Genomic DNA, 55,987 nt, shown 5'->3' with positions numbered 1-55,987 from the left:
TAAACGCCGACCTCGCATAGAGCATCAGACGAAACGCGGACTGGAGAAAAAGAACTTGTTCTGTTGGTCCTACACGATGCAGCTGCTTGGCGCTTAGCCGTCGGCAGCGATTCGCCCCTGGCTATCCGGTCAATCCCACCCTGCTTCCGGCTCGCATCTGAGCGTCCGCCGCGCCTTGCCTGGCGTTCGTGAAAAGCGCGGCGCCGGCGCCGCCTGCAACATGCCGTCGAGATCCTGATAGACACCCCGCTGACGCAGATGGGGATGCCGCGCCGCCTCGGCCAGCTCCAGCACCGGAGCGAAACAGGCGTCGCTGCCTTCCAGCAAGGCGCACCACTCGGCTTGCGTGCGCGTCGCGAACAGCCGCTCCAGCAGCTCGCCCTGCACAGGCCACTCGGTCGGATCGACACAGCCCGCCCACAGCGCTTCCGGTGCGTCCATGCGCTCCAGCAGCTCGCGCCAGAACTGCGGTTCCAGCGGGCCGATGGCGATCTCGCGACCATCGGCACAGCGATAGCACCGGTAGTTCGGCGCCGCTCCACCCAGCGGATTGCGCTCACGCTGCAGGTCGATCCGCCCACTCGGCAGCAAGCCGGCGAAGAACGTCATCAGCGAGGACACCCCGTCGACGATGGCCGCATCGATCACCTGTCCCTGCCCTGAGCGCTCGCGCTCCCACAAGGCAGCGAGAATGCCGACGGCGAGGTAGAGCGAGCCACCACCGAAATCGCCGACCAGATTCAGCGGAGGGATGGCCGGCCCGCTGTCGCCACGGATCGCCGCCAGCGCGCCGGTCAGCGCGATATAGTTGATATCGTGCCCGGCGGCCTTCGCCAGCGGGCCGCTCTGCCCCCAGCCGGTCATGCGCCCGTAGATCAGCCGCGGATTGCGCGCCATCAGTTCATCCGGCCCCAATCCCAGCCGTTCCATCACCCCGGGGCGGAAGCCTTCGATCAGCACGTCAGCGTCCGCGGCCAGCGCCAGGCAGCGCTCTCGCCCAGCCACACTGCGGATGTCGAGGGTCAGCGTCTTGCGTCCACGATCGACCACCGGGTTCGGCCAGCCATTGCCACCTTCGCGCTCGATGCGCAGCACCTCGGCGCCCATGTCGGCCAACAGCATGGCGCAATGCGGGCCGGGGCCGATGCCGGCGAACTCCAGTACGCGCAGCCCGCACAGCGGTCCGCTACGGGTATCGTCATGTTCGTTCATGAGCTATCTCCTCGATTCACACGCGCGCGGACGCGCCCCGCGCCGAAGCACGGAGCGCGTCGGGGGTAACAGGCGTTACTGGTTGACGACGCTGGGCTGGTTCTCCACCAGATGATTGCGATAACGCTCGCGCAGGACCTTCTTGTCGATCTTGCCGGTGGCGGTGAGCGGCACCGCGTCGAAGATCACCGCGTCAGGCATCCACCACTTGACGATGTTCGGCTCCAGGTGGGCGAGGATCTGCTCCACCGTGATCTCGGCATCGCTGTGCGGCTCGACCACCAGTAGCGGCCGCTCCTCCCATTTCGGGTGGAACACCCCTACCACTGCCGCCACCTTCACGCCCGGGCAGGCCGCGGCCACGTTCTCGATATCGATGGAGCTGACCCATTCGCCACCGGACTTGATCACATCCTTGCTGCGATCGGTGATGCGCATAAAGCCATCGGCATCCAGCGTGGCGATATCCCCGGTGTCGAACCAGCCATCGGCATCCAGCGCGCTTTTCTCGCTGCGGTAGTAACGTTCCACCGTCCATGGCCCGCGCACCTTGAGGCTGCCGGAGCTGACGCCGTCGCACGGTAGATCACGTCCTTCCTCGTCGACTATCTTGAGTTCGATACCGAATTGCAGGCGCCCCTGGCGCGTCCAGATGGTGTCGTTGGTGGCCTGCTGGCCACGTTCGGCCAGCTTGGGCGTCGGCGTCGCCACCACACCCAGCGGGCTGGTCTCGGTCATGCCCCAGAGCTGGCAGACCGCGACGCCGTACTTGGTCTGGAAGGTCTCGGCCATGGCCCGCGGCACCGCGGACCCGCCGATCACCAAACGCGCCAGGCTGCCGGAGTCCTCACCGCTGCGCTCAAGATGGGCGAGGTACATGGTCCAGATGGTCGGCACGCCGCCGGACAGGGTGACGCCCTCGCTCTTGATCAGCTCCTGCAGGCTGGCGCCGTCCATCTTGTCGCACGGCAGGACGAACTTGCAGCCATTGATCGCCGCGGCAAACGGGATGCCCCAGGCAGTGCCGTGATAGAGCGATGAGCACGGCATGATGCAATCGAAGGCGGACAGTCCGAACGCACCGGAAAGCCCCGCCGCCATGGCGTGCAGCACTACCGAGCGGTGGCTGTAGAGCACGCCCTTGGGGTCGCCGGTGGTGCCAGAGGTGTAACACAGCACCGCACCGGCGTTCTCGTCGAACTGCGGCCAGGCGAGCGGCTGTTCGACGGCGATCAGCTGCTCGTAGCCCATCACCCCTTCGAGACCGGACGAAGGTTGCGCGGCCAGTTCGATGAAATGCCGGATATTGCCCAACCGCGGCCGCAGACGGGCGACGCAGGCGGCGAAGCTGCTGTCGAACAACAGCACCTGGCTGCCGGCATGGTTGATGGTGTAGACGATCTGCTCATCCGACAGCCGCGGATTGGCGGTGTGCAGCACCGCGCCGATGCCGGGTACGGCGAAGAACAGTTCGTAATGACGATGGGTGTTCCAGGCCAGCGACGACACGCAGTCGCCGGGGCCGATGCCCAGCGCACGCAGCATACTTGCCGCCTGCGCGGCGCGGTTCGCAAGGCCGGCGTAGTCGTAGCGCCAGAGGGGTTCATCGACCAGCCGCGAGACGATTTCGCGGTCGCCGTGGGCACGGGCGGCGTGGGTGAGGATGCCGCTGATCAGCAGGGGGGCGTTCTGCATCAAACCTGGTTGCATGTTTCCTACCTCTATCTTGTTTTTATTGTCGACGTGCCGGTCGAGGAAACGGCGTTCTACCGGCATGGTTCTTCGTTTGGCCGCCTCAGGCACGCGGGCGGCGCAGCGGTGCTCAGTCAGATCCTCCGAGGTTGCGGGAGATGACCAGGCGCTGGATGTCGCTGGTGCCTTCGTAGATCTGGCAGACCCGTACGTCGCGGTAGATGCGCTCCACCGGGAAGTCGGACAGGTAGCCGTAGCCACCCAGGGTCTGGATCGCTGCCGAGCAAACCTTTTCCGCCATCTCCGAGGCGAACAGCTTGGCCATCGAGGCCTCCACCAATGCCGGCCGACCGGCCTCGCGCAACGCCGCAGCGTGATGGACCATCTGCCGCGCCACGGCGATCTGCGTCGCCATGTCGGCCAGGCGGAAGGCCACCGCCTGGTGCTCGACGATCGGCTTGCCGAAGGTTTCGCGCTCCCTGGCGTAATCGCGCGCCGCTTCGAAGGCAGCGCGGGCCATGCCCACCGCCTGGGCGGCGATGCCGATGCGGCCGCCCTCCAGGTTGGCCAGGGCGATGCGGTAGCCCTCACCCTCCTCGCCCAGCCGGTTGGCCACCGGCACGCGCAGATCCTCGAAGGCGATCTGGCAGGTATCCGAGGCGTGCTGGCCGAGCTTGTCCTCGACCCGTACCACCTGATAACCCGGGCTGTCGGTCGGCACGATAAAGGCACTGATACCGCGCTTGCCGGCGTCCGGATCGGTGACGGCGAAAACGATCACCGTGCCGGCATGCTTGCCCGACGTGATGAACTGCTTGGCACCATTGAGCACGTAGTCATCGCCGTCGCGCCGGGCGCGGGTGCGCAGGCTGCTGGCATCGGAGCCGGCCTGAGGTTCGGTGAGGGCGAAGGCGCCGATCTGCTCGCCGCGTGCCAGCGGGCCGAGGAAATCGCGCTTCTGCTGGTCGTTGCCGAAACGCAGGATCGGCACGCAGCCCACCGAGTTGTGCACGCTCATGATGGTCGAGCAGGCGCCGTCACCGGCGGCAATCTCTTCCAATGCCATGGCATAGGCCAGGTAGCCCGTGTCGCTGCCGCCCCACTGCTCCGGCACCAGCATGCCGAAGAAGCCGAGCGCAGCCATCTCGCCGATTGCCTCGGCGGGATAGCGATGCTCGCGGCTCCACTGTTCGGCGAACGGCTTCAGCCGTTCCTGAGCGAACTGGCGAGCCATCTCGGCGATCGCGTTTTGATCTTCATTGGGCAGCATGGGCGCCTCCTCAGATCAGTTCGACGGCCATGGCCGTGGCTTCGCCGCCGCCAATGCAGATCGCCGCCACGCCGCGGCGCAGGCCACGGGCGCGCAAAGCCGAAAGCAGCGTCACCAGGATTCGCGCGCCCGAAGCACCGATGGGATGCCCGAGCGCACAGGCGCCACCGTTGACGTTGACCTTGGCGTGGTCCAGGCCCAGCTCGCGCATGGCGGCCATGGCAACCACGGCGAAGGCCTCGTTGATCTCGAACAGATCGACCTCATCGATGGCCCAACCGGTGCGCTCCATCAGCTTGCGGATCGCCCCGATCGGCGCGGTGGTGAACAGATTCGGCGCATCGGCGTAGGCCGCGTGACCGTGGATCACCGCCTGCGGCTGCAGGCCCCAGCGCTCGGCCTCGGAGCGGCGCATCAGCAGCAGCGCCGCGGCGCCGTCGGAGATCGAGCTGGAATTGGCCGCGGTCACCGTGCCGCCCTCACGGAAGGCCGGTTTCAGGCTGGGAATCTTCTCCGGCATCGCCTTGGGCGGCTGCTCGTCGTCACGAATCTGCCGCTGCTGTTTACCCTGGGTGACCTCCAGCGTGACGATCTCCTCGGCGAAACGCCCCTCGGCTATGGCCGACTGGGCGCGGCGCAACGATTCCAGCGCGTAGCCATCCTGCTCCTCGCGGCTGAAGCCGAAGGCGTCGGCGCATTCCTCGGCGAAAGTGCCCATCAGCCGGCCTTTGTCGAACGAATCTTCCAGGCCATCGAGGAACATGTGGTCGAGTACCCGGCCGTGACCCATGCGGTAGCCGCCGCGGGCGCGGTCGAGCAGGTACGGTGCGTTGCTCATGCTTTCCATGCCGCCAGCAACAACGATATCGGCGCTGCCGGCGAGCAGCTGATCGTGGGCCATGATCACCGTCTGCATGCCCGAGCCGCACATCTTGTTCACCGTGGTGCAGGTAGTGGCGCGGGTCAGCCCGGCGCTCAAAGCCGCCTGGCGAGCCGGTGCCTGCCCCTGGCCGGCAGGCAGCACGCAGCCCATCAGCACGTCCTGCACGTTCTCGGCCGGCAGGCCGCTGCGTTCCACTGCCGCGCGGATGGCGGCAGCACCGAGCTGCCAGGCGGTCATGCCCTGCAGGTCGCCCTGAAAGCCGCCCATGGGCGTGCGTGCGCTGCTGACGATTACGATCGGATCATCTTTCATCTCTGCTTCCTTCATTTGGCGGCCATGCGCAAGGCACCGTCGAGGCGGATCACCTCGCCATTGAGCATGCTGTTCTCGAAGATGTGCCGCACCAGCGCGGCGTATTCGGCCGGATGCCCCAGACGTGGCGGGAATGGCACGCCGGCAGCCAGCGAGTCGCGGATCTCCTGGGTCATGCCGGCCATCATCGGCGTCTCGAATACGCCGGGGGCGATGGTCATCACCCGGATGCCGAAGCGCGCCAGCTCGCGGGCGGCCGGCAATGTCAGGCTGACCACGCCGCCCTTGGACGCGGCATAGGCGGTCTGGCCGATCTGCCCGTCGAAGGCGGCGATCGAGGCCGTATTGATGATCGCGCCGCGCTCGCCGCCTTCGTCCGGCGCGTTCTCGGCCATCGCCTCGGCGGCCAGGCGCAGCATGTTGAAGCTGCCGATCAGGTTGATGCCGACGATGCGGCTGAAGCTGTCCAGACTGTGCGGCCCGTTGCGGCCGAGGACCTTTTCGCCGCCGGCGACGCCGGCGCAGTTGACCAGCCCGTGCAGGGCGCCGAAGTGCTCGCGCGCAGCGCTGACGGCATGGCGGGCGGCCGTCTCGTCGCGGATGTCGGCGACCACACTGAAAGCGTTCGCGCCCAGTGCGTGGGCAGTAGCCTGTGCGGCCGTTTCGTCGAGATCGACCAGAACCACCTTGCCGCCCGCCTCGACCAGCGCCTGGGCCGCTGCGGCGCCGAGGCCGGACGCGCCGCCGGTGATAAGGAATACATTGTCCTGAATCCGCATGGCGTTCTCCCGTGCTTGTTGTTATGGGGTTCGAAGCCGGGATCATCTTTGGACAGCGACGAGCGGGCGGCAATGGTCGATCTATTCAACCTGCCTGACCGTTTTGGCCAATGGCAAAAAGCGATTACAGGTCTGCCCCAGGGGACTGTGGGCAGAAGAGCTGGTGGGCTGAAGCCCACCCTACAAGTGCGGGGTTCAGCTGCGTATGGTGAGCTGAAGCCTCGTGCAGGCGCGGCGCTCGGGCTTGCAGGGTGGGCTTCAGCCCCCCAAACGCATGGTCAGCCGCGAGCCGGCGCGAGAATCAGATTGCGGTAGTGCCCGGGGTTGATCCCGGTCCACTTGCGGAAGGCCTTGTAGAACGAGCTGACATCGGCAAACCCCAGTCGCTCGGCAATCTCGCCATAGCTGACGCTGGCGTCGGCCAGCCACTCGGTGGCCATTTCCTGCCGCAGGCCGTCCTTGATGGCCTGGTAAGGCTGCCCCGCTTCGGCCAGGCGGCGCCGCAGCGTCGAGGCCGACATGCACAGTGCCTGCGCCAGTGTCTCGCTGTCCGGCCAGCGTTCAGCGGGCAGGCTGCGCAGGTGCTGCTTGATGCGACTGGCCAGGCTGGAATGGTCCCGGTAGCGCACCAGAATGTTGGCCGGCGCCTCGGCAAGAAAACTGCGCAGTTCCGCCTCGCTGCGACGGATCGGCAGATCGAGCACCTCGGCAGCGAAGATGATGCGCGTCGAGGGACGCGCGAAGCGCAGGTTGTCGGAGAACATGACCCGATAGTCGTCGGTGTACTCCGGCTCGGCGCAGCGCAACTCCACCGCCAGCAAGGGAATGCGCCGTCCCACCAGCCAGCAGGCCAGCCCGTGCAGCAGCATCCAGTAGGTGAAGTAGCAGAACGCCCGGGCCGGCTCGGCGTTGCGCTCGCGCAACACCACTTCGGCCAGACTCTGGCTACGGATCAGCTTGCCGCGCAGGTTTTCCAGACCCAGGCCGAGAAATTCCAGCGCATGCACCAGAGCCTTCTCCAGCGTCGGCTGCTGCATGCAACTGCGGCTGAGGAAGACGAAGCTGCCCGAGCGCAGCCGTCGCGGATCCATGCCGAAGAACTCGTCATCGAAGCGCCGTGCCAGACGCAGCCAGAGCTGCGAATAGTCGCGCACATCCATGCGCCCATCGGGGGTTCGCAGGCAGCCGGGGTCGAGACCGATCTGTTCCAGCAGCTGCTCTGCGGTCAGCCCCGGTTGCAGGAAGCCGCGCAGCGCCTCGACCACCAGCCGCACGCTGATACTGTCGCGGCTGGCGGTGACTGCCTTGTCAGCCTTCAATTGCATCTCGGTGATCATGCGGCTCGGCTTCCTCCATCGATGCCCGTCATGATCGGCCAGGCCGCCGCGTCTGTCAGCCCTCGCCTCACGTCCAGCCGAGGGTGAGCGCCATTACCATCAGATAACGACCGGTCTTGGCCAGGCTGACGATCAGCAGGAAGCTCCATAGCGGCTCGCGCATCACCCCGGCCACCAGGGTCAGCGGATCACCGATGACCGGTACCCAGCTGAGCAGCAGGGTCCAGCGGCCGTAGCGGTGATAGCTGGCTTGCGCCTTGGCGAGCTGGCGCTCGTTGACCGGAAACCAGCGTTTGTGACGAAAGTGCTCGACGTAACGGCCCAGCAGCCAGTTCACCAGTGAGCCCAGCACGTTGCCCAGGCTCGCCAGCGCCACCAGCCCCCACACTGCATAGCGCTCGGACAGCAGCAGCCCGGCCAGCACGGCCTCGGACTGCATGGGCAGCAGGGTCGCAGCGCCGAAGGCCGCCAGGAACAGGCCGAGATAGCCGGAAAGCTCGAACATCCACCGCCCCGTGCAGCAGTCTCTGAGTGGTGCGGCAGTATGCTCGAAACAGGTCTGCGCTTACATCTCGTGGATGCGGCTTACCTGGCGCGCCAGGCGCATCGTCTCGTGCTCCTCGAGCTGCAGGAGATCCTCGGCCAGGTTGCGCGCACCGTCGATCTCGGCCCGACGCGCGAGGGAGCGGTAGAGGTCGATGACCTGGTTGTGGATGGTGAAGATATCCAGCGATATCTCCTCCACGCTCATGGTGTCGTAGGCTTTGCAGGCCTGGTTGCGCAGCACCGGATTGCGCGTCAGGTAGTCGTAGATCCAGGTATGCAGCGCTTTCGGATCGGCATGTTTCTCGATCTTGTCGACCGTTTCGGCCAGTACTCGCTCGTGATCGGCGAGATAGACCAGCAGCCATTTGGCACGGGTCTCTTCGTGCTTGTCGGAACAACGAGCCATGCAGCGGGCGAGCATGGCATGGGTATCACGTGTCCAGTCGATCAGGTCTTCGAATCGCTCGATCTTCATCGCCAAGTCTCCCCTGTGTGGCGGCAAACAGCACGGCGCCGATCCGCCTGCTGTCGCTCGAGTCTGTCCACGGCTCAGGCTCTTTGCCATGACCCTGGTTAAGAGATTAGCTCAGCCTGTCTCGGCGCGACCCGCGGCAGCGCCCAACCTTGCTACAGATCATTGCCGAGCGGACCCGCACGACCGACGATCTTGCCTTCATCAGCAGCCCCGCTCGCCAGCAGCGGCGGGATTCATGGATGCATGCTCATGTTCCAGATCTTGCTGCGCAGCCTTCTGTTATTCCTGTTGGGCACAGCGGCTCCGACCTATGCCTTGGCCAACCCGCCGGTGCTGGAAGTGTTCGTACGCGACGGCTGTCCGCACTGCAGCGCGGCCAAGGATTTTCTCGTCGAACTGGCCGAACGGCACCCCCAGCTGGAGATTCGCCTCCGCGAGGTGGACCGTGACCCTTCGGCCCGCGCAGACTTGCTGCGACTATCTCGTGAAGCCGGTAGCTGGCCACCGGCAGTTCCAACCTTCGTGATCGGCGAGCGTCTGCTGGTCGGGTTCGATGATGCCGAGCACAGCGGCGCGCAGCTGATCGCGCTGCTCGAACAGTCGGTGCCGCAACCCACCACATTGGAGAGCAGGCTGTTCGGCAACCTCAGCCTGGAACGTCTGGGCCTGCCGCTTTTCACCCTTGCCCTCGGCCTGCTGGACGGATTCAACCCGTGCGCCATGTGGGTCCTGCTGTTCCTGCTGTCGCTGCTGGTCCGCCTGCGCGATCGCCACCGCATGGCGCTGATCGCCGGCACCTTCGTGCTGGTCAGCGGCGCGGTGTACTACCTGTTCATGGCAGCCTGGCTGAACCTGTTCCTGCTGGTCGGCCTGTCGTCCTGGTTGCTCGCCGGGCTGGCACTGTTGGCGGTGCTTATCGGCCTCATCAATCTGCGTGACGGCCTGAGGCCTGCCGGCGGCTTCGCGCTGTCGATACCGGCCTCCGCCAAACCCGGGCTCTATGCACGGATGCGTCGGATTCTGCAGAGCCAATCGCTATGGCCCGCTCTCGGCGGCGTCGCGGCGCTGGCTTTGGTGGTCAATTTCGTCGAGCTGCTGTGCACCGCCGGGCTGCCAGCGATCTACACCGCCGTACTGGCGCAGCAGCAACTGGGTGCGCTGGCCCATCATGCCTATCTCGGGCTCTACATCCTTGGCTATATCGCCGACGACGCGCTGATGGTGACCGTCGCGGTGCTCGCACTGAGCAGCCGCAAGCTCACGCAACGATCCGGCGCGACGCTGAAGCTGGTCAGCGGCGCGGTAATGCTGGTGCTGGGAGTCGTCATGCTGCTGCGGCCGGAATGGTTGCGCTAGCAGCCTGCGAGTGGGCGGCAAATCTGCTTCATCCAGACACTGCCGCCCGGCGGCGCGGCCTCAGCCGAACACCGTCACCGTCTGCCGGCTCAGGGCGATCAGCTCGCCGGATGGCGACCACAGCGCGGCGGCGCAATGGCCGTAACCGTCGCGGGCATGCTCGATCTCGGCGCGGTACATGCACCATTCATGGCTGTCGAGCACAGGCATCGGCTGGATGAACTCGATGGTCCAGGTCAGCGAACTGCCCGGCGCGAAGCTCTTGAGGTGCGGCAGCACGGCAGGCGGCCAGGCATCCACCAGCGCCAGCAGGTGCGCCTCGGTCATCGGCTCGCGAGGAACATCGCCACGCTGGCGCACCCAGCCGCCCATCTGGCGGGAAGTGTTGCCGCTGAACGGCAAGCCACCGATGCCCCAGCGCATCGCCAGGTAACGAGTGAACTCCGGCGTCACGCCTGGTACGTAGGGCAGCTCCTGGCAGGCTTCCACCGGCGGCATGGATGGACCGGGCTCGGCCGGCACATCGATCACCGAACTGCGCGGCGCGCCAAAGCTGCCCTGAACGATGGTGACCACCTGGCCGTCCTGCATCACCCGGCCGAGCATCTGGCTCACCGCCTTGCCCTCACGCAGCACTTCGGCCTCGTAGCTTGCGGGCTTGTCCACTGCCAGGGGACCGACGAAAGTGATCGCCAGCGAGCGCAGCGGGCGTCCCTCCGGCACCTTGGCACGCATGCTTTCGAAGACCAGCGCTGCGACCAGGCCACCGAAACCCGCACGCCCCTGCCCCCAACTGGCCGGCACAACTACGCTCTCGGGATTGTCACGCACCGCTTGCAGCAGCTCGCAAAGCTCCATATCCACCTCGTTATCGTTCGTTATGCCGGCGATGTTAAAGGCGCATGGTGGGCCGCGCGACCCTGTCTGGCAGAAGCAGCCGGATGAAATGCCGAATCATCCATGCCGGCAATGAACGAATGTCAGGAACGCCGCGACGGGGCAGGGAGACGCCAGGGCATGGCACGTCGGACAGTGGTCAGGGCACGCGACAGTTCGTCCCCCGCTCCGGGCTGCTGCGCATAGCGCTGTGCCTCGTACAGCCTGACGAAGGCGCGAATGGCTGTCGCCTGTTCGGGCAGCTCGGCGGCAGCCCGCTCGGCGAAGCTGCGCGCGCCCTCGCCTTTGAGCCGGCGAACGCCCTGGCGCGCGAGCAAGCGTTCGAAGCGATCGAACTGGCGCTGCTGAACATCCTTTTCCCGCCGCCAGGGTTTGAACAGCACGAGCGCCAGTATTCCGGTCAGCAGCCCGAGCACGGCGACCAGGCCCAGACCGAGCGCCTGGCCGTCGAGCTTGCCGAACCAGCGCTGCAGCATCTGCGACTGCTGCTCATCCTGATAATTGAGGACCCAGCGCTGCCAGCCATAGTTGAGGCTGTCCCAGCGCAGCCGCAACGTGTTCATCCAGCCGACGTCGCGGAACCGCAGCAGCGACAGCGGCTCGTCGGCGAGAAAGCTCTGCTCGCGGGCCAGGGCCTGCTCCAGCCCCTGCTCGACGCGCTCGGGCGCGACTTGGAAGGTTGGGTCGACACTGACCCAACCGCGCTCGGCGACCCAGTATTCGACCCAGGCATGGGCATCGAACTGATGCACCGAAAGGTAGTTGCCTGCAGGATTGACCTCGCCGCCCTGGTAGCCGGCCACCACGCGCGCCGGAATGCCCGCCGCGCGGAGTACGAAGGTCATGGCGCCGGCGTAGTGGGCACAGAAGCCGCTGCGGGTCTGGAACAGGAAGTCATCGACGATATCGCTGCCCACCGGCGGTGGTTCCAGGGTGTAGTGATAGGGCTCGCGATTGAAATGCCGCAGCAGTGCATCCACCACTGCCTGCGGCTCCTGTGCGCTACGCCTGAGCTCGGCCGCCCAGGCGCGGCTGCGCGGGTTGCCCTGCTCCGGCAACTGCAGCGCTCGGCTGAGACTCTCCGGCGCATCGGTGGCCTCACGGCGGGCGTCCAGCCAGGATGTCACCTGGTACATCAGCGGCTTGGTCACCGGCTGGCGGCGCTGCAGGTGGAAGTCGGTCATCAGTTGTGCCCCGCCCGACGCAACCTGAGCAACGTCCAGGGCGAACAGCCAGGGCTGGCCGCTGGGCTGCATGACCACGCTGTAGCTGAGCGGCTCGCCCAGCGCCTGCCACTCCGGTGCCTGCGGCACGTTGGATGCGTAGGACTGCGACCAGCGCCGGCCGTCGAAACGCTCGAAGGTCACCGCGCGCCAGTAGAGCTGGTCGCGAGGGGGAATCTCGCCGTCGAAGCTGACACGAAAGGCCAGCTCCGCCGAGCGCCCCAGCCGCGCGATATCGCCAGGCGCCATGTGGTCGGCCAGACCGGTCGTACCCCTGTCACCGGCCTGCGGCAGCGACCACAGCGGTGGCAGGCGGGGAAAGAACAGGAATAGCACCAGCATCAGTGGCACGGCCTGCAACAGCAGCGCGCCGGCCAGCCGCACGGTCGGCCACGGCCGTGTCACCAGGCTGCTCTGCTGCAGGCCGATCATCGCGGCGAGCAATGCAGTGACCGGAAGGAGGCTGTAGAGCCCGGCGAGCAGGCTGTCCTCGAACAGGTAGCTCGTCACCACCGCGAAGAAGCCGAGAAAGATCAGCACCAGCGCATCGCGGCGGGTACTCATCTCCACCAGCTTGAGGATGAATGCGGCAATCAGCAGCACCACACCGGCCTCGAGCCCAACCAGGCTGCCGCGGGAGAAGTACACCCCGAATCCCGCGCCGATCATCAGCAGCGCCTTGGTCCAGCTGCGCGGGTAACGCGCGCGCATGCGGAATATCTGGATTCGCCAGCCCGCGCAGCCCAGCCACAGGCCGATGATCCACAGCGGCAGATGGGTGAGATGCGGCAGGATCACCAGCACCTGCGCCACCAGCAGCCAGATCAGGCTGTTGCGTGGAATACCCGGCTTCGCACTCATGCACCGCCCCCATCAGCCAGGCCGTGCAGCGCCAGCGCACGCAGGCAGGCATCTCGATGCGCCTGGCCGCTGTCCGGGCCAAGCACGCCGCCTGGCAACCGCAGCGCGAACGGCTGCTGCTTTTCGCTGAGGTCGATGACCCAGTGGCAGAGCACCGACAGCCGTTGCTCGGTATCGCCGGTAAGCGCGTCGAAATCCAGCAGCGGATCGTTACCGAGCAGACTGGCGAAATCCTTCACCAGCAGGCCCTGGCCACGCGAATAGGCCTTCCAGTGCAGGCGGCGACGCGGATCGCCCGGCTGCCAGGCGCGCAGGCCCTGATAGTCGTCGACGCCCGAGCCGCGGGTCAGCACGCCTTCATCCTCGCTCTCCGGCGCGCTGCCGCCCTGGGGACGCTCGCCTACCGACGGCTGCGGGTAGACGAGCGCGGCCAGCTCCAGGTCGATCCAGCTCCAGGCCACCAGCAGCCCCAGCGGGAAACGGCTCTCCACCCGCACCCGGCCCGGTCGTAACCAACCGCGGTGGCGGGTTGGCAGGCTCAGCTCGACCTCCACGGTGCCGCCAGCCGGAACGTCGACCAGACGCAATCCGCTCGCCGGCCAGCCCAACGCAACGGCCTGATAGGCACGCCCCTGGCTCTCCAGGCGGACGCGCAGCAAGGCCTGCTCGCCGACGAATGCCGCCGTGGTACCACCAGCCTGCAATACCAGCCCGGCCAGGTTGCGCCAGGTGTGCAGGATGGTGACCAGATAGAGGGAGCCAAGCAGAAAGGTCAGCCCATAGGCGAGGCTGTTCTGGTAGTTGATCGCGGTAAGCAGCATCAGCAGCAGCGCCACCATGAACATCAGCCCCACCGCCGTCGGCATGATGAAGATTCGCCGCTGGTTCAGCCGCACGCTGGAAGCCGGCGGAATGCGCCGCAGCAACCAGCGGTCGCGAAAGCGCGGCAGCAGCCTCACTCCGGACGCCCGCAGTACGGGGCGGACAGCGGCCTCACAGCGCCGGCACCTCGCGCAGCAGCCATTGCACCAGCGCACCGCCGCCGTGACCGGTGGCATCCGCGCGCTCGCGCAGACGGTGACCGACCACGGTGGGCAGCACCGCCTGCACATCCTCCGGAATCACGTAGTCGCGTCCGTCGAGGAATGCCCAGGCGCGGGCGGCCGCCAGCAACGCCAGGCTGCCGCGCGGCGACAGCCCCCAGGCGAACTGCGGCTGAGTGCGCGTGGCCTCCACCAGACGCAGCACGTAATCGACAAGGGCATCGCTGACCCGCACATGGCCGACCGCATCCTGGATTGCCCGCAGTTCGTCGTGCTGCAGCAATGGCTCGAGTCGGGTCAGCAGATCGCGCCGGGATTCACCCAGCAACAGAGCCTTTTCCGCCGCCTTGGCGGGGTAGCCCAGGGAGACGCGCATCAGGAAGCGATCAAGCTGCGATTCCGGCAACGCGAAGGTGCCGCCAGAGCTCACCGGGTTCTGCGTGGCGATGACGAAGAACGGCTCGGGCAATGGGCGCGTCGCCCCTTCGATGGTGACCTGGCCCTCCTCCATGGCTTCGAGCAGCGCGCTCTGGCTTTTCGGCGTGGCGCGATTGATCTCGTCGGCGAGCACCAGCTCGGCGAAGATCGGCCCGGGATGAAAGACGAACTGTCCGCTGTCCTTGTCGAACACCGAGGTGCCGAGAATGTCGCCTGGCAGCAGGTCGGAGGTGAACTGGATGCGCTGGAATTCCAGGCCCAGCACCTTGGCCAGGGCATGACTCAGGGTGGTCTTGCCCATCCCGGGCATGTCCTCCACCAGCAGGTGACCGCGGGCCAGCAGGCAGGCCATGGCCAGCCGGACCTGCGCCTCCTTGCCGAGCAATACTTCATTGACTGCTTGCAGGCAGGCGTCCAATCGGGTGCGCATAGACTCTCCTTGGTTCGTCCTCCCGCGATGCTACTTGCCGCAAGCAGCCAGGCAAAGCGCTGGAAACGCCCGGTGACGACTTTGTGATATGCAGCCGGAAGGTGTGCAGCTGTGTGCTCAGCACTACGGCAAGCGATGCCGAAGGAACGCTGGGGGTGGGAGAGTCATGCGCAGAGCAGTGGCCACTGCTTCAGCCAGTTGCAGGTCTGGAACGGCCGGGCCTGCTTGCGCAAGCATAGCCGGCCCGAGCGGGCCGGCCTATGTTGGAGCTCAGCGTCCGGCGCGGGATTCGCGCAGATAGAAACGTGCCTTCTGTGCCTTCTGCGTGCAACCGCGGAAGGCCTCGAACTGCTGCTGGGTCTTGGCGCCGGTCAGCAACGCCATGGCCTTGGAATAGCTCACGGTACCGGCAAAGCCTTCGGCTTCCGCCAGGCTCTGCTCCTTCCATGCCGCATCCAGCTCCGCGGCACAGCTATCACGGTACGCGGTCTTGCCGGCACAACCGGCCAGCAGCACAACCAGCAAAGGCAAAGTCAGCCAGGTTTTCATCGCATCATCCCTCACGTGCCATTCAGGGTTACGGCGCGTTGCGCGCCTTACGGTTACGCAGATACTCGACCACGGACGGCTGGTCACCGGCGAACTCGATCCGCTCGGCCTTGCTTTCGCGCTGGTAGGCGTACATCGGGTCGTAGTATTCGCCCAGCAGCGCTTCGATCCAGGCGCGATGCAGATCGACCGCACCGCTGCGGGCCTGCTCCGCCAACGCCTGATCCATCAGCAGCGCCAGGCGCTGATAACGCTCCCCACCGAGCCGCTTGTTGATATTGACCAGACTTTGCTGAAGACGCTCAGCGAATGCAGCGAAACCGTTCTCACCCTGTTCGGCGATGAACTCGGCGCATAGGTCGATCACGTAGTCCTTGAGGATGCGCTCGACCCGGCCTTGCAGGCTGTCTTCCAGCCAGATCAACGGAAACTGCTGCATGCCCTGGAACAGCGGCAGCGGGATGGAGCAGCGCCCGACCAGACGCGCCTCGTCCTCGAGCACGAAGCTTTCAATCCCCGCCGCGCGCATCTTCAGCAGGCGGATCGCCAGGGCGTTCTCGAAATCGATCTGCGAGGGCTGCGGCGTGGCGCGCTTGCCGAAGCTGGAGCCGCGGTGGTTGGCCAACCCTTCGAGATCCAGGCTGTTACCCAGCTGGGCCAGCACCTCGGTCTTGCCGGTCCCGGTCATGCCGCCCACCAGCACGAACTCGCACTGCTCCACCGCCTGCTCGATGGTGTCGAGCAAGAAGTGACGCATCGCCTTGTAACCGCCGACCACGCGCGGATAGTCGATGCCCATCTCGTCCTTCAACCATTGCTGGACGATCTTCGAACGCAAGCCACCACGGAAGCAGTACAGATAACCATCCGGGTGGGCGCGGGCGAAATCGGCCCAGGCCTGCAGCCGCTCGGCCTTGGTCTTGCCGGAGACCAGCTGATGGCCCATCTCGATGGCGGCTGTCTGGCCGTGCTGCTTGTAGCAGGTGCCGACCTTCTGCCGCTCCACATCATTCATCAGCGGCAGATTGACCACGCCGGGAAAGGCGCCCTTGCCGAACTCCACCGGCGCACGGGCATCCATCATGGGGACGTCGTTGAGGAACAGCTCGCGATAATTCTCCGTGTCGCCGCGCATCAACGTACCTCGACCGCGTGGCTACGTGCGGCGACCAGCTGGCCGATCGGCTCCAGCGCAAGGCCGAGCTCGGCACAGGCCGCGAGGAACTCCGCCTCGCCCTCCGGCGCCACGGCGATCAGCAATCCACCACTGGTCTGCGGATCGCAGAGCAGTGGTTTGTAACGTTCGTCGAGCGCGGCGATGCGCTCACCGTAGCTGTCGAAATTGCGCTGGGTCCCGCCGGGCACGCAGCCCTGCTCCAGGTAGTATTCGATGCCAGGCAGGCGCGGTACGCGGTCGTACTCGATCTCGGCGGTCAGGCCGCTGCCATCGGCCATCTCCACCAGATGACCGAGCAGACCGAAGCCGGTGACGTCGGTCATGGCGCGTACGCCCTCGAGCTTGCCGAAACGACTGCCGGCGGTGTTCAGCGTGCACATCCAGTCGCGGGCCAGCCCGACGTCCTCGGCGCGCAGCTTGGCCTTCTTCTCGGCGGTGGTGAGGATGCCGATGCCCAGCGGCTTGGTCAGGTACAGCTTGCAGCCGGCGGTAGCGGTGTCGTTACGCTTCATCTGGTGCTTGTTCACCAGGCCAGTGACGGCCAGCCCGAAGATCGGCTCGGGCGCATCGATCGAGTGCCCGCCGGCCAGCGGAATGCCGGCGGCGTCGCAGACCGAACGGCCACCTGCGATCACTTCGCGGGCGACTTCCGGCGGCAGCACGTTGACCGGCCAACCGAGGATCGCGATGGCCATCAGCGGGTCGCCGCCCATGGCGTAGATGTCGCTGATCGCATTGGTGGCGGCGATGCGGCCGAAGTCGAAGGGATCGTCGACGATGGGCATGAAGAAGTCGGTGGTCGAGACCACGCCGCGTTCCTCGTCGATGCCATAGACCGCCGCGTCATCGCGCGAGGCATTGCCGACCCACAGGCGCGGATCGAGGTTCTGCGCACCGCTGCCGGCAAGAATCACGTCCAGCACCTTGGGCGATATCTTGCAGCCGCAGCCGGCGCCGTGACTGTACTGGGTGAGGCGGATCGGTTCGCTCATCGGGCTCTCTCGTGGCACATGCACAAACGGGCGGCGATTGTAGCAAAGGCAGCCGTGCATTCGCCCTTGCAGCCTCGGCGGCCAGGCATGAAGCTATCGCCAGTGCCACAGGGAGATCCACATGAGCAAGAAGGTTGCACTGGTATTGGGATCCGGCGGTGCGCGTGGCTATGCGCACATCGGCGTGATCGAGGAGCTGGAAGCACGTGGCTACGAGATCGCCTGCATCGCCGGCTGTTCCATGGGCGCTGTGGTCGGCGGCATCTACGCGGCCGGCAAGCTCGACGAGTACAAGAGCTGGATCGAAAGCTTGGATTACCTGGATCTGCTGCGCCTGGTCGACCCCAGTTTCAGCCTCGGGGCGATCCGCGGCGAAAAGGTGTTCGGTCGGATCCGCGACATGGTCGGCAAGGTCTGCATCGAGGACCTACCGATCCCCTTCACCGCCGTTGCCACCGACCTCACCAACCAGCAGGAAATCTGGTTCCAGGAAGGCAGCCTGGAGCTGGCGATGCGCGCCTCCGCCGCCATTCCCAGCCTGTTCACGCCGGTGATGCAGGGTAACCGCATGTTGGTCGACGGCGGCCTGCTCAATCCGTTGCCGATAGTCCCGGTGGTGTCGGCGCACTGCGACATGATCATCGCGGTCAACCTCAACGCCAACAATCACAAGCAGTATCCGCTACCGGAAATCGAGCGCCCCGGACGCTTCGATTCGCTCATGAGCTCGATTAGTTCGCACCTGCCCTTCTGGCGCAAGGAGGAGACCGCCCTGGCCGAACTCGACGACATCCGCACCGGCGAGTTGCTGCGCGGCGATCAGCCGCCCGCAGCGCCGACCAGCCGCAGCGCTCCAAAATCCGCAGAAGGCGCGACCGTGGTCGACGTGACCGGGCCGGCGTCGCTGCTGGAGCTGATCAACCAGAGTTTTGATGTCATGCAGTCATCGCTGGCGCAGTACAAGATCGCCGGCTACCCGCCGAACGTGCTGGTCAACATCCCCAAGCGGGCCTGCCGCTTCTACGAGTTCTACAAGGCGCTCGAGCTGATCGAGCTCGGACGCATCGTCGCCCACGACGCGCTGGTGCGCTACGAAGAGGAGCAGTGAACGCGCCCCGTCGCTATGGGCCGATCGATTCGCGCGACTCGCCTGGCAGCTGTGTCGACTCGTGGGTCGGCATCTTCGGCACCTCCTTGATCAGCCAGTCGCCGAGCAGGCTGTAGGCGACCGCGAGCAGCGTCGGGCCGAGGAACAGCCCCATGAAGCCAAAGGCCAGGATGCCGCCGAATACCCCGAGCAGCACCACCACCAGCGGCAGGTTGCCGCCACGGCTGATGAGGTAGGGCTTGAGCACGTTGTCCACGCCGCTGATGACGAACATGCCCCAGACGCCGAGGAACACCGCCATGCCGTAGTCGCCCTGCCAGGCCAGCCAGGCGACCGCCGGCCCCCAGACCAGCGGCGGAACCATGATGAAGCTACAAGCGAACGTCAGCAGCCCCAGTACCAGCGCGCCCGGAATGCCGGCGATGAGAAAACCGACGTAGGCCAGAATCGCCTGCGCCGCGGCGGTCCCGATCACCCCGTTGACCACGCGCTGCACCGTTCCGGCCACTAGCTCGAGGTAATGATCCGCGCGATCACCGATAAGCCGGTGCAGCAGACTGTGCACGAAGGCCGACAGGCGCGGGCCGTCGCGATAGAAGAAGAACACCAGCACCAGGCTCAGTGCCAATTCGAGCATGCCGCCGCCGATCCGCGCACTGCGCACCAGCAGCCAGTTGGCGACCTGACCGATGTAGGGGCGGATGCTGGCGATCAGCGCAGTTCCCTGCTCGTCTACCGTGTCCCAGAAGCTCACCAGCGAATCGCCGATCAACGGCAACTCACCGAGCCAGTCTGGCGCTGGCGGCAGTCCCTCAACCTGCAGGTCATGCAACAGCGCGTTGGCATCACGAATCTGGTCGGCGATATTGAAACCCAGCCATACCAGCGGCACGGCCACCAGCACCATCCAGCTGAAGGTGAGCAGGCCAGCGGCAAGCGTGGCGTTACCGTTCAGCCAGCGGGTCAGCAGGCGCATCAGCGGCCAGCTGGCGAAAGCCAGCACGGCAGCCCAGAACAAGGCGGAAGCAAACGGAGCCAGCACCCAGAGACAGGCCGCCAGCAAGCCGACCAGCAGGATCTGCACAAGCAGGCGATCATTGTTGAGCATGGGAAATTACTCTACGGATTAGAGCCGACGCGTCCTCTCGTTTGCGGATGCATCGGTAAAGTCGGCTATTGCAGCCGCAATGATCGATCAGCGCAATAGCCTGATGAGCAGGCCGGCCTGCTCGGAATCATCCACCTCGAGCCGTCCGGGGCGAATGCGTTCGACGATCAGCGCCTCGCGCCAGGCTACCGCCCCGCGTCCGGCGAGGCTGATGCGCATGGTGCTGTCCAGGCGCAACATGCTGGCCAGGATGCCGCCCCACTCTGCCGTCGGCTCATCGGCAAGACGAGGCAATTGCAGCTCACCGGTGCTGCGCAATTGCCGCAACAGAGTCGCCGCGGTAGGTAATACCTCACCCAGCGGTTGTTCCGGCCGAAGCTGCTCCACATGCAGGTAAGGTCGGCCATTGCCACGGGTAATACCGTAGAGCGCCACCAGGCTGCCATCGACCTCCGGCAAACGCGCCAATAGGTAGGCCTGCTGGCCCTCTGGCCCGTAAAGCATGGATTTGCCGAAGATGGCGTTGGCCCAGAGGCTGCTGGAACCACATTCGCGCCCTTCGCACCAGAAAAGCAGCTCAGCACCCTGGCGCAACAGTTCACCCCGGGCCTGGGTGAACGCTTCGATACCGGTGTGCGTAGCTGGTAGCAGGTAAGTGATGGCCGTAAGCTCGCCAGACACGGTGACTTGTGCAGCCATACGCAGTTTGCCGCTGATGCGCCTGATCGAATCCTGCGGATAGACGCGCTCCTGCACCTGATCCTGCCGATAATCGACGATCTGAGCCTGAGCAAAACGGGAAAGCGCCTCCAGATCGGCACTGCCGGGTGTGTCGGCGGCCCCCGCTGCACCAGCGAACAGTAACGATGCCACTATCCATGCACTTCGCATAACACTCCTCAATGGACATGGGCACGAGACTGACATCGATGAATAGCCAGCCTGGAACAATGACGCCGGCCGAGGACCGATCAGCTCACAGCCCGCATGAACGCGCTGGCCAGCCAGCGCCGTTGCCAGCCTCACCACTTGCCAAAAACAAGTCAAGCGAGGCTTTACGAGAGAGTATTGCAGAGGTGTGCAGCTGCTACGCCTGAAAGAACGTGTTGAATAGCGAGGCGACCGCTTCGGCGCCGGCTTCGTCGTCCAGATGCAGATGATGCCCGCCGGGCAGTTCGCGAGCGGCGAACGGTAGCCGCTTGACCAGCGAGCGCAGCTCTGGCTGGGTCATCAACCCGCCCTCTGCCAGCACCAGGCTGGCTGGACACGCCACCCGCTCGACGAACGCCAGGGCGTGGGCGCGTGTCAGGCGCATCGCCGAAGGCAGCATGAGGCGCGCATCGGTGCGCCAGGTGTAACCTCCCGGCACCGGCATCAACCCGCGCTGAGCCAATAGCTGCGCGGCCTCGTGACTGACCGCACCAACGCCTTTCATACGCGCAGCAACGGCCTGATCAAAGGTGGCATAAACCGGCTTGCGTTTGTCATCGACCGCCAGCAGCGCCTCGATCGCCGCACCCAGCTTCTGCGGTGCTTCGTCCGCTTCGCCGGTGTAGGGAATCACGCCATCGATCAAGGCCAGCCGCTCGATCCGCTCGGGCAACGCACCGGCCAGCAGGACCGAGACGATCGCTCCCATGGAATGTCCGAGCAGGGAGAAACGCTTCCAGCCGAACTGCTCGGCGACTTGCAGCACGTCGTGGGCATAGTCCCAGATGTTGTAACTGGCCCCGACCGGACGATGGTCGGAATGGCCGTGACCTGGCAAATCGAGCGCAACGATACGCAGCCCCTGCAAGCGCGGCGCAAGCCGGGCGAAGGTCGCCGCATTGTCCAGCCAGCCGTGCAAGGCAATCACTGGCTGACCATCTTCAGGCCCGTACAGGTGGGCCGCCACCTCGAGGTGAGGCAGGCTCAGTCGGACCTCTTCGAACAGGACACTCATGCCGCCCCCTTGGATAGCTCCAGCTGCGCACCCCAGCGCCCGAGCAGCTCGTGCAATTTTTCGGCGGTCTGCTGCGGCCGCTCAAAGGGGAACATGTGCCCACCGGGTAGCGTATGCGCTTCGCCACGCGCCATCAGCCGCAGCAGGTAGCCGTGATGCGGCAGCACCACACGACTTTCGCGGCCACGCACCATGGCCAGTGGAATCTTCAGTGCCGGCGGCCAGCCCGGCGTGAGATGCGGCACGCTGCGGTAGATGCTGATTTCGGTCTGCGGATCGAAGCGCAGGCGCATTCCCTGCCCTGTCGGCTCCAGCCCATGTTCGATATAGGCTTCCAGACATTCCGGGTCGAAGCTGCTGAACAAAGCCTTGCCGGCGAAGTAGGCACGCGCTTCCTCGGCGCTGGAAAACTGCTCGCGACGTCCAAGCGTACGGCCAGCCGGGGTCAGTCGGTCGATGAAGCCCAGGCGCTTGGCGGCCCAGATGACGGTCTGGTCGAACCAGGTCGGCAACGGTGAATCGAGCATGACCACCCCGTGATAGAGGTCGGGCCGCAACAATGCCGCGCGGTAGTGCAGCATGCCGCCAAAGGAATGTCCCACGCCCCAGACCGGCTCGCGCAGACGTTCGAGCTGCTCGAACAGTTCCTCGAGCAGGTTGTTCCAGTTGTCATCCACCGGAAAGCGCGGATCGTGACCGTGACGATCCATGTGCGTGACCTGATATTCCGGCGCGAGCGCCTCGAACAGCTTGCGATAGGTCGCAGAAGGAAAGCCGTTGGCGTGGGCGAAGAAGATGCGTTGCGTCATGAAGAAAGTGTTGCCGGACGGACTGGATCGCCATTGTCCGGCAGGCCCCGGCAGGCAGCAATCGCCATAGTCCTGCCGAATGAAGGGCATTCAGGCCAATCAGCAGGCCGCAATGGCGACCCGCCCCGTGCTCAGTTCCTTTCCAGCGGCACGATTGCGACGGTCAGCCGGGAAATGCAGCTGGGCTTGCCGTCCTCACCACTCAGGCGGATGTCCCAGACGTGAGTGGAGCGCCCCAGATGCACCGGTCGGCACACACCTGTGACGCGACCGCTGCGCAAGCCGCGCAGATGATTGGCGTTCACCTCGAGCCCGACGCAGTAGAACTTGCTGGTATCGATGCAGTGATAACTGGCCATGGAACCGAGGGTCTCGGCCAGGACGACCGAAGCACCACCATGCAAAAGGCCGTAGGGCTGATGGGTGCGGGCATCGACCGGCATGCTTGCCGTGATCGATGACTCGTCGAACGATTCGAAGCGGATATCCAGCAATTCGCTGATGGTGTTCTTGCGCGTGCTATGCAGTGCTTCCAGGTCGGGCTGACGGTGCCAGATGCTCAAGGGACGTGCTCCTGATGGTTATTGTCGTTGGCTCACCTCACACGGAGCGGCGAGGTGAGCAGCAGCAACCCTAACCAACGTCGTGCAGCGATACCAGTCGCATCAGCCCGCCGGCGATCGCCTCGCCTTCGAGCTCCGCCAGCGATGCAGTTGCCATCGGCAGCGGATCGCCATAGTGGCCGTTGACCAGCCAACCGGCCAGGTTGCCGACGAAGGGCTGGTGGGTGACCAGAAGCAGATCGTGCTCGCCACGCGAATCGAGCGCTCTCAGGGCCTCCTGCAGATCCGACTCGGGCGTGGCCCAGTCCACGGTTTCGCGCTGGCCGCTGAAGCCCAGCGCCGCGCAGACCTCGTCCGCAGTCTGCTGCGCGCGCCGGTACGGGCTCACAAAGATCGTCTGCAGCGGTTTGCCTCGCAGAAAGGTAGCGCTGCGCCGGACATCTCGACGCCCACCCTCGGTCAGATTGCGCTCGGCATCGGTGCGCGCGTTCGGCTCGGCGTGACCATGACGCAACAACCACAGCCTCATGGTGCCGGCCCCTCCTTCGGCTGCTCCGGCGCTGCGGGAGGTGCCGGCGGTGTCAGCTCGACGTCAGCCGGTCTCGGTGCCGGCCAGTCGGACAGCGGCCAGGGCTTTTGCTCGGTATTGAAAGTAGCGAAGCGCCCGATCTGCGCAACGTACTGACTGAGGCTGTCACCGAAGCCCTGCAGACTGGCGTCCGGATGACCCTTGACCAGACGCAGCACCAGCTGCAGGACCACCACGACCAGCAGCACCAGTTCGGCCAGTTGCCAGACGAAGAAGAAGATCAGCATCCAGACGGCTCGTAGAATCAAGGATTCCCGGTCCGTCGCCTGATTGGATTGGTTCATGGAGTCTCCTGGAGCTCGGTTCAGAATCCGTCGGTTGAAATGAAATCCACGTCGGTCTTGGGCTCACCGCGCATCAGCATGGCGATGATCTGATCGAGCGTACGACCCTCGAACAGAATGGCGTGCAACCCCGCGACCAGCGGCATGTAGACCTGCAGTTCCTCGGCCTTGCATTTGAGCACCTTGATGGTGTTCACGCCTTCGGCGACCTCGCCCAGGCGGGAAACCGCCTCGTCCAGGCTTAGTCCTTCGCCAAGCGCATAGCCCACCTGGAAGTTGCGGCTCTTGGGTGAAGTACAGGTGACGATCAGGTCGCCGACACCGGCCAGCCCGAGAAAGGTCATGGGGTTGGCCCCCAGCTTTACCGCGAAGCGGGTCATTTCCGCCAGGGCCCGGGTAATCAGCATGCTGCGCGTGTTTTCGCCCATGCCCAGCGCGGCTGCCATGCCGGCCATGATCGCGTAGACGTTCTTAAGCGCCCCGCCCAACTCGACACCGAAGCGATCGGAACTGGCGTAGACGCGGAAGGTACGACCATGCAGGACCTGCTGTACGCTGCGACACAACGCCTCGTCGTGACTCGCCACGACGGTAGCGGTCAGCGCGTGCTCGGCCACTTCACGAGCCAGGTTCGGTCCAGACAGCACGCCGATACGAGCCTGCGGCGCAATCTGCTCGAGAATCTGGCTCATCAGCGTAAAACCGTCCGCCTCGATGCCCTTGGTGGTGCTGATCAGCATCTTGCCGCCCAGCTGCGCGGCGAACGGCTGCAACGCCTGGCGCAGGGCGCTGGAGGGCAGCGCGACGAAAACCAGCTCGCAAGCCTCGAGAGTCGACGCCAGATCCGTGGTCGGCTCCACCTGTGGCAGAACCTCGACACCCTTCAGGTACCGAGGGTTCTGCCGCTGCGTACGTATGCACTCGGCCTGCTGTGCATCGCGCATCCAGAGCAGGACGTGATGCCCGTTCTCGGCCAGCAGGTTGGCGATCGCGGTACCGAAACTGCCGCCGCCGAGTACCGCGATGGATTGCTGTTGTGTCATGTGGTTTCCGTTATGAGCCATTCGCGATGGCAGTGACGGGCATTATACGTTTCATGCTGGCGGCCACCAGCGCAAAGCCAAACCCCGACAAATCATCGACTTAGCGCCGCGTCTGCACCGCTGAGATACGCATTTGCGAGCAATAGGCAACCGTCACTGCAACGATTGTCTATAGAGGACACGCTGTCGCAAGGTCCTCGTTAGCAGCTCAGGAGTGTTAAAGTAGCCGCCCAATTCTGTCTTTGCGCCCTTCGGCCACAGATATGGCATGAATGGCGTCGCTGTTGCCAGGCTGTGACTTTAGCCACAACACGGCAGTCTATGACTAGTCTTGATGATCAGGCCTTCGAATTCTGGGCCCGGTATGTAAGCAGCAAAGCCCTCTGTACGGGGCCCATTGAGGAATACGCATGACCAAACAACACGCCTTTACTCGGGAAGACCTGCTTCGTTGCAGCCGCGGCGAACTCTTCGGTCCCGGTAATGCGCAACTGCCTGCGCCGAACATGCTGATGGTCGACCGTATCGTTCACATCAGCGAAGTGGGCGGCAAGTATGGCAAGGGCGAGCTGGTCGCCGAACTGGATATCAACCCTGATCTCTGGTTCTTCGCCTGCCACTTCGAAGGCGATCCGGTCATGCCCGGCTGCCTGGGCCTCGATGCCATGTGGCAGCTGGTCGGCTTCTACCTCGGCTGGCAGGGCAACCCTGGCCGCGGCCGCGCCCTCGGCTCGGGCGAAGTGAAGTTCTTCGGTCAGGTGCTGCCGACCGCGAAGAAGGTCACCTACAACATCCACATCAAGCGCACCATCAACCGCTCGCTGATTCTCGGTATCGCCGACGGCACCGTTAGCGTTGATGGCCGCGAGATCTACAGTGCCGAAGGCTTGCGCGTCGGCCTGTTCACCTCTACCGACAGCTTTTGAAGGACATCCGCATGCGTCGCGTCGTGATCACTGGCCTGGGTATCGTTTCCTGCCTGGGCAATGACAAAGAGACCGTCTCCGGCAACCTGCGCGCCGGCCGCCCCGGCATTCGCTTCAACCAGTCCTACGCGGACATGGGGCTGCGCAGTCAGGTTTCCGGCTCCGTCAACCTGAACCTCGAAGAGCTGATCGACCGCAAGGTCCTGCGCTTCATGGGGGACGCTGCCGCCTACGCCTACCTGGCGATGGAGCAGGCCGTGAAGGACGCCGGCTTCAGCCTGGATGACATTTCCAACCCGCGCATCGGTCTGGTGGCCGGCTCGGGTGGCGCCTCCACCATCAATCAGATGGAAGCCATCGACATCCTGCGCGACAAGGGCGTCAAGCGCATCGGCCCATACCGCGTGCCGCGCACCATGAGCAGCACCGTCTCGGCCTGTCTCGCCACCCCGTTCCGCATCAAGGGCATCAACTACTCCATCGCTTCGGCCTGCGCCACCAGCGCGCATTGCATCGGCCATGCCATGGAGCAGATCCAGATGGGCAAGCAGGACGTCGTCTTCGCCGGTGGTGGCGAAGAGGAGCACTGGAGCCAGAGCTGCCTGTTCGACGCCATGGGTGCCCTGTCCAGCCAGTACAACGAAACCCCGGAAAAGGCCTCGCGCGCCTACGACGCCAAGCGTGACGGTTTCGTCATCGCCGGCGGCGGCGGCATGGTGGTGGTCGAAGAGCTGGAGCATGCCCTCAAGCGCGGCGCCAAGATTTACGCCGAGATCGTCGGCTACGGCGCCACTTCCGACGGCTACGACATGGTCGCACCGAGCGGTGAAGGCGCCCTGCGCTGCATGCAGCAGGCGATGTCCACCGTCGAGGGCTCGATCGACTACCTCAACACCCACGGCACCTCCACCCCGGTGGGCGACGTGGCCGAGATCAAGGCCGTGCGCAACATGTTCGGCGACAAGGTCCCGACCATCAGCTCGACCAAGAGCCTGTCCGGCCACTCGCTGGGCGCCGCCGGCGTTCACGAAGCGATCTACTCGATGCTGATGATGGAAGGCAACTTCATCGCCGGCTCGGCCAACATCGACGAGCTGGACCCGGAAGTCGCTGACATGCCGATCCTTCGCGAAACCCGCGAGAACGCTCAGATCGACACGATCATGAGCAACAGCTTCGGCTTCGGCGGCACCAATGCCACGCTGGTACTGCGCCGCTACAAGGCCTGAGCCAGCAGCAAGCGACACATGAGAACGGCGCCCTAGGGCGCCGTTCTTGTTTCCGCGATCAGTTGATTCAGACGCGCCGCTCGGCACCCTCGTCGATATCGCCATGGGCTATACAGGAGGCCGCAGTGAACAGCACGTCAGTCGACGAGTTCAGCGCGGTTTCTGCCGAGTCCTGCACCACGCCGATGATGAAGCCGACCGCCACGACCTGCATCGCCAGGTCATTGGAGATCCCGAACAGGCTGCAGGCCAGCGGAATGAGCAGCAGCGAGCCGCCGGCGACACCCGAGGCCCCGCAGGCGCAGACCGCCGCCAACAGGCTCAGCAGCACCGCCGTGGCGATATCCACCTGGATGCCGAGAGTATTGACCGCAGCCAGCGTAAGCACCGTGATGGTGATTGCTGCCCCACCCATGTTGATGGTCGCACCCAGCGGGATGGACACCGAGTAGGTGTCCTTGTGCAGCCCGAGACGCTGGCACAACTGCATGTTCACCGGAATATTGGCAGCCGAACTGCGCGTGAAGAAGGCCGTGATGCCACTCTCACGGAGGCAGGTGAGTACCAGCGGATAGGGATTGCGGCGGATCTGCCAGAACACGATCAGCGGGTTCATCACCAGCGCCATGAACAGCATGGCGCCCACCAGCACGAGCAGCAGCCGGACATAGCCCAGCAGCACATCGAAGCCCGAATCGGCCAGCGTGCCGGCGACCAGGCCGAACACACCGAGCGGCGCGAAGCGGATCACCACCTTGACGATCAGCGTGACGCCATCGGACAGGTCGCCAATCAGCCGCCGCGTGCTGTCCTGTGCATGGCGAAAGGCGAAGCCGAGACCGATTGCCCACGCCAGGATGCCGATGAAGTTGCCATTGAGCAGCGCACGCACCGGGTTGTCGACGATATTGAACAGCAGCGTATTGAGGACCGCTCCTACCCCGGACGGCGGTATCACGTCAGTTGCTTCGCTTACCAGCGTCAGCGAGGTCGGAAACAGGAAGCTCGCCAGCACCGCAACCGCCGCCGCACTCAGCGTACCCAGCGCGTAAAGCACGATGATGGGCCGTATGTGGGTGGGCTGACCGCGCTTGTGGTTGGCCAGTGACGAAGTCACCAACACGAATACCAGAACCGGCGCTACGGCCTTGAGCGCCTGAACGAACAGGTCGCCCAGCAGCGCGGCCGATTTGGCGGCAGCCGGCAGGAAGAGCGCCAGTAACGCTCCGACGACCAGTCCGATGACGATCTGGAGTACCAGACTGGTGCGACTGATGAGGCGGACGATTCGAGGCATATCGGACATAGGCGCATCTCGCAGCTGGGAAAGAGCGGCCCCGAACGGACCGTTCCTGCCATGGAAAAACGCGGGATGGTACGCCGCTGGACCGCCCATGCCCAGCGTTGAGCTGTCACGGGTGGGCGAAGTAGTCGGCTCGAAGCGCTTGAAGAACAAAGGGCGCCCTGGAAGAGCGCCCTCGGGATCAGACCTGGAAGCGTGCCACGAGATTGTTCAGATCGATCGCCAGGCGTGCCAGCTCCTGACTGGCTGCACTGGTCTGGTTCGCACCCGCTGAAGATTGCAGCGACAGATCGCGAATGTTCACCAGATTGCGATCAACCTCACGGGCGACCTGAGCCTGCTCCTCCGACGCACTGGCGATCACGAGGTTGCGCTCGCTGATCTGGCTGATCGCGCTGGCGATGCCATCGAGCGCCTCACCGGCTGCCCGCGCCAGCTCCAGCGTGGTCCTGGCGCGCTCATTGCTCGCCTGCATGGCATGCACCGCCTTGTCGGTGCCCTGATGTACATCGCCGATCATCTGTTCGATTTCTGCGGTCGACTGCTGTGTGCGGTGCGCCAGAGCCCTCACCTCATCGGCAACCACGGCGAACCCCCTGCCGGCATCACCGGCGCGCGCCGCTTCGATAGCCGCGTTGAGGGCCAGCAGGTTGGTCTGCTCCGCGATGGAGCGAATCACGTCCAGCACCTTGCTGATATCGCGCACCTGGCCTGCCAACCGCTCCACCTCGGTGGCCGTCTGGGTTACGTCGCCCGCCAGCAGGTCGATCGACTCGACCGTGCGGATGACCTGCTGCCGACCATGCTGCGCCGTCTCGTCGGACTCGCGCGAGGCTTCGGACGTCGCGACGGCATTGCGCGCCACCTCATCCACCGCGGTGGTCATTTCGTTGACTGCGGTGGCGGCCTGCTCGATCTCGTGGTTTTGCTGATGCAAGCCACGGGTAGAGTCTTCGGTCACGACGTTGAGCTCTTCCGCCGCCGAGGCCAACTGGTTGGATGAGTGGGAAATACCCTGGATGGTATCGCGAAGACTTTGCTGCATGGCCTGAAGCGCGACGAGCAGGCGCGCGGGCTCGTCGTTGCCGACCACCCGAATGCTGCGGGTCAGATCGCCGCCCGCGATGACTTCGGCGACGCCGACAGCCTCGGCCAGCGGTTGAACGATGCTGCGGGTCAGCAATAGTGCCAGGATGATGGTCGCGATGACCGCCAGCACCATGGCGACCACTACACCCTGGAAAGCGCTAGCCGCGACTGCCATGGAGTTGGCGCTAGCCGCATCGGCGGCTTTACGCTTGATGTCGATAAGGTCGCGCAAGGTCTCCGAAGTGACGCTCGCATGCTCGTTGAGCTCGCCTCGTGTGATCGCGATCGCCTCATCCGTACGTCCCTGCAACGCGAGATCTATCATCTGCCGCTGAAAGGTCTCGTAGCGGGCCAGGGATTGATCGAATGTCGCCAGCAGCGCTTTGCCCTGGGCGTCCTGAACCAGGCGATCCAAATCCTCGCGCTCTTGCGCCAGCGTTCTGCGGAGCGTCTGCAGGCCGTCTACACCGCTGCGCTGCTCTTGCTGGTCACCAATAAGCAGCCGCAAGGTTCCGGCACGGATACGTAGGAAATCCTGGTTTGCTTGACCCAACAACTGAATCGTTGGTAACAGATGCTGCCCGATTTCCTCAGTCTCATCCTCCATTGCCGAGATGCGCGTCAGCGCGAAAACGCCGAGCGCAAAGACCAGCAACGCCACGATGCCGAACCCCAAGCCAGCCCTCAGGGCAATCTTCATCTGTCTGAACATAACGCGACCTCATACGACTACGGTAATAACCGTATATCGGATGAGGTCACCGGTAACTTGACCCCTCTGGAGAAATATGTTTCCGGAACTGAGAATTCTTCTTCTTTAGCGCAGATCAGACCTGGGAACTTCCGCACCACCTCGTTCAGCCCTATCGCCAACCGCGCCAGCTCCTGGCTTGCCGCGCTGGTCTGATTCGCCCTGCTTCTTCGCGCATGTTGGCCATCTGGTTCATTGCGAACAGACCGAGGAAAAGAACGAGCAGACCAATCAAGCCGAAACCCAGTGTTGGGCGCTTACCAATAGTGAGCGAGCGGATGGACATGTACCTTCTCCATGAAATGAAGCAACGCCGAGCGCGTGGCATGCTGCATCATCGAAAAGGCAAAACCGCCCACCCGAATCCTGCCGCCAATGAACCGGCCCGAGCGTCCTAATCGACTAACGGTCCGACTGCGATTAGCCACTACTGCTCGCGTACCGTGAAGCGTTGCTCGGCCAGCTTGCGATCTCCCTGGAACACCATCATCCGCCACTCGCCAGGCACTACTTCGTGGGGCTCGGTGAATTCGAATGCCATGACATCCTGCTCCACGTCAGGGACCAGCGCCTGGACCACTTCGAACTTGTCGTGTCGTTTGCCGTCGGGCGTCTGCACGCCTGGCGTCAGGTAGAGCAACGTCAACGGCGTATCAGCAGCCTGCTTGCCCACCAGGCGATAACGCAGGCCGAATTTGCTGCCGAGTTTCGCGGGGATCTCGGTGGTCTGGCGGATCGACTGATCGCGTCGTGTCAGAACGCGCTCCCCGGGCTGGAAATCCTCTTTCGTTGTTTCGAACAGACCATATTCCACTAGTCCCACCACCTGCACGTCGGCTTGCGCAAGCGGCGCACTCATTCCCAGCACGGCCACGGCCAACGCCAAACGGACTAACGACATGTACCTGCTCCTTGATGGATTACGGAGCCGGCAGGTTATGACGCAACGATGACAGCAGCGTGACGATCAGCGCAGTTGCTGCTGCCGCTTGCGTGGCAACAGCGCAAGGAAGTTGTCTCGAGCGACGCCCTGCGCCACCGATTCAGGGAGTGCATCGAGGAACGGCTCGAATGCCTGCATACCCGAGGCCAAGCTGTCGAAACGTCCTACCACGTCCGAACCGATCACGAAGCGATCCGGATATCGCTCGACCAGCGCCACCCATTTGGGGTCCGGATTGCCCTGCTCGTCCAGCAGGTAAGGACGCAGCATCGTCCAGGATAGGTCGATGTAGAGATTGGAATAGTCACCGAGCAGTCGGCTGACCGTATCGTACAGAAACTCCAGCTTCTCCTGATGCCGATGAAGCTCCATGCTGGTGCCAGCGTGGGCCCAGATGAAACGGGTATGCGGGTGGTTGCGCAGCGGCTCCTCCAGCTCGGCGAGATAGAGCGGATTGCGCTCGCGCTTGGAGGTGATGTTCGAATGCAGCAGCACCGGCAGATCGAACTCGGCCGCCAGATGGTAGACCCTCGTCAGCGCCTCGTTGTTGGCCCGCGGAGTGTCACCCTCGGTCAGGGCGGTTACGTCATCGTGACGCGTGAATACCTCCCCCAGCCCCTGCCAGAGCCCCGGATGCAGCTCGAGCATCCGCCGAATATGGGCGTCGGCGTTCTTGTCATTGGGATTGAAGCCAGACAGAAAGGGATGGAAGCGCTTGCGCTGCTCCTCATCCAGCTCCTCAAGGGCTGCGGCGACCAGCACATCGGTAGCGCTGTACCAGTACACCGGCGCATCATCCCCAGCGTAATAGCGCGGACGCTTGGGCTCGTTCTCGTGCCACTTCTTCGCTACCGGAATACCGCTGATCATGACGTGATCGATGCCGCCGGCGTCCATCGCCTTGAGCAGCTTTTGCATGCCATCGGTCTCCTGGAAGAAATCCACGTAATGCAGGTGTGCGTCGCTGTAGCGGTAATCGCGCGCTTGAGCACAAGCCAGCGGCAAACAAAGAAAGAGAGCGAGCAACAGGGCGGGTCGTTTTTTTGGCAAGGCGTGGTCCTCCGGACAGGCAGCGAATAGACCGCCGCTATGCTTGACCGTTCAGCCGTGGCATAGCGCGACAATACCCCCCACCGTATTTGACAAACATCAAGGCCGGCCAGGGCAAGGCGCCATAGCATGCCTGGAACAGAAACGCGGGCCACTCTGCCGCGTTTGATTGATCACCTAACTGAGCGAGGCACGTTTCCATGGCCCTGAAGACCATCAGCGCACGCGGACAATTGAATGCAGGTATGGCAATCGAGGTCGAGTGCGGCAACCACCGCCTGATCATGGATCAACCGAAGAACGCGGCTGGTCAGGACCTCGGCCCCACTCCACTGGAAGCCATCATGGCTGCGGTGGCGGGCTGTTTCGGCACCATCGGCCGGTTCATCGCTCATCAGCAGAAGATCGAACTACGCGGCATGCGCTTCGAGATCGAAGCGGACTACGACCCGGCCGGCCTGCTCGGCCGCGACCCGGACGTCCGCCCTGGCTTCCAGGAGCTGCGCGTCAAGGTCGAGATCGATGCCGATCTGGACCGGGAGGGCAAACAGGCGCTGCTGGAGCAGATCGAAAAGCGTTGTCCGGTCGCCGACAACCTCACCCATGGCACTCGCCTGGTCAGCGTATTGGTCTGAATGGAAGGAAATGAAAACGGCCCGTCGTTGACGGGCCGTTTTCATCTTGCAGCAGCGGCTCAGGCCGAAAGTTCGACCAGCAGCTTGTTCAGACGCTGCACATAGGCAGCCGGGTCCTTGAGGCTGTCTCCCGCCGCGAGTGCGGCCTGATCGAAGAGGATGTGTGAAAGATCGGCGAAGCGATCTTCGTCCGGCTCGGCGTCCAGCTTCTCGATCAGCGGATGCTGCGGGTTGATCTCGAAGATCGGCTTGGACTCCGGCACCTTCTGCCCGCTAGCCTCAAGGATCTGACGCATCTGCAAGCCGAGATCCTGCTCACCGATGGCAAGAATGGCTGGCGAGTCGGTCAGGCGATGCGAGACTCGCACCTCGGCGACCTCGTCGCCCAGCGCGCCCTTGAGACGCTCGATCAGCCCTTCCTTGGCTTTGGCAATCTCTTCCTGGGCCTTCTTGTCCTCTTCCGAGTCCAGCTTGCCCAGATCCAGGTCGCCACGCGCCACGTCGACGAACTGCTTACCGTCGAACTCGGTGAGATAGCTCATCAGCCACTCGTCGATGCGGTCGGTGAGCAACAGCACCTCGATGCCCTTCTTGCGGAAAACCTCCAGGTGCGGACTGTTCTTGACCTGTGCATGGCTCTCGCCGGTCAGGTAATAGATCTTGTCCTGGCCTTCCTTCACCCGGCCCAGGTAATCGGCCAGCGCTACCGACTGCTCGCCGGACGCATCGCTGGTGGAGGCGAAGCGCAGCAGGCCGGCGATCTTCTCCTTGTTGGCGAAATCTTCCGCTGGGCCTTCCTTGAGCACCTGGCCGAACTGCGACCAGAACTGCTTGTAGTCCTCCGGCTTGTCCTTGGCCAGCTTTTCCAGCATGTCCAGCACGCGCTTGGTCAGCGCCGATTTCATCGAGTCGATCACCGGATCCTTCTGCAGGATCTCGCGGGAGACGTTGAGCGACAGGTCGTTGGAGTCCACCACACCCTTGATGAAACGCAGATACAACGGCAGGAACTCGTCCGCCTGATCCATGATGAACACACGCTGTACGTAGAGCTTGAGCCCCTTGGGTGCTTCGCGGTGATAGAGGTCGAACGGCGCGCGGCCCGGCACGTAGAGCAGCGAGGTGTACTCCAGCTTGCCCTCGACCTTGTTGTGGCTCCAGGACAGCGGATTTTCGAAGTCGTGAGCGACGTGCTTGTAGAACTCCTGGTATTCCTCGTCCTTCACTTCGCTGCGCGGACGGGTCCAGAGGGCACTGGCACGGTTGACCGTTTCCCATTCGGTTTCCGCCGGCTTGTCCTTCTCTTCATCGCTCTCCAGAGACGAAAGGGGCTCCTTCGGCAACTCGATGGGCAAGGCGATATGGTCGGAATACTTCTTGACGATATTGCGCAGGCGCCAGCCATCGGCGAACTCTTCTTCACCCTTCTTCAGGTGAAGGACGATGCGGGTGCCGCGCTCGGGCTTATCGACGGTGGCGACTTCGAACTCGCCCTCGCCCTTCGAAGACCAGTGCACACCTTCGCTCGCCGGAGTACCGGCGCGGCGGCTGTAAACGTCGACCTTGTCGGCGACGATGAATGCCGAATAGAAGCCCACACCGAACTGGCCGATCAGGTGCGAATCCTTCTTCTGGTCGCCGGAGAGATTCTTCAGAAAATCCGCAGTGCCGGATTTGGCGATGGTGCCCAGATGCGCGATCACGTCCTCGCGGCTCATGCCAATGCCGTTGTCTTCGAGGGTGACGGTCTTGGCCTCCTTATCGAAGGAAAGCCGGATCTTCAGCTCGGCGCCACCTTCGAGCAGCTCCGGCTTGGCCAGTGCTTCGAAGCGCAGCTTGTCAGCAGCGTCGGAAGCGTTGGAAATCAGTTCGCGAAGGAAGATTTCCTTGTTCGAGTACAGCGAATGGATCATCAGATGAAGCAGCTGCTTCACTTCAGTCTGGAAGCCCAGGGTTTCTTTTTGAGTCTCCACACTCATCGTCTACGAACTCCACATCATCTCAATGGCTCGGACCGCGGCTGCGGCGATGACAGGCAGATGGGGGCACGACGATGGATTTCAAGGGCGGGCGGCGCCTGTCTTGCGCCACCCCTGGGTCATGGCTCGACCAGTTCGAGTAGTACGATCTCACCCGGTGCCAGGTTGTAGCTGGCCTCGCCGGGCCCGCTAATGACCCGTCGAATGATCAGCTTGCCTTCACTGTCCAGCCCCAGAAAGCGACCCTCGGCAACCCCGCCACGTTCGGTATGCGCGCGGACCAGCATCTGTTGGTAGCGAGCCGGATCGCGCAACAACCGTTCCAGCGAAAACCCCGGATGACGATCCTTGGCGGTGACAGGGATGGCCTTCACGGCGGCGGGGCTATCATCGCGGGCAGCGGCCGGCGCGATCACGTCGGCAGTCAGGGCAGGATAATCGTCGCCCCTGACCTGCCAGCCCTGCGCATCCTTGATCAGATGCAGAGTAAAGCCCTGCGCCTCGCCCTTGACCGTAGCCTGAACACTTACCTCAAGCTCATCGGCAGGCAGCGTCAACGTCGGCAGCGGTTGTATCGAGACATCGCGACTGGCGTGGCGACGCTGCAGGTAATCCTCGATGACAAAGGCCAGCGTATCCTGTGAATCGTGCCGACGATCAACCTCGCCGTTGCGGTAGCGCAGCCGATTGGTGAACAGTTCGACGTTGCCGTTGAGGCTGGTCTGATAATGCGGGGGCAGGACCAGGTGAAAATCGCCACTCAGCTTGTTCGGTGCGACGGGTTCCAGATCGAGATGCAGGGTATAGCCACGGTCGAGACGGCGACTTTCGGGCAATTCCCGGTCGCGGCTGAGCCAGGCTATCTCGACTTCCGGTAATGGTCCGGCGTCGTCGGGCAGCACATCGACGCGCAGGGCGCCATCAACCGGCTCGCGCAGCCGTACGATGACTTCCTGGCGGGCGAAAAAGCCCTGCCCTTCGCGCAGTGTCAGCACACCATTGATGAATTCGCCCTGTTGCGGCGCAAATGCCCGACCATTGAGTTGTCCTTTGATGTTCATGCTCAGCTCGGGCTGAACCTGTGTCGGCAGCCAGCGCAGGCTGAAGATCGCTGCCAGGCGGTCAGCATCGCGGCTGGCCAGCAACGACAACCCGACCACCAACGGGATCACTCCGAGACAGGAAAGCACCACGGCCCTACGTGCAGCACGCCAATGACTGACCACGAACGCCAGCGTCAGTGGCGGCAGCAAGCTGCCAATCCCCCACAACAGGCTCGTCGCGAATGCCTGGCTGATCAGCCAGACGAAACCGGCGAACACCAGCAATAGGCCGCCTAGTATCAACAGTGCTTCCATTCGAGTTCCTTCAACGCAGTCGCGGAGTAACAGCGCATACCGCGGCGCTGCCTCCCCGTCGGATGCGTCAGGGCTCGTCGATCTTGAAGTGGCAGCGGGCGGTGGCGATGGGCTCGGCCTGACGGGTCTGCCAGGCGGTGATCGCGACATTGGCGACCCTGCGGCCTTGGCGCCAGACCTGGCAGGCGGCGAAGGTGTCACGATAGTGACCAGCACGCAGATAATCTATCGAGAAGTCGATGATTTTGGGCAAATGTGGCGCCCCCATGAACATCAGCAGGTGCAGCATCGCTGCATGCTCCATGAAGCCTGCGATGACACCGCCATGAATGGCCGGTAGCGGGTTGCCGATGTTGCTCTCGTTCTGCGGCAGTCGGAAAACCATCTCGTCGCCCAGACGCAGGCACTCGATGCCGATCAGGCGAGCATAGGGCACCAACTGGATCAGCGAGTTGTAGTCATTGGTCGCGTGCGCTTTCTGAACCAGCTCGCTGAGGTTGAAATCGCTCATGCCTTCCCCTCCGAGCCAAACACACCCTGGGCGCCCTTGCCCATACGCATGAAGGTTCCCACCGCGTGGGCAATGGGCTCATTGATATCGCGCTGGTAGGCGATGCCCCGGGTGAAGATTACCGTCGGCGTAACGCGGTAGCATTCGGCGAAACCGAAGATGTCGTGGCCCGGCTCAGCCGGATGCATGTAGTCGATGCGCAAATCGAGCGTCGGGCAGACCTCGAGCTCCGGCAGTGCGCAGGCTGTGGAAATCCCGCAGGTGGTGTCCATCAGCGTAGTGATCGCGCCGCCATGAACGACTCCGGTCTCCGGGTTGCCGATGATCTTTTCGCTGTAAGGCAGGCGCAAGGTGAGTCCGCGGCTGTCGGCATGCTCGACACGCAGGCCCAGAACCTGGCAGTGCCGCAGGACTGACAGAAAGCGCTGGGTGCGCTCGAGTATCTGGCTATCGCTCATTCGAATTCTCGACGGTTGGATCAGCCGCGAATGATACCGCCTCACCCGTGCCGTGCCCTATTCCCTGGGCGCTTCGGCTGGCGAAGTTGGCGTGAACACCATGACTTCCAGCACGTCGGAGTGGAATTCCCGGCGATAGAGAATGAGCACCACGCCGGCCGTGACGAGCATGAAGAACCAGGGATGAACGAACCAGGCGAGCGTCGCCATGCCGAAGTAGTAGGCACGCAGGCCGAAGTTGAACTGGTTGGCGGCCATGGAAATGACCTGTGCCGCCCGATCGGCGAAAGCTCTTCGCTCCTGATCACTGACGTTGCGCTCCCCCACCATCGGCGCGGAGGCAACCAGCACGGCGGCGAAGTTGTACTGGCGCATGCACCAGCTGAACGTGAAGAACGCGTAGACGAAGACCACTGCAAGACACAGCAGCTTGATCTCCGACAGCCCGCGGCTGACCGGTTGCGCGAACGGCAGATCGGCGAGCAGCGAGACTGCACGATCCGACGCACCCAGTGCAGTCAGAATGCCGGCAAGGATGATCAGCGTACTGGACGCAAAGAAGGAGGCGTTGCGCTCGAGATTGCCGATGACATTGGCATCGGCAATGCGGTTGTCACGCATCAGCAGCCGCTGCATCCAGTCTTCCCGGTACAGATGCAGCACGCTTGCCAGGCAGGCTGTGTCCCGCGCCCGCCAGCTGGCGTAACGGGTGTAACCGACCCAGCACAGGATGAACCACAGCACAGCGATCAGATGAGGCAGGTTTGGATCGGACAAGCTCATGGCACACCCTCGGAAACGTCGCGTGATTATAGCCAGCAGCGCTCCCGACGATAGCGCTGCAGCGCCGCCTGATCGGCCAGCGGCGTTGCAGCGCAACGCTTACCTCATGCCCGACTGCACACGCTCGGCACGACCCAGCAGCCGGTCGGTAACAACTGCCAGCACCAGCATCAGCAAGACCGGAACCAACCAGCCCATGCTCTGATCGGCCAACGGCAACTGGCTGAACAGAGGCGGAACCCAGCCGCCCAGCCCGGCCGCGGCGAGGCCGTCGACGACACCGAAGACCAGCGTTACTGCCATCACCGGCACGAAGACCCGCGGTGCCGACAGCCAGAAGCGATCAAGCAGACTCAACGCCACCAGCACGATGGCGAGCGGATAAAGCCCAACCAGCACCGGGACCGACACACTAATCAACTGAGTCAGGCCTTGGTTGGCGACCAACAGGCTGAAGAGTGCGAAGACGATCACCACAGCGCGATAGGACACCGGCAGCAAGGCACTGAAGAACTCGCCACAGGCCGTGGTCAGGCCTACCGCAGTGGTCAGACAGGCCAATGTGATGACGACCGCAAGCAGCAGACTGCCTGGAGTGCCGAAGGTGTGTTGCACGTAGGTGGTGAGAATCTGTACGCCGTTTTCGGCGCCGGCGGCGATCCCCTGGCTCGTCGCGCCAAGGTAGAACAGAGCCAGATACACCAGCGAAAGGCCGATGGCTGCAATCACGCCGGCGATCATCGAATAACGGGTCACCAGGGCCGGCTCGGTCACGCCACGGTCTCGGATGGCGGTGGCGATCACGATGCCGAACACCAGCGCACCGAGCGTATCCATGGTCAGATAGCCCTCGAGGAACCCTTTGATCAGCGGTGACGCCCGATACCCCTCGGTCGCGGCACCCACCTCACCCGCTGGAGCGAAGATCGCAGCGCCGCCCAGCACCAGCAATGCCGACAGCAATACGGGGGTGATGAATTTGCCGATGCGATTGACCAGCTGCCCCGGGTTCAGCACCAGGAACAGCATCGCCGCGAAGAAGACCAGCGTATAGAGAAACAGCGGCATGCCCGAGTTACCGCTGAACGGCGCGATACCCATCTCGAACGAAACGACAGCCGTACGCGGTGTGGCGAACAGCGGTCCGATTGCCAAATAGACCGCCACTGCGAGAACGGTGCCTGCGACATTGCCGAGCGGCGCAGTCAGGCGGTCCATGCCACCGCCGACGCGGGCCAGCGCGACAACCGTCAATAGCGGCAGGCCGACCCCGGTCAGCAGGAAGCCAAGCGCCGCCTGCCAGATGAACGCACCTGCAGCCATGCCGGCGCTGGGGGGGAAGATGATATTGCCGGCGCCCAGGAACAGCGCAAACGTCATGAAGCCAAGTGCCAGCAGGTCAAAACCTTTCAAACGATTCATGCGGGAAAAACTACCAGAAGATGACGGCAACCAATGAACGCGGCGCAGCTCACGAGCGCGACGGAACGACGATTCATATCGGCCTGAATGATGGAGTGCGGGTTTCCTTCAGGGATAAGGGGAAACATCATCCAGCCGTTTGGGCCGGATTCTTCTTGCACGCTGTCGCTCTTGTGAAACGAACAAACGTATGAATGAGCGGCAATGATGCCACGATGCGCCGATGAATGCTGACCGGAACGTCAGCATCGGCCGCGAAAAATTGTCGCTCGGCCTGCGCGAAGGAAAGCCAATCGCGCGAACAGATGGAACTCGTTGCGCCGCGGCGGCACAACGAGGTACGTCTCGAATCCAAGCGCCCGGCGATTGCCCGGGCGCTTGGAGTCCGGTCAGGCTTTCATCGCCCAACCGGTCACTTCTGCCAGTGCTTTGCCAATGTCGGCCAGAGAGCGTACGGTCTTCACGCCTGCGTCCTGCAGGGCAGCGAACTTCTCTTCCGCAGTACCCTTGCCGCCAGAGATGATCGCCCCCGCATGTCCCATGCGCTTACCAGCCGGAGCGGTGACACCGGCAATGTAGGACACCACCGGCTTGGTCACGTTGGCCTTGATGAAGGCGGCAGCCTCCTCTTCGGCCGAACCGCCGATCTCGCCGATCATGACGATGGCCTCGGTCTGCGGATCGTCCTGGAACAGCTTGAGGATATCGATGAAGGTCGACCCCGGGATCGGGTCGCCGCCGATGCCGACGCAGGTCGACTGGCCGAAACCGGCATCGGTGGTCTGCTTCACGGCTTCGTAGGTCAGCGTGCCGGAGCGCGAGACGATGCCCACCTTGCCCGGCTGGTGGATGTGCCCCGGCTGAATGCCGATCTTGCACTCACCCGGGGTGATCACGCCGGGGCAGTTCGGCCCGATCAGTCGCACGCCAAGCTCGTCGCACTTGATCTTCACTTCGAGCATGTCCAGCGTCGGGATGCCTTCGGTGATGCAGACGATCAGCTTGATACCACCGAATGCCGCTTCGAGGATGGAGTCCTTGCAGAACGGGGCCGGCACGTAGATCACAGATGCATCGGCGCCGGTGGCCTCCACGGCCTCCTTGACGGTGTTGAACACCGGCAGCCCCAGATGCATCGTGCCGCCCTTGCCGGGCGTGACGCCACCGACCATCTTGGTGCCGTAAGCGATCGCCTGCTCGGAGTGGAATGTGCCCTGCGATCCGGTGAAGCCCTGGCAGATGACCTTGGTGTCCTTGTTGATCAATACGCTCATTACTTGCCCTCCGCGGCTTTGACAACCTGAATGGCCGCATCGGTCAGGCTGCTCGCGCCGATGATGTTCAGACCGCTCTCGCTCAGCATCTTGGCTCCCAAGTCGGCGTTGTTGCCTTCCAGACGAACCACAACAGGCACCTTGACGCCCACTTCACGCACGGCACCGATGATGCCCTCGGCGATCATGTCGCAACGCACGATGCCGCCGAAGATGTTCACCAGAACGGCAGCGACATTGCTGTCGGAGAGAATGATCTTGAACGCTTCGGTCACCCGTTCCTCGGTGGCGCCACCGCCGACGTCGAGGAAGTTCGCCGGTGCACCGCCATGCAGGTTGACGATGTCCATGGTGCCCATGGCCAGGCCCGCGCCGTTGACCATGCAACCGATGTTGCCGTCGAGCGCCACGTAGTTCAGTTCCCACTTGGCGGCATGCGCCTCGCGCGGATCGTCCTGCGATGGATCGGCCATGTCGCGCAGCTTCGGCTGGCGATAGATGGCGTTGCTGTCGATGTTGATCTTGGCGTCCAGGCAGTGCAGGTTGCCGTCCTTCTTGATCACCAGCGGATTCACTTCGAGCAGTGCCAGGTCGTAGTCCTGGAACAACTGGGCAAGACCGACGAAGATGTGCACGAACTGCTTGACCTGGTCACCCTTGAGGCCCAGCTGGAACGCCAGTTCGCGCGCCTGGAACGGCTGCGCGCCGACCAGCGGATCGATGGTTGCCTTGAGGATTTTCTCGGGTGTGTCGTGAGCGACTTTCTCAATGTCCACGCCGCCTTCGGTGGAGGCCATGAAGACGATCCGGCGACTGGCACGATCGACCACGGCGCCCAGATAGAGCTCCTTGTCGATGTCGGTGCACGCCTCGACCAGAATCTTGCTGACCGGCTGACCATTGGCGTCGGTCTGGTAGGTCACCAGACGCTTGTCGAGCCACTGCTGGGCGAATGCCCGGGCCTCATCCTTGCTGCGAACCAGCTTTACGCCACCCGCCTTGCCACGTCCACCAGCATGCACCTGGGCTTTGACCACCCATTGCGTGCCGCCGATCTTGTCGCAGGCTTCCGCTGCTTCCTTCGGGCTATCGACTGCGTAGCCTTTGGACACGGGCAGACCGTATTCAGCGAACAGTTGTTTACCTTGGTACTCGTGAAGATTCATGCTTTCTACCGTCTGTGTTGGTATTGGCGCATTTACGGCACGACGAACCGTCGTGCCTCCCTCACAAGTCGCTGAAAACTATCTGCGAATTCACGATACCTCTCAGCGACCTGCAATCCTTTTCGAATCTGCAGTTTGCAAAAGGCCCGGCGTATCTGCAGATACGTCGGGCCCGGGTACAGCACGAAACCGATTAGCGCTTCTTGCGATTGGCGATATGGATGGCGTGGCCATTCACTGCCAGGGCCGCTTCATGCAGCGCTTCGGACATCGTCGGATGGGAGAAGACCATCATGCCCAGGTCTTCGGCACTGGTACCGAATTCCATGCCGATCGCGCCCTGCTGAACCAGCTCGGCGGCGCTTGGGCCCATCACATGCACGCCCAACACGCGGTCGGTCTTGGCATCGGCGATGACCTTGACCAGGCCGGCGGTGTCGTTGGCAGCCATGGCACGGCCACTGGCGGCGAACGGGAAGGTACCGACGTTGACTTCAACGCCTTCGGCCTTCAGTGCCTGCTCGGATTTGCCGACCCATGCGATTTCCGGGTGAGTGTAGATGACCGACGGAATCAGGTCATAGTTCATCTGGGTCTTGTGGCCAGCGATACGCTCGGCAACCATCACGCCCTCTTCCGAGGCCTTGTGGGCCAGCATGGCGCCGCGAACCACGTCACCGATGGCGTATACGCCCGGAACGCTGGTAGCGCACTGGTCGTCGACGAAGATAAAGCCACGCTCATCCATGTCGACGCCGGCATCGGCAGCCAGCAGGTCAGTGGTGACCGGACGACGGCCGACTGCAACGATCAGCTTGTCGAAGGTCATCTGCTGCTCGCCTTCGGCGCTGGTGAAGTTGACGGTCACTTGATCGCCCTTCACTTCCGAACCGGTCAGGCGCGCGCCCAGCAGGATCTTCAGACCCTGCTTGGACAGGACCTTGAAGGCTTCCTTGGAAATCTGCTCGTCCGCGGCCGGCAGGAACTTTTCCATGGCCTCGATGACGGTGACTTCAGCGCCGAGACGGGCCCAGACCGAACCCAGCTCCAGACCGATCACACCGGCACCGATGACGCCCAGCTTGCCCGGCACGCTCTGGAAGTCCAGTGCGCCGGTAGAATCGACGATGACTTTCTGATCAACCGGCGCCGGTGGGATGTTCACTGGAGTGGAACCGGACGCCAGGATGACATTCTCGGCGGCGAGCGTCTGGACATTGCCGTCCAGGCCGGTGACTTCGACCTGCTTGCCGGCCAGCAGCTTGCCATGCCCTTCGAACACGGTCACACCGTTGGCTTTCATCAGGGACGAGACACCGCCGGTGAGGTTCTTAACGATCTGGTCTTTGCGCGCAACCATGGTCGGCACGTCCATAGCCACTTCGCCGGTGCTGATGCCGTGAACCTTGAAGCTCTCATGGGCTTCATGGAACTTGTAGGAGCTGTCCAGCAGAGCCTTGGAAGGAATGCAACCTACGTTCAGGCAGGTACCGCCCAGCGCGGTCTTGCCGTCCTTGCCCTGATATTTTTCGATACACGCGGTCTTCAGACCCAGCTGGGCTGCACGAATGGCGGCCACATAGCCGCCAGGGCCGGCACCGATGACGACGACGTCGAATTTCTGGCTCATTACGAATCCTCTTAAAAGCAGCTAAAAGCCAAAGGCTGCAGGCAGCAGGGACGGCTTTCGCCAGACCCGCCAACTGCAGCCTGGGGCGTTTCTATCAGATATCCAGCAGCAGACGGGCCGGGTCTTCCAGCAGGTCCTTCATGGTAACCAGGAAGGTCACTGCTTCCTTGCCGTCGATCAAGCGGTGGTCATAGGACAGCGCCAGGTACATCATCGGCAGGATGACCACTTGACCATTAACGGCCATCGGACGTTCCTGGATCTTGTGCATGCCAAGAATAGCGGTCTGCGGCGGGTTGACGATCGGCGTCGACAGCAGCGAACCGAACACACCACCGTTGGAGATGGTGAAGGTACCGCCGGTCATCTCTTCGATGGTCAGCTTGCCGGCCTTGGCCTTCTTGCCGAAGTTGTTGATGCCGCCCTCGATCTCGGCCAGGCTCATGTGCTCGGCGTTGCGCAGCACCGGAACCACCAGACCGCGGTCGCTGGAGACGGCGACGCCGATGTCCTGATAACCATGGTAGACAATGTCGTTACCGTCGATGGAGGCGTTGACGCCGGGCTGGCGCTTGAGTGCTTCGACTGCGGCCTTGACGAAGAAGGACATGAAGCCCAGACGCACGCCGTTGTGGGTCTTCTCGAAGAGGTCCTTGTACTTGGCGCGCAGCTCCATGATCGGCTTCATGTTGACTTCGTTGAACGTCGTCAGCATGGCCATGGAGGACTGCGCTTCGACCAGGCGCTCGGCGACCTTGGCTCGCAGGCGGGTCATCGGCACGCGCTTCTCGACACGATCACCCTCGGCGAAGATCGGCGCGGCAGCAGCCGGAGCAGCAGGCTTGGCAGCAGCAGCCGGGGCGGACTTCTTGGCTTCGACGGCGGCGACGACGTCTTCCTTGGTCACACGACCGTCCTTGCCAGTGCCGCGGATGCTGTTCGGGTCAATGCCATTTTCTTCGGCCAGCTTGCGGGCAGCAGGAGCGAGAATCGGCTCTTCGCCACTGGCACTGGCGCTGGCGGCAGGAGCCGGAGCAGCAGCCGGAGCGGGGGCAGCAGCCGGGGCAGGTGCAGCGGCCGCAGTGGCGCCCGCCTCCAGCTTGCCGAGCAGCTCGCCGCTGAGCACGGTATCGCCTTCGTTCTTGACGATCTCGGTCAGCACGCCGTCAGCTTCGGCCAGTACTTCCATGACCACCTTGTCGGTTTCGATGTCGACGATCAGCTCATCACGCTTAACCGCGTCGCCCGGCTGCTTGTGCCAGGTGGCAACGGTGCCGTCGGCGACCGATTCCGGGAATGTAGGGGCTTTGATCTCGATAGCCATTATTCAGGGGTCCTATTGATTCGGTTTCTACATCGAGGCCGCGAACGCTCGCGGCCTCTCGCACGAATGGGTTAAACGGTGAAGGCGTCCTGCAGCAGTTTTTCCTGCTGCTCGGCATGCATCGAGGCGTACCCGACCGCGGGCGCCGCAGAAGCATCACGACCCGCGTACTGAAGGAACAGTTCCTTCTTGTGCGCTGTCGCCACACGACGCATATGGTGCTGGCTGCAGTACCAGGCGCCCTGGTTCATCGGCTCTTCCTGACACCAGATGATGTGCTTGAGGTTCTGGTAGGGCGCAAGCGCTTCGGCCAGATCCTCTTCCGGGAACGGATAGAGCTGTTCGATACGGACGATCGCGATGTCTTCGCGGCCTTCCGCCCGGCGCTTGTCCAGCAGGTCATAGTAAACCTTGCCGCTACACATGATGACGCGCTCGACCTTGGCCGGATCGACCGGATCGATCTCCGGAATCACGGTCTGGAACGAGCCCTGAGTCAGCTCCTCCAGAGTCGATATGGCCTGCTTGTGGCGCAGCAGCGACTTGGGCGTCAGTGCTACCAGCGGCTTGCGCAGCGGGCGAATCGCCTGGCGACGCAGCATGTGGTAGACCTGCGCCGGAGTCGTCGGTACGCAGACCTGGATGTTGTGCTCGGCGCACAGCTGCAGGTAGCGCTCCAGACGCGCGGAGGAGTGTTCAGGCCCCTGCCCTTCATAGCCGTGCGGCAGCAGCATGGTCAAACCGCACAGGCGGCCCCACTTGTGCTCCCCACTGGTGATGAACTGGTCGATCACGACCTGGGCACCGTTGGCGAAATCACCGAACTGCGCTTCCCAGACCACCAGCGCATTCGGCGTAGTGGTGGCGTAGCCGTATTCGAACGCGAGAACCGCTTCCTCGGAAAGGAAGGAGTCGTACAGATCGAAACGTGGCTGGCCTTCGTACAGGTGCTGCAGCGGGATATAGGTGCTGCCATCCTTCTGGTTGTGCAGCGCTGCGTGACGATGCGAGAAGGTACCGCGACCGACGTCCTGACCGGAGATACGCACCGGATGGCCTTCGAACAGCAGCGTCGCGTAAGCCATGGTCTCGGCATAGCCCCAGTTGATGGCCAGCGCGCCGGCGCCCATCTTCTGGCGATCTTCGAGGATCTTCGAAACCTGGCGCTGAACCACGAAGCCTTCAGGCGTTTGCAGCAGCTTGTTGGACAGATCCTGCAGGGTCTTCAGGTCGAAGCTGGTGTCGTGACGCGCAGTCCAGGCATGCCCCAGATACGGGCGCCAGTCGACGAACAGTTCCTTGTTCGGCTCCTTGACCAGGCTCTTGACCACATGTAGACCGTTGTCCAGCGCAGTCCGATATTCGTCGACTTTTGCCTGGACGCGCTCATCGTCGAGCACCTTGGTCTGGATCAGCGAGTCGGCGTACAGCTCACGGGTGGTGCGCTGCTTGGCGATCTTCTGGTACATCAGCGGCTGGGTACCGCTTGGTTCGTCCGCCTCGTTGTGACCACGACGACGGTAGCAGATCAGGTCGATGACGATGTCACGCTTGAACTGCATGCGATAGTCGACGGCAAGCTGGGTGACGAACAGCACTGCCTCGGGATCGTCTGCGTTCACGTGGAAGATCGGCGCCTGGATCATCTTCGCCACGTCGGTCGCGTACTCGGTGGAACGAGCATCTTCCTGCTTGTTGGTGGTGAAGCCGACCTGGTTGTTGACCACGATGCGGATGGTGCCACCGGTGCGGTAGGCACGGGTCTGCGACATCTGGAAGGTTTCCATCACCACACCCTGACCGGCGACGGCGGCGTCACCGTGGATGGTGACCGGCAGAACCTTGTCGCCAACCGGGTCGTTGCGGCGGTCCTGGCGAGCGCGTACCGAACCCTCGACCACCGGAGAGACGATCTCCAGGTGCGACGGGTTGAACGCCATGGCGAGATGGATCTCGCCGCCCGGGGTCATCACGTTGGACGAGAAGCCCTGGTGATACTTGACGTCACCGGAGCTCAGGCCTTCGACCTTCTTGCCTTCGAACTCGTCGAACAGGTCGCGCGGATTCTTGCCGAAGGTGTTGACCAGTACGTTCAGACGACCACGGTGGGCCATGCCGATGACGATTTCCTTGGTGCCGTAGGAGCCGGAGCGCTGGATGATCTCATCGAGCAGCGGGATCAGACTCTCGCCACCTTCCAGACCGAAGCGCTTGGTGCCCGGATATTTGGTACCCAGATACTTTTCCAGACCTTCGGCAGCGGTGAGGCGCTCAAGCAGGTGGCTCTTGATCTCCGGCGAAAACTCCGGACGGCCACGCACGCTTTCCAAGCGCTGGACGAACCAGCTGCGCTGCTCGGAATCGACGATGTGCATGTATTCCGCGCCAATGGTGCGGCAATAGGTTTCTTGCAGAGCCTTGACGATTTCGCGCAGAGTGGCCTGGCCGTTGACCATGGCCAGGTCGCCGGTGCGGAATACGGTATCGAGATCGGCGTCGGTCAGACCGTAGTTGTTGATCGCCAGGTCAGCGGGGGCGGTGCGCTGCTGCAGGCCAAGCGGATCGAGCTGTGCTGCCTGATGGCCGCGCACTCGGTAGGCCTGGATCAGGCGCAGGACTTCGATCTGCTTCTTCTCATGCTCGCTGCTGACAGCACCTGCGGAGACAGGCTGAGCACGGCGCTGGTTCTTGGCCAGCAGAACGAAGTGGTCGCGGATCGTCGAATGCGATACATCGGCTGAAGCGCTGCCACCGGAGGGCAACTTCTGGAAGTAAGTGCGCCACTCTTCGGGCACAGCGTTGGGATCGTGCAGGTAGAGCTCATAAAGCTCTTCCACATAGGCAGCGTTACCACCGGATAGGTGGGCACTGTCCCACATGCGCTGCATTACGCTTTCTTGCATGTCTGGTCACCTTCGATAAGGAGACACCACCAGCGTGGAAACCGCAGCATGACTTCCCAAGTTCTGAAGCAGCGACTCAGGTAAAGCCACTACGGACCGCGCAGATAGTTCCCGGGCACAACCCGGATGCTCCTGCTGGTCATCAAATTTTCAGAGTGAAATCCCGGCTTTGTGAGCTGGGATTCCTACTAAAACTACGGCGCCGAGCTTCGACTTCGGCGCCGCAGGTGTCACGGGTAAAGCAATCCGGCCGTTCCAGGCTAGCGCATAACCTTTCCCGACCGGGGTGTCATCAAGTACCGCTCTGCAGCAGCATGTTGCGTATGTGACCGATTGCCTTGGTAGGGTTCAATCCCTTCGGACAAACGTCGACGCAGTTCATGATACCGCGGCAGCGGAACACACTGAACGGATCGTCCAGACCGGCCAGACGGTTCTCGGTTTCGGTATCGCGGCTGTCGGCCAGGAAACGGTAGGCCTGCAGCGACGCAGCGGGACCGAGGAACTTGTCAGGGTTCCACCAAAACGACGGGCAGCTGGTCGAGCAGCATGCGCACAGGATGCACTCGTACAGACCGTCCAGCTTCTCGCGATCTTCCGGACTCTGCAGTCGTTCGATAGCCGGCGGCGGCGTATCGTTCATCAGATACGGACGCACTTTCTCGTACTGCTTGTAGAAGATGCTCATATCGACGACCAAGTCACGAATGACCGGCAGACCTGGCAGCGGACGGATGACCAGCTTGTTGCCCTTGACCACGGAGGACAGCGGGGTGATGCAAGCCAGACCGTTCTTGCCATTGATATTCATCCCGTCGGAACCGCACACGCCTTCGCGGCAGGAGCGACGATAGGAGAAACCCTGGTCCTGTTCCTTGATCAGAGCCAAGACGTCCAGAACCATCAGGTCTTTACCTTCGGTATTGACCTGGAAGTCCTGCATGAACGGCTTTTCGTCCTGATCGGGGTTGTAGCGATAAACACTCACTTGCAACATATCGGCGACCTCAATAAGTCCGAACCTTGGGCTCGAATGCCGGAACGGTCTTCGGAGCGAAGTTCACGGCACGCTTGGCAACGCGCTTGTCACCCGGGAAGTACAGGGTGTGGCACAGCCAATTCTCGTCATCACGCTCTTCGAAATCTTCGCGAGCATGGGCGCCACGGGATTCCTTGCGGTGCTCCGCGGCAATTGCAGTAGCCTCGGCGACTTCCAGAAGGTTCTGCAACTCAAGCGCCTCGATACGCGCGGTGTTGAACGCCTGGCTCTTGTCCGAGATTTTGACGTTGGCGATACGCTGACGCAGATCGACCAGCTGAGCGATACCCTTCTGCATGTATTCGCCGGTACGGAATACACCGAAGTAGTTCTGCATGCAGCTCTGCAGCTCCTTACGCAGCGGAGCAACGTCTTCGCCAGTGCTGCGCTCGTTGATACCAGCCAGACGCCCCAGCGCAACATCCAGATCGGTTTCGCTGGCACCGCGGTGCTCGATACCTTCCTTCAGCGCCTTCTCCAGGTGCAGACCGGCAGCGCGGCCGAACACAACGAGGTCGAGCAGCGAGTTACCGCCCAGACGGTTGGCGCCATGCACGGATACGCAGGCCACTTCGCCCACAGCGAACAGACCGTCGATGATCTTGTCATTGCCGTTGGCGTCCTGAGTAATCGCCTGACCATGGATGTTGGTGGCGATACCACCCATCATGTAGTGGCAGGTCGGAACAACCGGCACCGGTGCGACGACCGGATCGACGTGAGCGAAGGTCTTCGACAGCTCGCAGATACCGGGCAAACGGCTGTGCAGTACTTCTTCGCCCAGGTGATCCAGTTTCAACATCACGTGGTCGCCATCCGGACCACAACCGTTGCCCGCCAGGATTTCCTTGACCATCGAACGTGCAACGACGTCGCGACCAGCCAGGTCCTTCGCGTTGGGCGCGTAACGCTCCATGAAGCGCTCGCCATGCTTGTTGATCAGGTAGCCACCTTCACCGCGGCAACCTTCGGTTACCAGCACACCAGCACCAGCGATACCGGTCGGGTGGAACTGCCACATCTCGATGTCCTGCACCGGTACGCCGGCGCGCAGCGCCATGCCGACACCGTCACCCGTGTTGATCAGGGCGTTGGTGGTCGATGCGTAGATGCGACCAGCGCCGCCAGTGGCGAGCACGGTAGCCTTGGAGCGGATGTAGACGGTTTCGCCGGTCTCGATGCAGATGGCGATGACACCAACGACTGCGCCGTCCTGGTTCTTCACCAGGTCGACCGCGTACCACTCGTTGAGGAATACGGTGTCGTTCTTCAGGTTGCCCTGATAAAGAGTGTGCAGCAGTGCGTGACCGGTACGGTCTGCAGCGGCACAGGTACGAGCGGCCTGACCACCCTTACCGAAGTCCTTGGACTGCCCACCGAACGGACGCTGATAGATGCGACCCTGCTCGGTACGGGAGAACGGCAGCCCCATGTGCTCGAGCTCGAACACCGCCTCTGGGCCTACGGAACACATGTACTCGATAGCGTCCTGGTCACCGATGTAGTCGGACCCCTTGACGGTATCGTACATGTGCCAGCGCCAGTCATCGTTCGGGTCGGCCGAAGCGATGGCGCAGGTGATGCCACCCTGCGCGGAAACGGTGTGAGAACGAGTCGGGAAAACCTTGGTGACCACAGCAGTCTTGTGACCGGACTGGGACAGTTGCAGCGCCGCGCGCATACCGGCGCCACCGCCACCAACGATGATGGCGTCGAAGGAAAGCGTACGAATATTAGCCATGAATCAGATACCCCAAAGAATCTGCACACCCCAGACGAAGAAGGTGAACATGGCAATGCCACACACCGCCTGGAACAGGAAACGAACGCCGGTAGCCCACTTACCGATCGCCATGTTGGTCAGGTAGTCAGTAGAGATCGTCCACATACCTACCCACGCGTGCACACTCAGGGCGACCAGAGCCAGCAGGCTGAAGATTCGCATCCAGTTGGCCGAGAAAAGCTCGTGCCACTGGGAATACTCCAGCCCTGGGTTCGCAATCAGGTACCCAAGCAGGAACAGAAAATAAGCCGCAAGAACCACTGCAGAAACGCGCTGCGCCATCCAGTCATACAGACCCGAGCGCGAAAAGTTGGTGACGTTGGTTACCATATCCACACTCCTGCCAGAACGATCAGCACCGCCGATACGACGATAACGATTTTCGAGCCCAGCTTGCCGCCTTCCAGCGTCTCACCATGGCCAGAATCCATGATCAGGTGACGAACACCCGCCACCAGGTGGTACAGCAGTGCGGACAGCAACGCCCAGCTCACCAGCTTGGCCAGAGGACTACCCAGGTACGCACGAACCTCCTCGAAGCCTTCTGGCGAAGACAGCGAGGTATCGAGCGCGAGCAGCAACAAGGCGATACCGACGAACAGGATGACACCGGATACACGGTGGAGAATCGACGTGTAAGCAGTGATGGGGAGTTTTATTGTCCTAAGATCTAGGTTTACAGGTCGTTGGCTTTTCACGGCTTTTTTTCACACTTGAGAGCCCCAGAGCGCAGGGCAAAGTTGTTGGGAAGAGTACGCAGCAGTACCCGCTACCCACGAGTGACAACCTACAGAATACTGCCTGTAAGGCCCCTGCCGGTCGGTGTCCGAGTATAAACAGTTAGGTCACTAATGACAATGTGGTGAAGTGCCACTAAAGGCTGATAGCGACCTCTATATAAATGCCGTAAACAGTGCACCCAAGCTGTACGCATCCCCCTGCAGAGCCCTCTACGGCATGGGTTCGCGCAAATTGACTTTGCGGTTTATCACACTATAGTGATGCGGGCCCTGCGTGGGGGGCCATGATGATTCCAAGCACAAAACAGGAGGCCATACATGGCTGACAAGAAAGCGCAGTTGATCATCGAGGGCGCTGCCCCCGTCGAACTGCCCGTTTTAACCGGTACCGTAGGGCCTGATGTAATAGACGTGCGAAGCCTGACCTCCACGGGTCACTTCACCTTCGATCCCGGCTTCATGTCGACCGCCTCTTGCGAGTCCAAGATCACCTACATCGACGGCGACAAGGGCGTCCTGCTGCATCGCGGCTACCCGATCGAGCAGCTGGCGGAAAAATCCGACTACCTGGAAACCTGCTACCTGCTGCTGAACGGCGAACTGCCTACCGCCGAGCAGAAGGCACAGTTCGTCAGCACCGTGAAGAACCACACCATGGTTCACGAGCAGCTGAAGTCCTTCCTCAATGGTTTCCGTCGTGACGCCCACCCCATGGCCATCATGTGTGGCGTTGTCGGCGCCCTTTCGGCGTTCTACCACGACTCCCTGGACATCAACGATCCGCACCACCGCGAAATTTCCGCCGTGCGCCTGGTCGCCAAGATGCCGACCATCGCCGCGATGGTTTACAAGTACTCGATCGGTCAGCCGCTGATGTATCCGCGTAACGACCTGAGCTACTCCGAAAACTTCCTGCACATGATGTTCAACACCCCGTGCGAGATCAAACCGATCAGCCCGGTGTTGGCCAAGGCCATGGATCGCATCTTCATCCTGCATGCCGATCATGAGCAGAACGCTTCGACTTCCACCGTGCGCCTGGCTGGCTCCACCGGTGCCAACCCATTCGCCTGTATCGCCGCCGGTATCGCCGCCCTTTGGGGACCGGCACACGGTGGCGCGAACGAAGCCGTACTCACCATGCTGGACGAAATCGGCGACGTGTCGAACGTCGAGAAGTTCCTGGCCAAGGCCAAGGACAAGAACGATCCGTTCAAGCTGATGGGCTTCGGCCATCGCGTCTACAAGAACTTCGATCCGCGCGCCAAGGTCATGAAACAGACCTGCGACGAGGTTCTGGGCGAGCTGGGCATCAACGATCCGCAACTGGATCTGGCCATGAAGCTGGAAGAGATCGCCCTCAACGATCCGTACTTCGCCGAGCGCAACCTGTATCCGAACGTGGACTTCTACTCGGGCATCATCCTCAAGGCCATCGGCATTCCGACCAGCATGTTCACCGTCATCTTCGCCCTGGCGCGGACTGTCGGCTGGATCTCCCACTGGAAGGAAATGATCGCCTCCGGCCAGAAGATCGGCCGTCCGCGTCAGCTGTACACCGGTCACACCAAGCGCGACCTGCCGCGTTAAGCGACAAACCCCGCGCACAAAAAAGGCTGCCTTTGGGCAGCCTTTTTTGCTTTTGCAGGACCATTAGTTGTAGTGCGTAAGTACGAGCCGGAACCCCTAGAGGACGACGCCTCTAGGCAGTACCATCAGGGACTATCGCTACGCCGTCGCCTGCTCCAGCCAGCCAAGCAGACGAATCGCGTCCTCCCTGCTTTCCCCACAACAAACAGGGTCTGCCGAAAAAGCCGAGCACACGGCCGGCCGCCGCGGATCACCGAACAGCAAACAGAGAAAGTCAGCGCTTAATTGAACACAGCGCTCCCCAGCGCGTTTACCGTGTGGCATTCCGGGAATAGGTGAGCTGATGGAAGGCGCGATGCAGCAGGCACCGCAACCGGGGCGACAATCCATAAAACTGCCACTCAGTGAAAAAACGGGCGCGATGATAATCCGACAGAAGCGTGCGCACCAGATGGCCATTGCACGCGGCACCGCCTGGAAATACGCTAGCGCGTCAGTATTTCGAGCCCCACCCCATCATGCCTATCTGGTTGCAAACCGCCGCCCTGCTCTGCTGCTCCAACCTGTTCATGACCTTCGCCTGGTACGGCCACCTGAAAAGCCTGAACGGTAAACCCTGGCTTATCGCCGCATTGATCAGCTGGGGTATCGCATTCTTCGAGTACATGCTGATGGTGCCAGCAAACCGCATCGGCTATACCGAGCTGTCGATCGGCCAACTGAAGATCATGCAGGAGGTAATCACCCTGATGGTGTTCGTTCCGTTCAGCGTGCTGTACATGCAGCAGCCATTGAAGCTCGATTATCTATGGGCAGGGCTTTGCCTGATCGGTGCCGTGTACTTCATATTCCGCAGCTAGCACGCATGCCAGGTGACGCCAGCCCAGGCGCTTGGGCATACTGGCGCCCCTTTTCCAATCCTGCAAAGGCACCCAAATGTTCAAGGTAAACGAGTACTTCGACGGCACCGTCAAATCCATCGCATTCGACATGGCTGAAGGCCCTGCCACGATCGGCGTCATGGCGCCAGGTGAATACGAATTCGGCACTGCGCAACTGGAAGTCATGCACGTAGTTGCTGGCAGCCTGGACGTGAAACTGCCGGGTAGCGATGCCTGGGAAACCTTTGCCAGCGGCAGCCAGTTCACCGTACCCGCGAACAGCAAATTTCAGCTGAAGGTCAAGGTAGACACCGCGTATCTGTGCGAGTACCGCTGAGACGCAGCGAGCACTGCCGGAGACGGTGGGTTCGCGGTGGATGAGCGAAGCGTCATCCACCCTACTCCCACGCACCCTCGGTACCGCCCAGCTCTTCGCCGCGCGAATGATCCAGCGTAACGGGCGCCTAGCCTAACGACCCGTAAGCACGGCTGACCTGCTTGGCCTGATTCAGCTTGGTCAGCTCCGCGGCCAGCCGCTCACGCTCAGCGCGCCCAGCCTGCTGGAGCTCATCATACAGAGCCGCCACTGCGTCGATTTCTGCACGCAGCCCGGCATCAGCTGCATCTTCGTCGCACAATGATGCCACCAGCGCGCTGCACTCATGATCCAGCGAGCTGACCGCATCCCACTCCCCTGCACTCAGTGCGCCGCGGAGCTTTTGCGCCAAAGCGGCAAAGGCTTGCTTCTTCAACGACATCTTTTCCCCGAAAACGCGGTAAGCCAACGAACCTGCTTCGGGCGAATCAGCCCCTGGGCGCAATCTGATCCCAAGCCAGCTTTATCTCACCCAGAAGCTTGCCCACTTCATTCAGTTTGTCGACATCATTATGTCGACTCGCTTCGAACAGGCGCATCGTCATGTATTCGTACAGGCGATCAAGGTTGGCCGCCAGCTCGCCGCCAACATCCTGATCAAGCGCATCACGCAGCCCACCTATGATATTGATGGCCTTGCCGATCAGCACACCCTTCTCAGCGAAAGCATCACGCTCCATCGCACCTTTGGCCTGAGCGATACGATCCAAACCGCCTTGCATCAGCATCTGAATCAGGCGATGCGGGTCGGCCTCGGTAACCTGAGCTTTTACGCCAACCTGCTGGTATTGCCGCATTGCTGCCATAGCATTCATTTGGATGAGCCCCTTGCCACATCGATCTCACATGCCTGTTTATCGGTCATCTGGCGCAGGACTTGAGTTTGTTTTGCAAACAAAAAACCGCCTACCGGCGGTTCTTGTATAAGCAGCCTGGCCTACTTTTTCGAATTGCTTGCTGCCCAAGGCAGATTCTCCAGCGACGCGAGAAGGCTCGAAGACGTATTAGACAACTGCCCCACCAACAGATCCATTGCATTGAACTGCTTGTACAGTCGCTCCTGAAGCGAGGTGATACGGCGGGTGAGCGCCTCTTTCTGATCATCTATCTTAGTGATCGTCTCGGTCATTGCCTTGTTGCGCTGCTCGAGTATTCCACCGGTCTCGGTGTATGGCTTCAGCTTCGCATCAAGCCTGGAAGCCAACCCCTTGTCACCTGTGAACAGGCCCGACAATTCGCCGAAATTACCGGCCATCGCCTTGTCCAGCTTGGCGCTGTCAATGGCGAGCGTGCCATCCTTCTGTGTGGTGATACCAATATCGGTCAGCGCACGCAGTGCACCATCACCCTGCACGTTAACCAACTCGTTGCGAATCGTGTTGAGCAGGGTACGCGCCGTGGCATCACCTACCAGTGCTCCCGCGACCGGCGCCTTATCCTCGCCTACCGATGTGACCTTGGTCTGCGCGTTAATCACACCGATCAGCTTGTTGTAGCTGTCGACAAAGGACTGGATCTGCTTTTTAACCCCCGCCTTGTCTTCCGCCACCGCGATGGTCAGCGGTTCGTTTGCAACGGTTTTGGCCTTAAGGTCGAGCGTGACGCCCTCAATGGCACCATCGACTTTGTTGGTTTCGCTGATTACCTTCAAACCGTCGACATACAATTCAGCACTCTGTGCCGAGGTCAACACGCGAGCATCTTTGCCGGTGCCTGAGGTACCGTCGAAGTTCAATGCGGAAAGACCGATGAGCCCTGGTTCGTCTGCCCCGGTTGCAGTGACAGTAATATCGCGCCCTGCGCCCGTCTTGCTGCTACTCAGCACCAGTCGAGAACCATACTCGTCCGTAACGATGGTGGCGCTAACCCCCATGTCTTTCCCGGCCGTGTTGATTGCATCACGCACACCGACGAGCGTGTTGT

At 62.7% G+C, this 55,987-nt stretch carries 56 protein-coding genes (1 of these 56 running past the window's edge); 8 read left to right on the top strand and 48 right to left on the bottom strand.

The window, feature by feature from the left end:
- Positions 1–129: 129 nt before the first annotated feature.
- The 8 genes from OUY36_RS10045 to OUY36_RS10010 all read right to left on the bottom strand — a co-directional run bounded on the left by OUY36_RS10045 (position 130) and on the right by OUY36_RS10010 (position 8,506).
- Complete coding sequence (locus OUY36_RS10045; RefSeq protein WP_267937877.1) at positions 130–1,212, bottom strand: CaiB/BaiF CoA transferase family protein; 1,083 nt, start codon at positions 1,210–1,212, stop codon at positions 130–132.
- A 75-nt stretch (positions 1,213–1,287) separates the two neighbouring features.
- Entirely contained in the window at positions 1,288–2,907 is a 1,620-nt protein-coding gene (locus OUY36_RS10040; protein ID WP_267938151.1) for a long-chain fatty acid--CoA ligase, read from the bottom strand.
- A gap of 127 nt (positions 2,908–3,034) precedes the next feature.
- The gene (locus OUY36_RS10035) at positions 3,035–4,174 is read right to left on the bottom strand and encodes an acyl-CoA dehydrogenase (protein WP_102841254.1); all 1,140 of its coding nucleotides are present in this window, start codon (positions 4,172–4,174) and stop codon (positions 3,035–3,037) included.
- Positions 4,175–4,184: 10 nt separating this feature from the next.
- Positions 4,185–5,369 carry an acetyl-CoA C-acyltransferase gene (locus tag OUY36_RS10030; protein WP_267937875.1) on the bottom strand — a complete coding sequence of 395 codons (1,185 nt, stop codon included), beginning with the start codon at positions 5,367–5,369 and terminating at the stop codon, positions 4,185–4,187.
- Between the two features lie 11 nt (positions 5,370–5,380).
- A complete protein-coding gene (locus OUY36_RS10025; RefSeq protein WP_267932721.1) occupies positions 5,381–6,148 on the bottom strand; it encodes an SDR family NAD(P)-dependent oxidoreductase in 768 nt (255 codons plus the stop codon).
- A 278-nt stretch (positions 6,149–6,426) separates the two neighbouring features.
- Positions 6,427–7,485, bottom strand: coding sequence for an AraC family transcriptional regulator (locus tag OUY36_RS10020; RefSeq protein ID WP_267937873.1), 1,059 nt, complete (start codon positions 7,483–7,485; stop codon positions 6,427–6,429).
- Positions 7,486–7,552: 67 nt separating this feature from the next.
- The gene (locus OUY36_RS10015) at positions 7,553–7,990 is read right to left on the bottom strand and encodes a YqaA family protein (RefSeq protein ID WP_267937871.1); all 438 of its coding nucleotides are present in this window, start codon (positions 7,988–7,990) and stop codon (positions 7,553–7,555) included.
- A 60-nt stretch (positions 7,991–8,050) separates the two neighbouring features.
- Positions 8,051–8,506 (bottom strand): hypothetical protein, encoded by a 456-nt coding sequence (locus tag OUY36_RS10010; RefSeq protein WP_063543303.1) that lies wholly within the window; start codon positions 8,504–8,506, stop codon positions 8,051–8,053.
- 249 nt (positions 8,507–8,755) lie between these two features.
- Between OUY36_RS10010 and OUY36_RS10005 the strand changes: the two genes are divergently transcribed.
- On the top strand, positions 8,756–9,862 hold the full coding sequence (locus OUY36_RS10005; RefSeq protein ID WP_267937869.1) for a glutaredoxin family protein: 1,107 nt from the start codon (positions 8,756–8,758) through the stop codon (positions 9,860–9,862).
- 60 nt (positions 9,863–9,922) lie between these two features.
- Here the strand turns inward: OUY36_RS10005 and OUY36_RS10000 are convergent, their stop codons facing one another.
- The 7 genes from OUY36_RS10000 to selD all read right to left on the bottom strand — a co-directional run bounded on the left by OUY36_RS10000 (position 9,923) and on the right by selD (position 17,472).
- Positions 9,923–10,720: an acyl-CoA thioesterase gene (locus OUY36_RS10000; RefSeq protein ID WP_200594133.1), complete on the bottom strand. Its 798-nt coding sequence runs from the start codon at positions 10,718–10,720 to the stop codon at positions 9,923–9,925.
- Positions 10,721–10,842: 122 nt separating this feature from the next.
- On the bottom strand, positions 10,843–12,843 hold the full coding sequence (locus OUY36_RS09995; protein WP_267937867.1) for a transglutaminase TgpA family protein: 2,001 nt from the start codon (positions 12,841–12,843) through the stop codon (positions 10,843–10,845).
- Positions 12,840–13,802: a DUF58 domain-containing protein gene (locus tag OUY36_RS09990; protein ID WP_267937865.1), complete on the bottom strand. Its 963-nt coding sequence runs from the start codon at positions 13,800–13,802 to the stop codon at positions 12,840–12,842. The genes OUY36_RS09995 and OUY36_RS09990 overlap by 4 nt, the downstream gene beginning before the upstream one ends.
- A gap of 34 nt (positions 13,803–13,836) precedes the next feature.
- Positions 13,837–14,754 carry an AAA family ATPase gene (locus tag OUY36_RS09985; RefSeq protein WP_267937863.1) on the bottom strand — a complete coding sequence of 306 codons (918 nt, stop codon included), beginning with the start codon at positions 14,752–14,754 and terminating at the stop codon, positions 13,837–13,839.
- Positions 14,755–15,024: 270 nt separating this feature from the next.
- On the bottom strand, positions 15,025–15,303 hold the full coding sequence (locus OUY36_RS09980) for a hypothetical protein (protein ID WP_011913049.1): 279 nt from the start codon (positions 15,301–15,303) through the stop codon (positions 15,025–15,027).
- 28 nt (positions 15,304–15,331) lie between these two features.
- The gene (gene mnmH / locus OUY36_RS09975; RefSeq protein WP_267937861.1) at positions 15,332–16,438 is read right to left on the bottom strand and encodes a tRNA 2-selenouridine(34) synthase MnmH; all 1,107 of its coding nucleotides are present in this window, start codon (positions 16,436–16,438) and stop codon (positions 15,332–15,334) included.
- Positions 16,438–17,472 carry a selenide, water dikinase SelD gene (selD, locus tag OUY36_RS09970; protein WP_267937859.1) on the bottom strand — a complete coding sequence of 345 codons (1,035 nt, stop codon included), beginning with the start codon at positions 17,470–17,472 and terminating at the stop codon, positions 16,438–16,440. The genes mnmH and selD overlap by 1 nt, the downstream gene beginning before the upstream one ends.
- A gap of 121 nt (positions 17,473–17,593) precedes the next feature.
- On the opposite strand from selD, the gene OUY36_RS09965 reads away from it, so the two are divergent.
- Positions 17,594–18,580, top strand: a complete 987-nt coding sequence (locus OUY36_RS09965; RefSeq protein WP_200594144.1) for a patatin-like phospholipase family protein — start codon at positions 17,594–17,596, stop codon at positions 18,578–18,580.
- A gap of 13 nt (positions 18,581–18,593) precedes the next feature.
- On the opposite strand, the gene OUY36_RS09960 is transcribed toward OUY36_RS09965, so the two are convergent.
- The 8 genes from OUY36_RS09960 to OUY36_RS09925 form a co-directional block, all read right to left on the bottom strand.
- Complete coding sequence (locus OUY36_RS09960; RefSeq protein ID WP_267937857.1) at positions 18,594–19,688, bottom strand: AI-2E family transporter; 1,095 nt, start codon at positions 19,686–19,688, stop codon at positions 18,594–18,596.
- An 87-nt stretch (positions 19,689–19,775) separates the two neighbouring features.
- Positions 19,776–20,579 carry a DUF4892 domain-containing protein gene (locus OUY36_RS09955; RefSeq protein WP_156245972.1) on the bottom strand — a complete coding sequence of 268 codons (804 nt, stop codon included), beginning with the start codon at positions 20,577–20,579 and terminating at the stop codon, positions 19,776–19,778.
- A gap of 196 nt (positions 20,580–20,775) precedes the next feature.
- Positions 20,776–21,633, bottom strand: a complete 858-nt coding sequence (locus tag OUY36_RS09950) for an alpha/beta fold hydrolase (protein WP_267937856.1) — start codon at positions 21,631–21,633, stop codon at positions 20,776–20,778.
- On the bottom strand, positions 21,630–22,442 hold the full coding sequence (locus OUY36_RS09945) for an alpha/beta fold hydrolase (protein WP_267937855.1): 813 nt from the start codon (positions 22,440–22,442) through the stop codon (positions 21,630–21,632). The genes OUY36_RS09950 and OUY36_RS09945 overlap by 4 nt, the downstream gene beginning before the upstream one ends.
- A gap of 131 nt (positions 22,443–22,573) precedes the next feature.
- A complete protein-coding gene (locus OUY36_RS09940) occupies positions 22,574–23,005 on the bottom strand; it encodes a hotdog fold thioesterase (protein WP_049339648.1) in 432 nt (143 codons plus the stop codon).
- Positions 23,006–23,075: 70 nt separating this feature from the next.
- Entirely contained in the window at positions 23,076–23,534 is a 459-nt protein-coding gene (sixA, locus tag OUY36_RS09935) for a phosphohistidine phosphatase SixA (RefSeq protein WP_267937854.1), read from the bottom strand.
- Positions 23,531–23,878, bottom strand: coding sequence for a DUF4389 domain-containing protein (locus OUY36_RS09930; RefSeq protein ID WP_049339644.1), 348 nt, complete (start codon positions 23,876–23,878; stop codon positions 23,531–23,533). Before OUY36_RS09930 ends, sixA begins: the two co-directional genes overlap by 4 nt.
- A 20-nt stretch (positions 23,879–23,898) precedes the next feature.
- On the bottom strand, positions 23,899–24,921 hold the full coding sequence (locus tag OUY36_RS09925; RefSeq protein ID WP_063543331.1) for an NAD(P)H-dependent glycerol-3-phosphate dehydrogenase: 1,023 nt from the start codon (positions 24,919–24,921) through the stop codon (positions 23,899–23,901).
- Between the two features lie 410 nt (positions 24,922–25,331).
- Here OUY36_RS09925 and fabA point away from each other — a divergent pair, with 410 nt between their 5' ends.
- The gene (gene fabA, locus OUY36_RS09920; protein ID WP_003285418.1) at positions 25,332–25,847 is read left to right on the top strand and encodes a 3-hydroxyacyl-[acyl-carrier-protein] dehydratase FabA; all 516 of its coding nucleotides are present in this window, start codon (positions 25,332–25,334) and stop codon (positions 25,845–25,847) included.
- Positions 25,848–25,858: 11 nt separating this feature from the next.
- Positions 25,859–27,076 carry a beta-ketoacyl-ACP synthase I gene (gene fabB, locus OUY36_RS09915; RefSeq protein ID WP_011913036.1) on the top strand — a complete coding sequence of 406 codons (1,218 nt, stop codon included), beginning with the start codon at positions 25,859–25,861 and terminating at the stop codon, positions 27,074–27,076.
- A 67-nt stretch (positions 27,077–27,143) separates the two neighbouring features.
- On the opposite strand, the gene sstT is transcribed toward fabB, so the two are convergent.
- The 5 genes from sstT to OUY36_RS09890 form a co-directional block, all read right to left on the bottom strand.
- The gene (gene sstT / locus OUY36_RS09910) at positions 27,144–28,382 is read right to left on the bottom strand and encodes a serine/threonine transporter SstT (RefSeq protein ID WP_267937852.1); all 1,239 of its coding nucleotides are present in this window, start codon (positions 28,380–28,382) and stop codon (positions 27,144–27,146) included.
- Between the two features lie 178 nt (positions 28,383–28,560).
- Positions 28,561–30,168, bottom strand: a complete 1,608-nt coding sequence (locus OUY36_RS09905; RefSeq protein ID WP_267938149.1) for a methyl-accepting chemotaxis protein — start codon at positions 30,166–30,168, stop codon at positions 28,561–28,563.
- Positions 30,169–30,331: 163 nt separating this feature from the next.
- Positions 30,332–30,505 (bottom strand): hypothetical protein, encoded by a 174-nt coding sequence (locus OUY36_RS09900; RefSeq protein ID WP_156245978.1) that lies wholly within the window; start codon positions 30,503–30,505, stop codon positions 30,332–30,334.
- Positions 30,506–30,646: 141 nt separating this feature from the next.
- Positions 30,647–31,120 carry a DUF3859 domain-containing protein gene (locus OUY36_RS09895; protein WP_267937851.1) on the bottom strand — a complete coding sequence of 158 codons (474 nt, stop codon included), beginning with the start codon at positions 31,118–31,120 and terminating at the stop codon, positions 30,647–30,649.
- Positions 31,121–31,186: 66 nt separating this feature from the next.
- Entirely contained in the window at positions 31,187–32,080 is an 894-nt protein-coding gene (locus tag OUY36_RS09890; RefSeq protein ID WP_267937850.1) for an amidohydrolase family protein, read from the bottom strand.
- 332 nt (positions 32,081–32,412) lie between these two features.
- Here OUY36_RS09890 and OUY36_RS09885 point away from each other — a divergent pair, with 332 nt between their 5' ends.
- A complete protein-coding gene (locus tag OUY36_RS09885) occupies positions 32,413–32,847 on the top strand; it encodes an OsmC family protein (RefSeq protein WP_063543339.1) in 435 nt (144 codons plus the stop codon).
- A gap of 59 nt (positions 32,848–32,906) precedes the next feature.
- On the opposite strand, the gene htpG is transcribed toward OUY36_RS09885, so the two are convergent.
- The 16 genes from htpG to sdhC all read right to left on the bottom strand — a co-directional run bounded on the left by htpG (position 32,907) and on the right by sdhC (position 51,175).
- Positions 32,907–34,826 (bottom strand): molecular chaperone HtpG, encoded by a 1,920-nt coding sequence (gene htpG / locus OUY36_RS09880; RefSeq protein WP_218422534.1) that lies wholly within the window; start codon positions 34,824–34,826, stop codon positions 32,907–32,909.
- A gap of 119 nt (positions 34,827–34,945) precedes the next feature.
- A complete protein-coding gene (locus tag OUY36_RS09875; protein ID WP_267937849.1) occupies positions 34,946–36,184 on the bottom strand; it encodes an MFS transporter in 1,239 nt (412 codons plus the stop codon).
- A 67-nt stretch (positions 36,185–36,251) separates the two neighbouring features.
- A complete protein-coding gene (locus OUY36_RS09870; protein ID WP_063543343.1) occupies positions 36,252–36,695 on the bottom strand; it encodes a PaaI family thioesterase in 444 nt (147 codons plus the stop codon).
- Positions 36,692–37,153, bottom strand: a complete 462-nt coding sequence (locus OUY36_RS09865) for a PaaI family thioesterase (protein WP_102841278.1) — start codon at positions 37,151–37,153, stop codon at positions 36,692–36,694. Before OUY36_RS09865 ends, OUY36_RS09870 begins: the two co-directional genes overlap by 4 nt.
- 57 nt (positions 37,154–37,210) lie before the next feature.
- The gene (locus OUY36_RS09860) at positions 37,211–37,936 is read right to left on the bottom strand and encodes a DUF599 domain-containing protein (RefSeq protein WP_063543347.1); all 726 of its coding nucleotides are present in this window, start codon (positions 37,934–37,936) and stop codon (positions 37,211–37,213) included.
- Positions 37,937–38,035: 99 nt separating this feature from the next.
- Positions 38,036–39,358, bottom strand: coding sequence for a branched-chain amino acid transport system II carrier protein (brnQ, locus tag OUY36_RS09855; RefSeq protein WP_106443353.1), 1,323 nt, complete (start codon positions 39,356–39,358; stop codon positions 38,036–38,038).
- Positions 39,355–39,519 (bottom strand): hypothetical protein, encoded by a 165-nt coding sequence (locus tag OUY36_RS09850; protein ID WP_156245983.1) that lies wholly within the window; start codon positions 39,517–39,519, stop codon positions 39,355–39,357. Before OUY36_RS09850 ends, brnQ begins: the two co-directional genes overlap by 4 nt.
- A gap of 228 nt (positions 39,520–39,747) precedes the next feature.
- A complete protein-coding gene (gene sucD / locus OUY36_RS09845) occupies positions 39,748–40,632 on the bottom strand; it encodes a succinate--CoA ligase subunit alpha (RefSeq protein ID WP_063543351.1) in 885 nt (294 codons plus the stop codon).
- On the bottom strand, positions 40,632–41,798 hold the full coding sequence (gene sucC, locus OUY36_RS09840; RefSeq protein ID WP_003294782.1) for an ADP-forming succinate--CoA ligase subunit beta: 1,167 nt from the start codon (positions 41,796–41,798) through the stop codon (positions 40,632–40,634). The genes sucD and sucC overlap by 1 nt, the downstream gene beginning before the upstream one ends.
- Positions 41,799–41,991: 193 nt before the next feature.
- Entirely contained in the window at positions 41,992–43,428 is a 1,437-nt protein-coding gene (gene lpdA, locus OUY36_RS09835; RefSeq protein ID WP_102841281.1) for a dihydrolipoyl dehydrogenase, read from the bottom strand.
- Between the two features lie 94 nt (positions 43,429–43,522).
- A complete protein-coding gene (odhB, locus tag OUY36_RS09830) occupies positions 43,523–44,752 on the bottom strand; it encodes a 2-oxoglutarate dehydrogenase complex dihydrolipoyllysine-residue succinyltransferase (RefSeq protein WP_106443355.1) in 1,230 nt (409 codons plus the stop codon).
- A gap of 71 nt (positions 44,753–44,823) precedes the next feature.
- A complete protein-coding gene (locus OUY36_RS09825; RefSeq protein WP_110777288.1) occupies positions 44,824–47,655 on the bottom strand; it encodes a 2-oxoglutarate dehydrogenase E1 component in 2,832 nt (943 codons plus the stop codon).
- A 292-nt stretch (positions 47,656–47,947) separates the two neighbouring features.
- Positions 47,948–48,652: a succinate dehydrogenase iron-sulfur subunit gene (locus OUY36_RS09820; RefSeq protein ID WP_013982597.1), complete on the bottom strand. Its 705-nt coding sequence runs from the start codon at positions 48,650–48,652 to the stop codon at positions 47,948–47,950.
- A gap of 10 nt (positions 48,653–48,662) precedes the next feature.
- A complete protein-coding gene (sdhA, locus tag OUY36_RS09815) occupies positions 48,663–50,435 on the bottom strand; it encodes a succinate dehydrogenase flavoprotein subunit (protein ID WP_013982596.1) in 1,773 nt (590 codons plus the stop codon).
- A 3-nt stretch (positions 50,436–50,438) separates the two neighbouring features.
- Positions 50,439–50,807 carry a succinate dehydrogenase, hydrophobic membrane anchor protein gene (gene sdhD, locus OUY36_RS09810; RefSeq protein ID WP_003302393.1) on the bottom strand — a complete coding sequence of 123 codons (369 nt, stop codon included), beginning with the start codon at positions 50,805–50,807 and terminating at the stop codon, positions 50,439–50,441.
- Entirely contained in the window at positions 50,801–51,175 is a 375-nt protein-coding gene (gene sdhC, locus OUY36_RS09805) for a succinate dehydrogenase, cytochrome b556 subunit (protein ID WP_037000587.1), read from the bottom strand. The genes sdhD and sdhC overlap by 7 nt, the downstream gene beginning before the upstream one ends.
- Before the next feature lie 360 nt (positions 51,176–51,535).
- Between sdhC and gltA the strand changes: the two genes are divergently transcribed.
- Complete coding sequence (gene gltA / locus OUY36_RS09800; RefSeq protein WP_017245263.1) at positions 51,536–52,807, top strand: citrate synthase; 1,272 nt, start codon at positions 51,536–51,538, stop codon at positions 52,805–52,807.
- A 138-nt stretch (positions 52,808–52,945) separates the two neighbouring features.
- Here the strand turns inward: gltA and OUY36_RS09795 are convergent, their stop codons facing one another.
- Positions 52,946–53,197 (bottom strand): YkgJ family cysteine cluster protein, encoded by a 252-nt coding sequence (locus tag OUY36_RS09795; protein ID WP_267938147.1) that lies wholly within the window; start codon positions 53,195–53,197, stop codon positions 52,946–52,948.
- Positions 53,198–53,325: 128 nt separating this feature from the next.
- Between OUY36_RS09795 and OUY36_RS09790 the strand changes: the two genes are divergently transcribed.
- Both OUY36_RS09790 and ppnP read left to right on the top strand, forming a co-directional pair.
- A complete protein-coding gene (locus OUY36_RS09790) occupies positions 53,326–53,667 on the top strand; it encodes a DMT family protein (protein ID WP_125921225.1) in 342 nt (113 codons plus the stop codon).
- A gap of 76 nt (positions 53,668–53,743) precedes the next feature.
- On the top strand, positions 53,744–54,025 hold the full coding sequence (gene ppnP, locus OUY36_RS09785) for a pyrimidine/purine nucleoside phosphorylase (protein WP_102841286.1): 282 nt from the start codon (positions 53,744–53,746) through the stop codon (positions 54,023–54,025).
- A gap of 127 nt (positions 54,026–54,152) precedes the next feature.
- Here the strand turns inward: ppnP and OUY36_RS09780 are convergent, their stop codons facing one another.
- The 3 genes from OUY36_RS09780 to fliD form a co-directional block, all read right to left on the bottom strand.
- Complete coding sequence (locus OUY36_RS09780) at positions 54,153–54,446, bottom strand: flagellar protein FliT (RefSeq protein WP_267938144.1); 294 nt, start codon at positions 54,444–54,446, stop codon at positions 54,153–54,155.
- Between the two features lie 46 nt (positions 54,447–54,492).
- A complete protein-coding gene (fliS, locus tag OUY36_RS09775; protein ID WP_230485150.1) occupies positions 54,493–54,879 on the bottom strand; it encodes a flagellar export chaperone FliS in 387 nt (128 codons plus the stop codon).
- Between the two features lie 122 nt (positions 54,880–55,001).
- Positions 55,002–55,987: the 3' portion of a flagellar filament capping protein FliD gene (gene fliD, locus OUY36_RS09770; protein ID WP_230485151.1), read on the bottom strand. The gene runs 463 nt beyond the window's last position; the window shows 986 of its 1,449 coding nt (coding positions 464–1,449); its start codon lies off the right edge, out of view; it ends in the stop codon at positions 55,002–55,004.

The sequence above is a fragment of the Stutzerimonas sp. R40042 genome, from assembly GCF_026642215.1.
Taxonomy (GTDB): Bacteria; Pseudomonadota; Gammaproteobacteria; order Pseudomonadales; family Pseudomonadaceae; genus Stutzerimonas; species Stutzerimonas frequens.
This window is presented reverse-complemented; position numbering and strand designations above follow the sequence as displayed.

Coding starts and splice junctions, on each gene's coding strand:
- OUY36_RS10045 (WP_267937877.1), bottom strand. CDS start 1,212: ATGAACGAACATGACGATACCCGTAGCGGACCGCTGTGCGGGCTGCGC.
- OUY36_RS10040 (WP_267938151.1), bottom strand. CDS start 2,907: ATGCAGAACGCCCCCCTGCTGATCAGCGGCATCCTCACCCACGCCGCC.
- OUY36_RS10035 (WP_102841254.1), bottom strand. CDS start 4,174: ATGCTGCCCAATGAAGATCAAAACGCGATCGCCGAGATGGCTCGCCAG.
- OUY36_RS10030 (WP_267937875.1), bottom strand. CDS start 5,369: ATGAAAGATGATCCGATCGTAATCGTCAGCAGCGCACGCACGCCCATG.
- OUY36_RS10025 (WP_267932721.1), bottom strand. CDS start 6,148: ATGCGGATTCAGGACAATGTATTCCTTATCACCGGCGGCGCGTCCGGC.
- OUY36_RS10020 (WP_267937873.1), bottom strand. CDS start 7,485: ATGATCACCGAGATGCAATTGAAGGCTGACAAGGCAGTCACCGCCAGC.
- OUY36_RS10015 (WP_267937871.1), bottom strand. CDS start 7,990: ATGTTCGAGCTTTCCGGCTATCTCGGCCTGTTCCTGGCGGCCTTCGGC.
- OUY36_RS10010 (WP_063543303.1), bottom strand. CDS start 8,506: ATGAAGATCGAGCGATTCGAAGACCTGATCGACTGGACACGTGATACC.
- OUY36_RS10005 (WP_267937869.1), top strand. CDS start 8,756: ATGTTCCAGATCTTGCTGCGCAGCCTTCTGTTATTCCTGTTGGGCACA.
- OUY36_RS10000 (WP_200594133.1), bottom strand. CDS start 10,720: ATGGAGCTTTGCGAGCTGCTGCAAGCGGTGCGTGACAATCCCGAGAGC.
- OUY36_RS09995 (WP_267937867.1), bottom strand. CDS start 12,843: ATGAGTGCGAAGCCGGGTATTCCACGCAACAGCCTGATCTGGCTGCTG.
- OUY36_RS09985 (WP_267937863.1), bottom strand. CDS start 14,754: ATGCGCACCCGATTGGACGCCTGCCTGCAAGCAGTCAATGAAGTATTG.
- OUY36_RS09980 (WP_011913049.1), bottom strand. CDS start 15,303: ATGAAAACCTGGCTGACTTTGCCTTTGCTGGTTGTGCTGCTGGCCGGT.
- mnmH (WP_267937861.1), bottom strand. CDS start 16,438: ATGCGCGGCGACACGGAGAATTATCGCGAGCTGTTCCTCAACGACGTC.
- selD (WP_267937859.1), bottom strand. CDS start 17,472: ATGAGCGAACCGATCCGCCTCACCCAGTACAGTCACGGCGCCGGCTGC.
- OUY36_RS09965 (WP_200594144.1), top strand. CDS start 17,594: ATGAGCAAGAAGGTTGCACTGGTATTGGGATCCGGCGGTGCGCGTGGC.
- OUY36_RS09960 (WP_267937857.1), bottom strand. CDS start 19,688: ATGCTCAACAATGATCGCCTGCTTGTGCAGATCCTGCTGGTCGGCTTG.
- OUY36_RS09955 (WP_156245972.1), bottom strand. CDS start 20,579: ATGCGAAGTGCATGGATAGTGGCATCGTTACTGTTCGCTGGTGCAGCG.
- OUY36_RS09950 (WP_267937856.1), bottom strand. CDS start 21,633: ATGAGTGTCCTGTTCGAAGAGGTCCGACTGAGCCTGCCTCACCTCGAG.
- OUY36_RS09945 (WP_267937855.1), bottom strand. CDS start 22,442: ATGACGCAACGCATCTTCTTCGCCCACGCCAACGGCTTTCCTTCTGCG.
- sixA (WP_267937854.1), bottom strand. CDS start 23,534: ATGAGGCTGTGGTTGTTGCGTCATGGTCACGCCGAGCCGAACGCGCGC.
- OUY36_RS09930 (WP_049339644.1), bottom strand. CDS start 23,878: ATGAACCAATCCAATCAGGCGACGGACCGGGAATCCTTGATTCTACGA.
- OUY36_RS09925 (WP_063543331.1), bottom strand. CDS start 24,921: ATGACACAACAGCAATCCATCGCGGTACTCGGCGGCGGCAGTTTCGGT.
- fabA (WP_003285418.1), top strand. CDS start 25,332: ATGACCAAACAACACGCCTTTACTCGGGAAGACCTGCTTCGTTGCAGC.
- fabB (WP_011913036.1), top strand. CDS start 25,859: ATGCGTCGCGTCGTGATCACTGGCCTGGGTATCGTTTCCTGCCTGGGC.
- sstT (WP_267937852.1), bottom strand. CDS start 28,382: ATGTCCGATATGCCTCGAATCGTCCGCCTCATCAGTCGCACCAGTCTG.
- OUY36_RS09905 (WP_267938149.1), bottom strand. CDS start 30,168: ATGAAGATTGCCCTGAGGGCTGGCTTGGGGTTCGGCATCGTGGCGTTG.
- OUY36_RS09900 (WP_156245978.1), bottom strand. CDS start 30,505: ATGTCCATCCGCTCGCTCACTATTGGTAAGCGCCCAACACTGGGTTTC.
- OUY36_RS09895 (WP_267937851.1), bottom strand. CDS start 31,120: ATGTCGTTAGTCCGTTTGGCGTTGGCCGTGGCCGTGCTGGGAATGAGT.
- OUY36_RS09890 (WP_267937850.1), bottom strand. CDS start 32,080: ATGCAAAAGCTGCTCAAGGCGATGGACGCCGGCGGCATCGATCACGTC.
- OUY36_RS09885 (WP_063543339.1), top strand. CDS start 32,413: ATGGCCCTGAAGACCATCAGCGCACGCGGACAATTGAATGCAGGTATG.
- htpG (WP_218422534.1), bottom strand. CDS start 34,826: ATGAGTGTGGAGACTCAAAAAGAAACCCTGGGCTTCCAGACTGAAGTG.
- OUY36_RS09875 (WP_267937849.1), bottom strand. CDS start 36,184: ATGGAAGCACTGTTGATACTAGGCGGCCTATTGCTGGTGTTCGCCGGT.
- OUY36_RS09870 (WP_063543343.1), bottom strand. CDS start 36,695: ATGAGCGATTTCAACCTCAGCGAGCTGGTTCAGAAAGCGCACGCGACC.
- OUY36_RS09865 (WP_102841278.1), bottom strand. CDS start 37,153: ATGAGCGATAGCCAGATACTCGAGCGCACCCAGCGCTTTCTGTCAGTC.
- OUY36_RS09860 (WP_063543347.1), bottom strand. CDS start 37,936: ATGAGCTTGTCCGATCCAAACCTGCCTCATCTGATCGCTGTGCTGTGG.
- brnQ (WP_106443353.1), bottom strand. CDS start 39,358: ATGAATCGTTTGAAAGGTTTTGACCTGCTGGCACTTGGCTTCATGACG.
- sucD (WP_063543351.1), bottom strand. CDS start 40,632: ATGAGCGTATTGATCAACAAGGACACCAAGGTCATCTGCCAGGGCTTC.
- sucC (WP_003294782.1), bottom strand. CDS start 41,798: ATGAATCTTCACGAGTACCAAGGTAAACAACTGTTCGCTGAATACGGT.
- lpdA (WP_102841281.1), bottom strand. CDS start 43,428: ATGAGCCAGAAATTCGACGTCGTCGTCATCGGTGCCGGCCCTGGCGGC.
- odhB (WP_106443355.1), bottom strand. CDS start 44,752: ATGGCTATCGAGATCAAAGCCCCTACATTCCCGGAATCGGTCGCCGAC.
- OUY36_RS09825 (WP_110777288.1), bottom strand. CDS start 47,655: ATGCAAGAAAGCGTAATGCAGCGCATGTGGGACAGTGCCCACCTATCC.
- OUY36_RS09820 (WP_013982597.1), bottom strand. CDS start 48,652: ATGTTGCAAGTGAGTGTTTATCGCTACAACCCCGATCAGGACGAAAAG.
- sdhA (WP_013982596.1), bottom strand. CDS start 50,435: ATGGCTAATATTCGTACGCTTTCCTTCGACGCCATCATCGTTGGTGGC.
- sdhD (WP_003302393.1), bottom strand. CDS start 50,807: ATGGTAACCAACGTCACCAACTTTTCGCGCTCGGGTCTGTATGACTGG.
- gltA (WP_017245263.1), top strand. CDS start 51,536: ATGGCTGACAAGAAAGCGCAGTTGATCATCGAGGGCGCTGCCCCCGTC.
- OUY36_RS09795 (WP_267938147.1), bottom strand. CDS start 53,197: ATGGATTGTCGCCCCGGTTGCGGTGCCTGCTGCATCGCGCCTTCCATC.
- OUY36_RS09790 (WP_125921225.1), top strand. CDS start 53,326: ATGCCTATCTGGTTGCAAACCGCCGCCCTGCTCTGCTGCTCCAACCTG.
- ppnP (WP_102841286.1), top strand. CDS start 53,744: ATGTTCAAGGTAAACGAGTACTTCGACGGCACCGTCAAATCCATCGCA.
- OUY36_RS09780 (WP_267938144.1), bottom strand. CDS start 54,446: ATGTCGTTGAAGAAGCAAGCCTTTGCCGCTTTGGCGCAAAAGCTCCGC.
- fliS (WP_230485150.1), bottom strand. CDS start 54,879: ATGAATGCTATGGCAGCAATGCGGCAATACCAGCAGGTTGGCGTAAAA.